Origin of the sequence: Xanthomonas sp. LMG 12460 (assembly GCF_009192895.1) — a bacterium.
In the GTDB taxonomy this organism is placed as follows: domain Bacteria; phylum Pseudomonadota; class Gammaproteobacteria; order Xanthomonadales; family Xanthomonadaceae; genus Xanthomonas_A; species Xanthomonas_A sontii.
In genome coordinates this window covers 1-57,671 of record NZ_NKUH01000044.1, presented here as the reverse complement: position 1 = coordinate 57,671, position 57,671 = coordinate 1, and the positions used below count along the sequence as shown (strand labels likewise).

At 68.2% G+C, this 57,671-nt stretch carries 41 protein-coding genes and 2 tRNA genes (1 of these 43 running past the window's edge); 29 read left to right on the top strand and 14 right to left on the bottom strand.

Going from position 1 to position 57,671, the window contains the following annotated elements; genetic code table 11:
• The 8 genes from CEK66_RS10365 to folE2 form a co-directional block, all read left to right on the top strand.
• Positions 1 to 77, top strand: the 3' portion of a protein-coding gene (locus tag CEK66_RS10365; protein WP_152236870.1) for a TonB-dependent receptor. 2,860 nt of this gene lie to the left of the window's left edge; the window shows 77 of its 2,937 coding nt (coding positions 2,861-2,937); its start codon lies off the left edge, out of view; it ends in the stop codon at positions 75 to 77.
• A gap of 85 nt (positions 78 to 162) precedes the next feature.
• On the top strand, positions 163 to 2,097 hold the full coding sequence (locus CEK66_RS10360; RefSeq protein WP_152236869.1) for a sialate O-acetylesterase: 1,935 nt from the start codon (positions 163 to 165) through the stop codon (positions 2,095 to 2,097).
• A 74-nt stretch (positions 2,098 to 2,171) separates the two neighbouring features.
• Positions 2,172 to 3,800: a DUF5597 domain-containing protein gene (locus CEK66_RS10355; RefSeq protein ID WP_152236875.1), complete on the top strand. Its 1,629-nt coding sequence runs from the start codon at positions 2,172 to 2,174 to the stop codon at positions 3,798 to 3,800.
• Positions 3,801 to 3,853: 53 nt separating this feature from the next.
• Positions 3,854 to 6,736: a TIM-barrel domain-containing protein gene (locus CEK66_RS10350; protein WP_152236868.1), complete on the top strand. Its 2,883-nt coding sequence runs from the start codon at positions 3,854 to 3,856 to the stop codon at positions 6,734 to 6,736.
• A gap of 743 nt (positions 6,737 to 7,479) precedes the next feature.
• Positions 7,480 to 8,973, top strand: a complete 1,494-nt coding sequence (gene xylB, locus CEK66_RS10345) for a xylulokinase (protein WP_152236867.1) — start codon at positions 7,480 to 7,482, stop codon at positions 8,971 to 8,973.
• Positions 8,974 to 9,007: 34 nt separating this feature from the next.
• Complete coding sequence (xylA, locus tag CEK66_RS10340) at positions 9,008 to 10,348, top strand: xylose isomerase (protein ID WP_152236866.1); 1,341 nt, start codon at positions 9,008 to 9,010, stop codon at positions 10,346 to 10,348.
• 91 nt (positions 10,349 to 10,439) lie between these two features.
• Entirely contained in the window at positions 10,440 to 11,867 is a 1,428-nt protein-coding gene (locus tag CEK66_RS10335; protein ID WP_152236865.1) for a sugar porter family MFS transporter, read from the top strand.
• A 431-nt stretch (positions 11,868 to 12,298) separates the two neighbouring features.
• On the top strand, positions 12,299 to 13,249 hold the full coding sequence (gene folE2 / locus CEK66_RS10330) for a GTP cyclohydrolase FolE2 (RefSeq protein WP_193312623.1): 951 nt from the start codon (positions 12,299 to 12,301) through the stop codon (positions 13,247 to 13,249).
• Positions 13,250 to 13,493: 244 nt separating this feature from the next.
• Here folE2 and CEK66_RS10325 read toward each other — a convergent pair.
• A tRNA-Glu gene (locus tag CEK66_RS10325) sits at positions 13,494 to 13,568 on the bottom strand.
• Between the two features lie 30 nt (positions 13,569 to 13,598).
• Here CEK66_RS10325 and pcnB point away from each other — a divergent pair.
• The 7 genes from pcnB to CEK66_RS10290 all read left to right on the top strand — a co-directional run bounded on the left by pcnB (position 13,599) and on the right by CEK66_RS10290 (position 19,836).
• The gene (gene pcnB, locus CEK66_RS10320; protein WP_026143854.1) at positions 13,599 to 15,017 is read left to right on the top strand and encodes a polynucleotide adenylyltransferase PcnB; all 1,419 of its coding nucleotides are present in this window, start codon (positions 13,599 to 13,601) and stop codon (positions 15,015 to 15,017) included.
• Complete coding sequence (gene folK, locus CEK66_RS10315; protein WP_152236863.1) at positions 15,014 to 15,523, top strand: 2-amino-4-hydroxy-6-hydroxymethyldihydropteridine diphosphokinase; 510 nt, start codon at positions 15,014 to 15,016, stop codon at positions 15,521 to 15,523. The genes pcnB and folK overlap by 4 nt, the downstream gene beginning before the upstream one ends.
• Before the next feature lie 31 nt (positions 15,524 to 15,554).
• Entirely contained in the window at positions 15,555 to 16,373 is an 819-nt protein-coding gene (gene panB / locus CEK66_RS10310) for a 3-methyl-2-oxobutanoate hydroxymethyltransferase (protein ID WP_152236862.1), read from the top strand.
• Positions 16,370 to 17,209, top strand: coding sequence for a pantoate--beta-alanine ligase (gene panC, locus CEK66_RS10305; protein WP_152236861.1), 840 nt, complete (start codon positions 16,370 to 16,372; stop codon positions 17,207 to 17,209). Before panB ends, panC begins: the two co-directional genes overlap by 4 nt.
• 176 nt (positions 17,210 to 17,385) lie before the next feature.
• On the top strand, positions 17,386 to 17,766 hold the full coding sequence (panD, locus tag CEK66_RS10300) for an aspartate 1-decarboxylase (RefSeq protein ID WP_017916972.1): 381 nt from the start codon (positions 17,386 to 17,388) through the stop codon (positions 17,764 to 17,766).
• On the top strand, positions 17,763 to 19,277 hold the full coding sequence (gene pgi, locus CEK66_RS10295; protein WP_152236860.1) for a glucose-6-phosphate isomerase: 1,515 nt from the start codon (positions 17,763 to 17,765) through the stop codon (positions 19,275 to 19,277). The genes panD and pgi overlap by 4 nt, the downstream gene beginning before the upstream one ends.
• Positions 19,278 to 19,416: 139 nt before the next feature.
• Positions 19,417 to 19,836 (top strand): hypothetical protein, encoded by a 420-nt coding sequence (locus CEK66_RS10290; RefSeq protein ID WP_152236859.1) that lies wholly within the window; start codon positions 19,417 to 19,419, stop codon positions 19,834 to 19,836.
• Here the strand turns inward: CEK66_RS10290 and CEK66_RS10285 are convergent.
• Positions 19,833 to 20,975 carry a cytochrome c peroxidase gene (locus CEK66_RS10285; protein ID WP_152236858.1) on the bottom strand — a complete coding sequence of 381 codons (1,143 nt, stop codon included), beginning with the start codon at positions 20,973 to 20,975 and terminating at the stop codon, positions 19,833 to 19,835. The two genes, CEK66_RS10290 and CEK66_RS10285, sit on opposite strands and share 4 nt — an antisense overlap.
• Positions 20,976 to 21,001: 26 nt before the next feature.
• Here CEK66_RS10285 and CEK66_RS10280 point away from each other — a divergent pair, with 26 nt between their 5' ends.
• From CEK66_RS10280 to CEK66_RS10250, 8 genes are all read left to right on the top strand, one after another.
• Positions 21,002 to 25,936: an IPT/TIG domain-containing protein gene (locus CEK66_RS10280; protein WP_152236857.1), complete on the top strand. Its 4,935-nt coding sequence runs from the start codon at positions 21,002 to 21,004 to the stop codon at positions 25,934 to 25,936.
• 63 nt (positions 25,937 to 25,999) lie between these two features.
• Positions 26,000 to 31,375 carry an RHS repeat-associated core domain-containing protein gene (locus CEK66_RS10275; RefSeq protein ID WP_193312620.1) on the top strand — a complete coding sequence of 1,792 codons (5,376 nt, stop codon included), beginning with the start codon at positions 26,000 to 26,002 and terminating at the stop codon, positions 31,373 to 31,375.
• A complete protein-coding gene (locus tag CEK66_RS10270) occupies positions 31,359 to 31,808 on the top strand; it encodes a hypothetical protein (RefSeq protein WP_152236855.1) in 450 nt (149 codons plus the stop codon). The genes CEK66_RS10275 and CEK66_RS10270 overlap by 17 nt, the downstream gene beginning before the upstream one ends.
• Before the next feature lie 296 nt (positions 31,809 to 32,104).
• Positions 32,105 to 32,248, top strand: a complete 144-nt coding sequence (locus CEK66_RS20365) for a hypothetical protein (protein WP_017912154.1) — start codon at positions 32,105 to 32,107, stop codon at positions 32,246 to 32,248.
• A 297-nt stretch (positions 32,249 to 32,545) separates the two neighbouring features.
• Positions 32,546 to 32,755 carry a hypothetical protein gene (locus CEK66_RS10265; RefSeq protein WP_152236854.1) on the top strand — a complete coding sequence of 70 codons (210 nt, stop codon included), beginning with the start codon at positions 32,546 to 32,548 and terminating at the stop codon, positions 32,753 to 32,755.
• 187 nt (positions 32,756 to 32,942) lie between these two features.
• Positions 32,943 to 33,401 carry a hypothetical protein gene (locus CEK66_RS10260; protein WP_152236853.1) on the top strand — a complete coding sequence of 153 codons (459 nt, stop codon included), beginning with the start codon at positions 32,943 to 32,945 and terminating at the stop codon, positions 33,399 to 33,401.
• A gap of 522 nt (positions 33,402 to 33,923) precedes the next feature.
• On the top strand, positions 33,924 to 36,443 hold the full coding sequence (locus tag CEK66_RS10255) for an exo 1,3/1,4-beta-D-glucan glucohydrolase (RefSeq protein ID WP_343193319.1): 2,520 nt from the start codon (positions 33,924 to 33,926) through the stop codon (positions 36,441 to 36,443).
• 96 nt (positions 36,444 to 36,539) lie between these two features.
• Positions 36,540 to 38,102 (top strand): sodium/sugar symporter, encoded by a 1,563-nt coding sequence (locus tag CEK66_RS10250; protein WP_152236851.1) that lies wholly within the window; start codon positions 36,540 to 36,542, stop codon positions 38,100 to 38,102.
• A gap of 28 nt (positions 38,103 to 38,130) precedes the next feature.
• Here the strand turns inward: CEK66_RS10250 and CEK66_RS10245 are convergent, their stop codons facing one another.
• The 3 genes from CEK66_RS10245 to CEK66_RS10235 all read right to left on the bottom strand — a co-directional run bounded on the left by CEK66_RS10245 (position 38,131) and on the right by CEK66_RS10235 (position 41,789).
• A complete protein-coding gene (locus CEK66_RS10245) occupies positions 38,131 to 39,924 on the bottom strand; it encodes a sensor domain-containing phosphodiesterase (protein WP_193312619.1) in 1,794 nt (597 codons plus the stop codon).
• A gap of 78 nt (positions 39,925 to 40,002) precedes the next feature.
• Positions 40,003 to 40,569, bottom strand: a complete 567-nt coding sequence (locus tag CEK66_RS10240) for a response regulator transcription factor (protein ID WP_152236850.1) — start codon at positions 40,567 to 40,569, stop codon at positions 40,003 to 40,005.
• Positions 40,566 to 41,789: an ATP-binding protein gene (locus CEK66_RS10235; protein ID WP_043091040.1), complete on the bottom strand. Its 1,224-nt coding sequence runs from the start codon at positions 41,787 to 41,789 to the stop codon at positions 40,566 to 40,568. The genes CEK66_RS10240 and CEK66_RS10235 overlap by 4 nt, the downstream gene beginning before the upstream one ends.
• A gap of 124 nt (positions 41,790 to 41,913) precedes the next feature.
• On the opposite strand from CEK66_RS10235, the gene ispG reads away from it, so the two are divergent.
• On the top strand, positions 41,914 to 43,179 hold the full coding sequence (gene ispG / locus CEK66_RS10230; RefSeq protein ID WP_017909991.1) for a flavodoxin-dependent (E)-4-hydroxy-3-methylbut-2-enyl-diphosphate synthase: 1,266 nt from the start codon (positions 41,914 to 41,916) through the stop codon (positions 43,177 to 43,179).
• Complete coding sequence (locus CEK66_RS10225) at positions 43,160 to 43,870, top strand: phosphatase PAP2 family protein (RefSeq protein ID WP_152236849.1); 711 nt, start codon at positions 43,160 to 43,162, stop codon at positions 43,868 to 43,870. The genes ispG and CEK66_RS10225 overlap by 20 nt, the downstream gene beginning before the upstream one ends.
• A 557-nt stretch (positions 43,871 to 44,427) precedes the next feature.
• On the opposite strand, the gene CEK66_RS10220 is transcribed toward CEK66_RS10225, so the two are convergent.
• The 8 genes from CEK66_RS10220 to CEK66_RS10185 all read right to left on the bottom strand — a co-directional run bounded on the left by CEK66_RS10220 (position 44,428) and on the right by CEK66_RS10185 (position 52,331).
• Positions 44,428 to 45,585: a TPM domain-containing protein gene (locus CEK66_RS10220; RefSeq protein WP_043091897.1), complete on the bottom strand. Its 1,158-nt coding sequence runs from the start codon at positions 45,583 to 45,585 to the stop codon at positions 44,428 to 44,430.
• A gap of 2 nt (positions 45,586 to 45,587) precedes the next feature.
• A complete protein-coding gene (locus CEK66_RS10215; RefSeq protein ID WP_152236848.1) occupies positions 45,588 to 46,277 on the bottom strand; it encodes an aspartate/glutamate racemase family protein in 690 nt (229 codons plus the stop codon).
• Between the two features lie 130 nt (positions 46,278 to 46,407).
• Complete coding sequence (locus CEK66_RS10210) at positions 46,408 to 47,262, bottom strand: DMT family transporter (protein ID WP_152236847.1); 855 nt, start codon at positions 47,260 to 47,262, stop codon at positions 46,408 to 46,410.
• A 314-nt stretch (positions 47,263 to 47,576) separates the two neighbouring features.
• Positions 47,577 to 48,620 (bottom strand): UDP-N-acetylmuramate dehydrogenase, encoded by a 1,044-nt coding sequence (murB, locus tag CEK66_RS10205; RefSeq protein WP_152236846.1) that lies wholly within the window; start codon positions 48,618 to 48,620, stop codon positions 47,577 to 47,579.
• Positions 48,617 to 49,672, bottom strand: a complete 1,056-nt coding sequence (locus CEK66_RS10200; protein WP_152236845.1) for a quinone-dependent dihydroorotate dehydrogenase — start codon at positions 49,670 to 49,672, stop codon at positions 48,617 to 48,619. The genes murB and CEK66_RS10200 overlap by 4 nt, the downstream gene beginning before the upstream one ends.
• An 8-nt stretch (positions 49,673 to 49,680) precedes the next feature.
• The gene (locus CEK66_RS10195) at positions 49,681 to 50,454 is read right to left on the bottom strand and encodes a class I SAM-dependent methyltransferase (protein ID WP_152236844.1); all 774 of its coding nucleotides are present in this window, start codon (positions 50,452 to 50,454) and stop codon (positions 49,681 to 49,683) included.
• Positions 50,451 to 50,732: a DUF4190 domain-containing protein gene (locus CEK66_RS10190; protein WP_017913403.1), complete on the bottom strand. Its 282-nt coding sequence runs from the start codon at positions 50,730 to 50,732 to the stop codon at positions 50,451 to 50,453. The genes CEK66_RS10195 and CEK66_RS10190 overlap by 4 nt, the downstream gene beginning before the upstream one ends.
• Positions 50,733 to 50,798: 66 nt before the next feature.
• Positions 50,799 to 52,331 (bottom strand): aldehyde dehydrogenase family protein, encoded by a 1,533-nt coding sequence (locus tag CEK66_RS10185; protein ID WP_017909982.1) that lies wholly within the window; start codon positions 52,329 to 52,331, stop codon positions 50,799 to 50,801.
• Positions 52,332 to 52,500: 169 nt separating this feature from the next.
• Between CEK66_RS10185 and CEK66_RS10180 the strand changes: the two genes are divergently transcribed.
• The 4 genes from CEK66_RS10180 (at position 52,501) to CEK66_RS10165 (ending at position 57,279) form a co-directional block, all read left to right on the top strand.
• Positions 52,501 to 52,577 (top strand) — tRNA-Arg (locus tag CEK66_RS10180).
• A gap of 415 nt (positions 52,578 to 52,992) precedes the next feature.
• The gene (locus CEK66_RS10175) at positions 52,993 to 53,325 is read left to right on the top strand and encodes a hypothetical protein (protein ID WP_226978569.1); all 333 of its coding nucleotides are present in this window, start codon (positions 52,993 to 52,995) and stop codon (positions 53,323 to 53,325) included.
• A 544-nt stretch (positions 53,326 to 53,869) separates the two neighbouring features.
• Entirely contained in the window at positions 53,870 to 56,314 is a 2,445-nt protein-coding gene (gene thrA, locus CEK66_RS10170) for a bifunctional aspartate kinase/homoserine dehydrogenase I (protein ID WP_150410774.1), read from the top strand.
• An 11-nt stretch (positions 56,315 to 56,325) separates the two neighbouring features.
• On the top strand, positions 56,326 to 57,279 hold the full coding sequence (locus CEK66_RS10165; RefSeq protein ID WP_193312622.1) for a homoserine kinase: 954 nt from the start codon (positions 56,326 to 56,328) through the stop codon (positions 57,277 to 57,279).
• A 4-nt stretch (positions 57,280 to 57,283) separates the two neighbouring features.
• Here CEK66_RS10165 and CEK66_RS20610 read toward each other — a convergent pair.
• On the bottom strand, positions 57,284 to 57,671 hold a 388-nt coding region (locus CEK66_RS20610; protein WP_226978568.1), incomplete at its 5' end, for a hypothetical protein.

Below are 57,671 nucleotides of genomic sequence, written 5' to 3'. Positions count from 1 at the left end.
TCGACCGGCATCTGTACACGCGCAGCTGGTTCGTCAACGATCGTCGTTACTCGCTGGTGCTGCGCGCCAATTGGTAGGCGCGCAGCCGTCTCCGGCGCGCGGTCCGCCTGCGGCGAGGCGGGTGGCTGCCGCCGGTTTTTCCTCCCGACGCAGGAACCGCTCATGGCAAGACCGCTGCATCCCACCGTTCGCCTGGCGCTGCTGGCGCTGGCGTTCGCGTCATGGCCGGCCGCGGCGGAACTGCAACTGCCGTTGCTGTTCGCCGACGGCGCCGTCCTGCAGCGCGATGCACCGATTCCGGTCTGGGGTTGGGCCACGCCTGGCGCACGCATCCAGGTGCGCCTGGACGGTGCCAGCGCCAGTGCGGTCGCAGGCCGCGATGGCCGCTGGCGACTGCAGTTGCCGGCGCATGCGGCCGGTGGCCCGTACGTGCTGGAGGTGCAGGGCGACGGCAGCCAGCGGCGCGTCGGCGACGTGCTGATCGGCGACGTGTGGCTGGCCAGCGGCCAGTCCAACATGGAGTGGCCGCTGGCGCAGGCGCGCAACGGCGCACGCGAAGTGGCGGCGGCCATGGATCCGCAACTGCGCAACTTCAAGGTGCCCAAGGCCTGGGCGGCGCAGCCACAGCCGCGGCTGCCCGGCGGCAGCTGGGTCGCGGCCACGCCGGCCACTGCCGGCGCGTTCTCGGCTGTGGCGTATTTCTTCGCGCGCGAGCTGCGCCAGCGCACCGGCGTGCCGATCGGCATCATCGACAGCACCTGGGGCGGCAGCGCGATCGAGGCCTGGATGGACGCGGCCTCGCCGGGCGTGGACGCGGCGCAGGTGCGCACGCGCATCGCGCAGATGCAGGCCAAGGACGCACAGGACCTCGGCGAGACCCGAAAGCGCCTGGCGCGCTGGCCACACCCGACCACCGTGGATGCGGATGCCGGCTGGGCCGCTGCCGACCTGGACGACCGCGACTGGGACCGCCAGCCGCTGCCGGGGCTGTGGGAGCAGCATGGCTACGTCGGCATGGACGGCGTCGCCTGGTACCGCACCACCTTTACCCTCAGTGCAGCCGAAGCCAAGGCCGGCGCGGTCGTGGGCATCGGCCCGGCCGACGATGCCGATACCACCTACGTCAACGGCGTGGAGGTCGGCCACACCGAAGGGCGCTACACCGAGCCGCGCCGCTACCACTTGCCGCCGGCAGCGCTGCGCGCCGGCGTCAACCACATCGCGATCCGCATCCTGGATACCGGCGGCTTCGGCGGCATCCCCGGCGATGCGGTGGCGTTCTTCGTGCAGCCCGACGGCGGCCAGCCGCGCTCGCTGGCCGGCGACTGGCAGTTCCGCCCGGGCAAGGTGACGTTGGCCGCCAACGACGACAAGAACCAGGTGCCGACGCTGCTGTACAACGCGATGATCCATCCCTTGCAGCCGTTCCCGGTCAAGGGCGTGATCTGGTACCAGGGCGAGAGCAACGCCTACCCGTATGGCGCGCTGCGCTACCGCGAGCAGTTCGCGTCGCTGATCGGGCGCTGGCGGCAGGAGCGCGGACAGCCGCAGCTGCCGTTCCTGTGGGTGCAACTGGCCAACTGGAAGGCCGGCAACGACCAGGGCGACTTGAGTCCGTGGGCGCAACTGCGCGAATCGCAGACCAGGACGCTGGCGCTGCCGGCCACCGGGCAGGCGGTGACCATCGACATCGGCACGCCGGACAACATCCATCCCCCCAACAAGCAGGACGTGGGGCATCGCCTGGCGCTGGTCGCACGCCACGTGGCCTACGGCGAAACCCTGGTCTACAGCGCGCCGGTGTTCGCGCGCGCCACGTTCGCCGATGGCCAGGCGCGGGTGATGTTCGACCTGATGGGCAGCACCCTGGCGGTGCGCGGCGGCGGCAGCGTGGTGCACGGCTTCGCCCTGGCCGGTGCCGATCGGCGCTTCCATCCGGCGCAGGCACGCATGGAGGGCGACCAGGTGGTGGTCCGCAGCGATGCGGTGCCGCAGCCGCAGGCGCTGCGCTACGCCTGGAGCGAAAACCCCGAGGACGCCAACCTGGTCAACCGCGAGCAGTTGCCGGTGGGCCCGTTCCGCAGCGACGACTGGTGAGGCTGGGCGCCGGCCACGTGCGGAGAATCGGATCGCCGTCGCGCGCGTTGCGCACCGCATGGCGGCTGCGTGTCCTGCTGTCGCTGCTGCTGAGCGGCTGCCAGGCCGCGCCGGATGCGCCGTCGGTTGGTGCGCACACGCCCGCTGCCGCGACATCGGCGCCGACCCAGGCACCGATCCCGCGCCTGGTCAGCACCGACGGCCGTCACGCGCTGTTGGTCGATGGCGCACCGTTCCTGATCCTCGGCGCGCAGGTCAACAACTCCAGCAACTATCCGGCGGCGCTGGCGTGGGTGTGGCCGGCGATCCGCGCGCTGGGGCCGCACACGGTGCAGGTGCCGGTCGCCTGGGAGCAGGTGGAACCGGAAGAGGGCCGCTTCGATTTCTCCTTCGTCGACACGCTGCTGGCGCAGGCGCGCACGCAGCGGGTACGGCTGGTGCTGCTGTGGTTCGGCACCTGGAAGAACAACGGCCCCAACTACGCGCCGCACTGGGTCAAGACCGACGATGCGCGCTTTCCGCGCGTGGTCACGCGCGACGGGCGACGCCTGGGTTCGCTGTCGCCGCTGGCGCCGGCCACGCTGGAGGCCGATCGCAAAGCGTTCGTCGCCGTCATGCGGCATCTGCGCCAGGCCGATCCGCAGCGCACCGTGATCATGGTGCAGGCCGAGAACGAGCCCGGCACCTACGGCAGTGCGCGCGACTTCTCGCCGATGGCGCAGCGCGTGTTCGACGGCCCGGTGCCACAGGCGTTGCTGCAGCGGCTCGGCAAGTCGCCGGGCAGCTGGGCGCAGGTGTTCGGCGCCGATGCCGACGAGATCTTCCATGCCTGGCACATCGCGCACTTCATCGACCGTATCGCCGAGGCCGGCAAGGCCGCGTATCCCTTGCCGATCTACGTCAATGCGGCATTGCGCGGCCCGTTCAATCCCGGCCAGCCCGGGCAGTACGCCAGCGGCGGCCCCACCGATAACGTGCTCGACGTGTGGAAGGCGGCAGCGCCGCACATCGATCTGCTGGCGCCGGACATCTACATGCCCGAGTATCCGCTGTACACCACGGTGCTGCAGCGCTACGCGCGTCCCGACAACGCGCTGTTCGTCGCCGAGACCGGCAACCGCCCCGAGTACGCGCGCTACCTGTATCCGGCGCTGGGCCACGACGGCATCGGCTGGTCGACCTTCGGCATCGACTACAGCGGCTACTCCAACGATCCGCTCGGCGCCAAGCGCGTGGACGCACAGGCACTGGCGCCGTTCGCGCTGGGCTATCGCGCGGTGGGCATGGGCATGCGCGCGTTCGCCCGCGCCGCGGCCGCCGGCAAGCTGCACGGCACCGCCGAGGCGCCGGGCCAGGCGGTGCAGGAGCTGCCGCTCAACGCGCGCTGGAGCGCCACCGTCACCTATGGCGTGCCGCAGTTCTGGTTCCAGGGCGAGCCGCCCGGCAATCCTGCGCCGATCGGCGCGGCGCTGATCGCCGAACTTGGCCCGGACACCTTCCTGATCACCGCCCAGCATGCGCGGGTGACCCTGCATCCGGCCAGCGCCGCGACCGCCAACATGCTCTACGACCGGGTCGAAGAGGGCGTGTACGACGGCGAGCAGTGGCGGTTCCGGCGCAACTGGAACGGCGACCAGACCGATTACGGACTCAACTTCTCCGACGTGCCGCAATTGCTGCGCGTCACCCTGGCGACCTATTGACCACGCGGTGGCGCCAGGCGCGCCGTGCCGTATGACTTTCCAATGGAGTGACCATGCACCACGCCAACCGTTGCCTGCCGCCTTCGTTGCCACGCCTGTTGGCGCTGGCGTTGCTCGCGGTCGCCGCGTCCGCCGCCGCGCAGCAGGTGACCCGCGATGCCGAGGGCGTCACCGTGCATCCCAGCGCCAAGGGCGCGGCGCCGGTGCGCCTGCAGGTGATCGACCGCGGCATCGTCCGGGTCAGCGCCGATCCCACCGGCGCGTTCCAGCGCACACCCAGCCTGATGCGGGTGCCGGTGCAGGGCGACACCGGCTTTACGCTGGAGCAACACGGCGACACGGTGCAGCTCAAGACCGCGCGGATGACCGCGCAGGTGTCCACCGTCGACGGCCATGTCGGCTTCACCGATGCGCAGGGCACGCCGCTGCTGGCGGAAGTGGCGGGCGGGCGCAGCTTCGCGCCGTTGCAGGTCGAGGGCCGCCACTACCTGAGCCTGCGCCAGCGCTTCGTCTCGCCGCCCGACGAGGCCTTCTACGGTTTCGGCCAGCACCAGCAGGGCTGGATGAACCAGAAGGGCCACGACATCGAACTGCTGCAGAGCAATCTCGACATGGCGGTGCCGTACCTCGTGTCCAGCCGCAACTACGGGATCCTCTGGGACAACAACGCGATCACCCGCTTCGGCGATCCGCGCGGGCTGCAGCCGCTGCCGGCGACGCTGCGCCTGTACGACGCGCACGGCAAGCCCGGCGCGCTGACCGCGCACTACGCGATCGACGGCAAGCCGGTGCTGGAGCGTCGCGAAGCCGACATCGGCTATCAGTACATCAAGGACCTGGCGAAATTCCCCGCCGCGGCCAAGCCCGGCGACAAGCGCCGCATGCAGGTGCGCTGGGAAGGCCAGATCGAGGCCGAACGCGGCGGCACGCATACTTTTTCGCTGTATGCCAGTGAGTACTCTAGGCTATGGGTCGACGGCAAGCTGCTCGTCGACCGCTGGCGACAGAACTGGAACCCCTGGCACCACGAGTTCGCGTTGCAGCTGCAGCCTGGCCAGCGGCATACGCTGAAGGTTGAGTGGGATCTGATCGACCCGAGCTACATCGCACTGCTGCATCGCGACCCGCTGCCGGCGGCCGAAGCCGGCGACCTGTCGCTGTGGTCGGAAGCCGGGCAGATGATCGACTACTACGTCGTCGCCGGCGACAACGCCGACCAGGTCATCGCCGGCTACCGCACGCTGACCGGCAAGGCCGTGTTGCTGCCGAAGTGGGCCTACGGCTTCTGGCAGAGCCGCGAGCGCTACAAGACCCAGGACGAACTGCTCGGCGTGCTGGCCGAGTACCGCCGGCGGCAGTTGCCGATCGACAACATCGTGCTCGACTGGTCGTACTGGCCCGAGAACGCCTGGGGCTCGCACGCCTTCGACCGCGCGCGCTTTCCCGACCCGGACGGCATGGTCAACACGGTGCACGCCAGCCACGCGCAGCTGATGATCTCGGTCTGGCCGAAGTTCTACCCGAGCACGGACCACTACAAGGAACTGGACGCGGCCGGGCACATCTACCGGCGCAACGTCGAGGTGGGCGAGCTGGACTGGATCGGCAAGGGCTACACCAACGCCTTCTACGATCCGTACGCAGCCGACGCGCAGGCGATCTACTGGCGGCAGATCGACGAAAAACTCAACCGCAAGGGCATCGATGCCTGGTGGCTGGATGCCGACGAACCCGACGTGCACTCCAACCTGGACATCGCCGAGCGCAAGGCGCGCACCACCCCGACCGCGCTGGGGCCGTCCACCGAGTTCTTCAATTCCTATCCGCTGCCGCACACCCACGGCGTCTATGCCGGCGACCGCGCCGCCGACGGCAAGCGCGTGTTCATCCTCTCGCGCAAAGGCTACGCCGGCATCCAGCGCAACGCCGTGGCGGTGTGGAGCGGCGACATCGCCTCGCGCTGGGAGGACATGCGTGAGCAGATCTCCGCCGGCGTCAACCTGTCGATGTCGGGCCTGCCGAACTGGACCTTCGACATCGGCGGCTTCGCCGTGGAGAAGCGCTACGAAACCCAGGACCCGGCGCACCTGCCCGAGTGGCGCGAACTCAACACGCGCTGGTTCCAGTTCGGCGCCTTCGTGCCGCTGTTCCGCTCGCACGGCCAGTTCCCGTACCGCGAGATCTGGAACATCGCGCCGGAAGGCACGCCGTACTACGTCAGCATGGCCTACTACAGCCGCCTGCGCTACGCGCTGCTGCCCTACATCTACACGCTCGCCGGCGACACCTATCACCACGACGGGGTGATGATGCGCGGCCTGCCGATGGACTTCCCGCACGACCCCAAGGTCGCCGACATCGACGACGAGTACCTGTTCGGCCCAGCGTTCCTGGTCGCGCCGGTGACCCGCTTCGGTGCGACCTCGCGCAAGGTCTACCTGCCGGCGGGCACCGACTGGATCGACTTCAACAGCGGCGCGCGCCACGCCGGCGGCCAGACCATCGACGCCGCCGCGCCGCTGCAGCGCATGCCGCTGTTCGTGCGCGCCGGCGCCATCGTGCCGATGACCCAAGTGCAGCAGTACGTCGACCAGATTCCGGATGCGCCGCTGACCGTGGTGGTCTATACCGGCGCCGACGGCCGTTTCTCGCTGTACGAGGATGACGGCACCGGCTACGGCTACGAGCAGGGCGAGTTCAGCCGCATCCCGCTGCAGTGGGACCAGGCCAGCGGCGTGCTGCGCATCGGCGCGCGCGAGGGGCGCTGGCCGGGCATGCAGGACCGGCGCACCATCCATGTGCGCTTCGTCGATGGCCCACGCGACGATGCCGGCGCACTCGAACCCGCGGCCGACGCCAGCGTGGAGTATCGCGGCCAGCCACTGGAGGTGCCGCGCAAGTCGACCGGCCATGCCGTCGCGGCGCGGGCTGGATGAGTCTGGGATGGCGCGTGAGATGGTGCCAGCGTTGGTTGCCCCATGCTGGCGGTCGTGGCGTGCCGACTGGGTCGCGATGCAGCGAAATAGGCGCGCTACGCCCGTACCCTCATCCGCCCCTGCGGGGCACCTTCCCCCAATCGGAGAAGGGATGCGTGTTCACACGCGTGGGCGTGATTGTGACGGTGACAACGAAGCAGCCGCGGTGCGCTTAAGCCCCTCTCCCCCCGGGAGAGGGGTTGGGGTGAGGGTACGGAGCGCAGCGCTTCATCCGCTCCCTGGGGTACTTCCCCCGAAGAGGGCCATGGTCGACGGGGAGAAGGGATGCATCGAATGCGCTCCGGTACAACATGCTCCCGCCTTGCGCGCAGGTTTGATGCAGCGCATCAAGATGGCGCCGTGTGTAGACACATCCTGCGCAGAGCCGAGACTGCGCCAGTCGTCATCGTGTCGCGGATGCGACGGGCCATCACTGCGCGCAGTGACATCCGTTGGCTCGATCCTTGTCCTGCTTCTGCATGCGTTGACCGTGAATTGGCTGCAGGGTGGCTGGGTCCGGTGCGTGCGTACGCCATCGCCCGGGCCGCGCTGGCAGCGCGCGGCACTCAGCGTCATCATGCTTCGCTGCGTGATGCGTGCGGTGCGCACTACACTCGGCGACACGGCGGGTGGTCCCCGCACGCCGGCCTTTCTCCTGGAGCGATGATGGAACTGGGTGTGTGCACGATGTGGCGGGTAGGGCAATGAGTCTGTACATCGGCCTGGACGTGGGCACGCAGAGCGTCAAGCTGCTCGCCTACGATGCCGACAGCCGGCAGGTGGTGGCCACTCAAGGCCATGCGCTGGACCTGATCAGCCGTGACGACGGTACCCGCGAGCAGCAGGCGCAGTGGTGGATCGACGGCATCGTCGCCTGCTTCGCCGCGCTCAGCGCCGAACAGCGGGCGCAGGTGCGGGCCATCGCAGTGTCCGGACAGCAGCACGGCTTCGTGCCGCTGGACGCGCAGGGCCAGGTCACCGCGCCGGTGAAGCTGTGGTGCGACACCAGCACCCAGCGCGAGTGCGAGGAGATCATGGAGGCGGTCGGCGGCGCGCAGCGCTGCGTGGAGCTGGCCGGCAATCCGATCCTGGCCGGCTACACGGCCTCCAAGCTGCCGTGGACGCGCAAGCATCGTCCCGATGCCTACGCGGCGATGACGACGGTGCTGCTGCCGCACGACTACGTCAACTTCTGGCTCACCGGCGAGCGCTACGCCGAAGTCGGCGACGCCTCCGGCAGCGGCTGGCTGGACGTGCGCACCCGGCAATGGTCGGCGCCGCTGCTGCAGGCGATCGATCCGCAGCGCGACCTGGCTGCGGCACTGCCGCCGCTGGTGCCGACCGAAAGCAGCTTCCTTCTCTCCGCCGTCGTGGCGCAGACCTTGGGCCTGCCGCGCGAGGTGCGCGTGGCCACCGGCGGCGGCGACAACATGATGGCGGCGATCGGCACCGGCAACGTGGTGCCAGGACGCCTGAGCATGAGCCTGGGTACCTCCGGCACGCTGTTCGCCTACGCCGAGCGTCCGGTGGTGGATCCGGATGCACGCTGGGCCGCCTTCTGCTCTTCCAGCGGCGGCTGGCTGCCGCTGATCTGCACCATGAACTGCACGGTCGCCACCGAGATCATCGCGCGTCTGTTCGGCATCAAGACCGGGCAGGGCGAGGCCTTGCTCGCGGCCACGGCGCCCGGCGCCGACGGACTGGTGCTGCTGCCGTTCTTCAACGGCGAACGCACCCCGAACCTGCCGGCGGCGCGCGGTTGCCTGACCGGCATGGACCTGCACAACACCACGCCGGCGCATTTCTATCGCGCGGCGATGGAGGGCGCCAGCTACAGCCTGCGCAACGGTTTCGACGCCTTCGTCGACGCCGGGCTGCAGTTCGATGCGATCTCCCTCACCGGCGGCGGCAGCAACAGCGCCGGCTGGCGCCAGCTCATCGCCGACTTGTTCGGGCTTCCGGTGCACGTGCCGGCGCAGGCCGAGGGCGCGGCATTCGGCGCCGCGCTGCAGGCGCTGTGGGCCGACGGCTGGGCGCAGGGCGAGCGCGCCAGCCTGGCCGAGGTGGTGCTGCAGCACCAGCAGGACGATGCGACGCGCTCCGCGCAGCCGGATGCGCAGCGCGGCGCGCAGTACCAGGCGCACTACCAGACCTTCCAGCGGCATCTGCAGGCCATCGGCCCGCTGTACGCCGCGTGATTCCCTTTCCCCCGCAACGCACCAGGACTTCGTGATGAGCACTTCCGTCTACACCGGCGCCAAGGAATACTTCCCGGGCATCGGTCGCATTCCGTTCGAGGGCAAGGCCTCGGACAATCCGTTGGCGTTCAAGGTCTACGACGCCGGCAAGCGCATCGGCGACAAGACCATGGCCGAGCACCTGCGCTTCGCCGTGGCCTACTGGCACAGCTTCTGCGGCAACGGCGCCGATCCGTTCGGCCCCGGCACCCGCGCCTATCCCTGGGACGCCGGCAGCGATGCGCTGGGCCGCGCCGAGGCCAAGGCCGATGCCGCGTTCGAGTTCTTCACCAAGCTCGGCGTGCCGTACTACTGCTTCCACGACGTGGACCTGGCGCCGGACGCCGAGGACATCGGCCAGTACGAAAAGAACCTCAAGCACATGGTCGGCATCGCCAGGCAGCGCCAGGCCGACACCGGGGTCAAGCTGCTGTGGGGCACCGCCAACCTGTTCTCGCACCCGCGCTACATGAACGGCGCGGCGACCAACCCGGACTTCGACGTGGTCGCGCGTGCGGCGGTGCAGGTCAAGGCGGCGCTGGAGGCGACCGTGGAACTGGGCGGCGAGAACTACGTGTTCTGGGGCGGCCGCGAAGGCTACGCCTGCCTGCACAACACGCAGATGCGGCGCGAGCAGGAGCATCTGGCGCGATTCCTGACCCTGGCCCGCGACTACGGGCGCAGCATCGGCTTCAAGGGCAATTTCCTGATCGAGCCCAAGCCGATGGAGCCGATGAAGCACCAGTACGACTTCGACAGCGCCACCGTGGTCGGCTTCCTGCGCCAGCACGGCCTGGACCAGGATTTCAAGCTCAACATCGAGGCCAACCACGCCACCCTGTCCGGGCACAGCTTCGAACACGACCTGCAGGTGGCCAGCGACGCCGGCCTGCTCGGCAGCATCGACGCCAACCGCGGCAATCCGCAGAACGGCTGGGACACCGACCAGTTCCCGGTCGACCTGTACGACACCGTGGGCGCGATGCTGGTGGTGCTGCGGCAGGGCGGGCTGGCCCCGGGCGGGCTCAACTTCGACGCCAAGGTGCGCCGCGAGTCGTCCGATCCGCAGGACCTGTTCATCGCCCACATCGGCGGCATGGACGCGTTCGCGCGCGGTCTCGAAGTCGCCCACGCGCTGCTTACCGCCTCGCCGCTGGAGCAGTGGCGCCGCGAGCGCTACGCCAGCTTCGACAGCGGCGCCGGCGCGGCCTTCGCCGCCGGCACGAGCACGCTGGCCGACCTGGCCGCGCACGCCGCGCAGGCCGGCGAGCCGACCCAGCGTAGTGGCCGCCAGGAAGCCTACGAGAACCTGATCAACCAGTACCTGCTGCGCTGAACCGGTGTGCGGCGGCGGCCCGGTGCCGCCGCCGCGCACGCTCCTTCCCGCGCGCCGGCCGTCTCCCTCTTGCACGCCACCAGGTGAACCCATGTCCAGTGTTCCGATCGATCGCCACGCCGATGCCGGCGAGAACACCCGCCTCATCATCCTGATCAGCTGCGTCGCCACCATCGGCGGCTTCCTGTTCGGCTTCGACAGCGGCGTCATCAACGGTACCGTCGATGGCCTCAAGCAGACCTTCCAGTCCAGTTCCGCCGGCACTGGCTTCGAGGTCGCCTCGATGCTGCTGGGCTGCGCGATCGGCGCGTTCCTGGCCGGTTCGCTGGCCGATCGCTGGGGCCGGCGCACGGTGCTGATCGTCTCGGCGGCGCTGTTCCTGCTGTCGGCGCTGGGCGCCGGCGCGGCGCACAACTCGGCGGTGTTCGTGCTGGCGCGGATGATGGGCGGTTTCGCGGTGGGCGCGGCCAGCGTGATGTCGCCGGCCTACATCGCCGAGGTCGCCTCGGCGCGCTACCGCGGGCGCCTGGCCACGGTGCAGCAGATTGCGATCATCGGCGGGCTGTTCTGCGCCTTCCTCAGCAATTATCTGCTGGCCAAGGCCGCCGGCGCGTCCACCGAGGCGCTGTGGCTGGGGCAGCCGGCCTGGCGCTGGATGTTCTGGATGCAGGCGCTGCCGTCCACGGCGTTCCTGCTGCTGTTGCTGGCGATTCCGGAGAGTCCGCGCTTCCTGGTGGCGCGGGGCCGCCGCGAGCAGGCGCTGGCGGTGCTGACCCGGCTGTACGGCGCCAACACGGCGCAGACCAAGCTGACCGAAATCTCCGCCTCGCTGTCGGCCGACCAGCACACGCCGCGGCTGTCGGACCTGGTCAGCAAGGTCACCGGCAAGGTCCGCCCGATCGTATGGATCGGCATCGGCCTGGCCACCTTCCAGCAACTGGTCGGCATCAACGTGGTGTTCTACTACGGCGCGGTGCTGTGGCAGGCGGTGGGTTTCTCCGAGAGCGATGCGTTGTTGATCAACGTGCTGTCCGGTGCGTTGAGCATCGGTGCCTGCCTGATCACTGTGGTGTTGATCGACCGGGTCGGGCGCAAGCCGTTGTTGTGGATCGGCTCGGCCGGCATGGCGGTGTCGCTGGCGCTGGTCACCATCGCCTTCGCCAGCGCCTCGCTGGATGCGGCCGGCAAGCTGGCGCTGTCGCCGGGCATGGGCCGGCTGGCGTTGATCGCCGCCAACGTCTACGTAGTCTTCTTCAACATGTCCTGGGGCCCGGTGATGTGGGTGATGCTGGGCGAGATGTTCCCCAACCAGATCCGCGGTTCCGGCCTGGCGGTGGCCGGTGCGGCGCAGTGGATGTCCAACTTCGCCATCACCGTGACCTTCCCGGTCCTGCTCGGCAGCATCGGCCTGGCCGGCGCCTACGGCATCTACACCGTGGCCGCGTTCCTGTCGGTGTTCTTCGTGCTGCGCTACGTGTACGAGACCAAGGGCAAGGAACTGGAACAGATGCAGGGCTGAGGTCGATACGCACGCGCACGCGGCGCGCGTGCCATCTCTGGATCGGTGTGTCTGTAGCCGAGCGGCTGAAGGTATTGCCGGATCGGTGGTGGCGCTGCGCGTGTCGTACCCTCACCCCAACCCCTCTCCCGGTGGGAGAGGGGCTTTGGACTTTCCCTTCTCCCGCCGGGACCATGGCCCCCTTTTCGGGGTGAAGGTGCCCCGCAGGGGCGGATGAGGGTCTGGGCGAATCCTTGCGAGCAGGTCCGCACAGCCCATAGACGTTCATTGATGTCCTCCCGGCGATGGTGCTGGGCACCCCAACGGCTGAGGTGTGCGATGGGTGATCCCGTGGATACGCACTTCATGTGTTACTTTATAACAATTGTCACTCTGGCTTCCTCGCCGTCCCTCGCTCCCTTGCCGTTCCAGTCGACCCGATGAACCTGCAGATACCCCCGCCGTTGCCCGATGTCGCTGCCGACGAACCTTCGCAGATCGCCGCTCCCCTGAACTGGGTGGGCATGGACGGCATCGCGCTGCCGATCTGTCTGGACATGGGCGAGGGCACGCCTGCGGCACCCGTGCCGGCGCAGGCCGCGCTCGCCGTCGACCTGCCGTCGGCGCAGGTCAAGGGCATTCATATGTCGCGGCTGTACCGCCTCCTCGACGAAAGCGCGCAGCAGCCGCTGTCGCCGTCGCGCCTGTCGCAATTGCTGCGGGCGATGGTGCACAGCCATGCCGACTGCGCCTCGACCGCGGCGCGGGTGTCGCTGCGCCTGGAACTGCTGCGTCGCAGCCCGGCACTGCGCAGCCCGGGGCTGGCCGGATGGCGGGCGTATCCGCTGCGGATCGACGCCGAACTGCGTGGCGGCGTGGTCCGGCTCGGACTCGGCGTGGATCTGCTGTATTCCTCGACCTGCCCGTGTTCGGCGGCGCTGGCGCGGCAACTGCTCAGCGAGGCCTTCGTGCAGCAGCACCCGGAACAGGCCTCGCTATCGCGGGAGGCGGTGGCGGACTGGCTGCTCCGGCACGGCAGTCACGCCACCCCGCATAGCCAGCGCAGCGTGGCCTCGGTGCGGGTCGGCGTGTCGGCGCGCGCGGTGCGCTTCGACGCGGAGGGCGTGATCGCGCTCGCCGAGCAGGCCCTGGCCACGCCGGTGCAGGCGGCGGTGCGGCGCGCCGACGAACAGGCGTTCGCGCGCCGCAACGGCGAGAACCTGATGTACGTGGAGGACGCCGCGCGCCGCCTGCAGCAGGCGCTGGGTGCGCGCTACGCCGAGGTGCAGGTACAGGTGCGGCATCTGGAGAGCCTGCATGCGCACGATGCGGTGGCGGAGACCGCATCGGCGCCGGTGGCGGTCATGGCCGGGGAGGCCGCCCCTGACTTGGCGCAGGCCTGACCGCGGCCTGCGGGTGGTCGGTACGTGCGCACTGATGCCGACCGGATCGCGCACGTCGCCCGGGCCGCCTCGGCGTTCCGGGTAGGCTTGGGTCGGCGTGCCGGCGTCTGCAGCCGTCTGGCCGAGGACGATCGACACCCGCGCAACCAGGAATGAGACGCGTCGGGCGGTGGCCGGCGCCGAAACGCAAAAAACCCCGCCAAGGCGGGGTTTTTGCTGTGTCGCGCTGCAGGCGAGGCGAGGATGGCGCTCCCTAGGGGACTCGAACCCCTGTTTTAGCCTTGAGAGGGCCACGTCCTAACCACTAGACGAAGGGAGCGTTTGGTCGCGTCGATTGCAGCGCGCTAGTATATGGGTCTCGCCGCCCTTCGGCAATCCCGCAACCCGATACGGAAGCGCCATCATCAATCCGCCAGTTCCATCGCCATTCACCCTGCGCGCGATCCCGCGCGATCAGCACCCCATCTCGCGCAAGGACATCAGCCCCAACGCCCTGCGCGTGCTGTACCGGCTGCGCGAGGCCGGCTTCGGCGCCTACCTGGTCGGCGGCGCGGTCCGTGACCTGCTGGTCCAGGTCCAGCCCAAGGACTTCGACGTCGCCACCGACGCCACCCCCGAGCAGGTCAAGCAGTTGTTCCGCAACTGCCGCCTGATCGGCCGCCGCTTCCGCCTGGCGCACGTGGTCTACGGCCGCGAGATCATCGAGGTCGCCACCTTCCGCGCCAATGTCGACGACGGCAGCGGCGACCGCGAGGTGGACAACGGCCGCCTGGTCCGCGACAACGTCTACGGCAGCATCGAGGACGATGCGGTGCGCCGCGACTTCACCTGCAACGCCTTGTACTACGCCATCGAGGACTTCTCGGTGCGGGACTACGTCGGCGGCTTCGAGGATGTGCAGGCGCGGTTGATGAAGCTGATCGGCGACCCCGAGCAGCGCTACCGCGAAGACCCGGTGCGCATGCTGCGTGCGGTGCGCCTGGCGGCCAAGCTCGATTTCGAGATCGAGGCCGGCACCGCCGAACCGATTCCGCGCCTGGCCGGGCTGCTGGCCGAGGCCGCGCCGGCGCGGCTGTTCGAGGAAGTGCTCAAGCTGTTCCTGTCCGGCCATGGCGTGGCCAGCTTCGAGGGCCTGGAGCGGCACGGCCTGCTCGCCGCGCTGTTCCCGGAGAGCGCGGCGGCGCTGCGCTCCAACCGCAGCGGCGCGCTGCGGCGCATGCTGATCGAAGGCCTGCGCAACACCGACAACCGCGTCGCCAACGACGAGCCGGTGTCGCCGGCGTTCCTGTTCGCGCTGCTGCTGTGGCCGGCGTACTGCCGCGCGTTGATGACCCTGCAGAAACAGGGCATGCAGATGGAGGAGGCGCAACGCCGCGCCGCCGACCGGGTGACCCTGCACCAACTCAGCACCGTGGCGCTGCCGCGGCGTTTCTCGCTGCCGATGCAGGAGATCTGGCTGCTGCAGTCGCGTTTCACCTCGCGCCAGCGCAAGCGGGTAGTGCGCACGCTGTCGCATCCGCGCTTCCGCGCCGCGTTCGATTTCCTGATCGTGCGCCAGTCCGCGTCGGACGAGCACGCGGCCGACATCGCCTACTGGCGCGAACTGCAGCAGCAGCCCGGCTACGCGCCGCCGCCGCGCGGCTTCGATCCGGAGGTGGACTACGCCGGCGACGAGCTGGCGTTCGCGCCGCCGGCCGACAGCGAAGAGACCCCCAAGCGCCGCCGGCGCCGGCGCCGCCGCCCGGACGCCGCCACGCCCGTCGAGTGAGCGCCGCGACACCGGCGCCGGTCCGGGCCTGCATCGGCCTGGGCGGCAACCTCGGCGACGCCGCGGCGACCCTGCGCGCGGCCCTGGCCGCGCTCGACACGCTGCCGCAGACCCGCCTGCTGCGCGCCTCGCAGCTGTACCGCAGCCCGGCCTGGGGCCGCGAGGACCAGCCGGACTTCATCAACGCCGCGGCGCTGGTGAGCACCACGCTGCCGGCGCTGGACCTGCTGCAGGCGCTGCTCGACCTGGAACACCGCCACGGCCGCCAGCGCCTGCCCGGCGAGCGTTGGGGCCCGCGCACGCTGGACCTGGACCTGCTGCTGTATGCCGAGGCGGTGATCGACCTGCCGGGGTTGCAGGTGCCGCACCCGTTCCTGCACCAGCGTGCGTTCGTGCTGCTGCCGCTGGCCGAGATCGCCGCCGACGCGGTCATTCCGGGCCATGGAACGGTGCGTGACGCACGCGACCGCATCGAAACCGACGGGATCGCGCCAATCGGTAGATAATGCTCGGCTCATTACCGCAGCACATGAGCTTATGAGCAGTCACGCCGACAGCAAGCCCTGGACCGTTCCCGCCCTGGCCGAGGCCAAGCGCCGCCAGCAGAAGCTGGTGATGCTGACCGCCTACGACGCCGGCTTCGCGCGGACCTTCGACGCCAACGGCGTGGACCTGATCCTGATCGGCGATTCGCTGGGGATGGTGGTGCAGGGCCACGATTCGACCCTGCCGGTGAGCGTGGACGACATCGCCTACCACACCGCCGCGGTGGCGCGGGTGCTGCAACGCGCACTGCTGGTGGCCGACCTGCCGTTCCAGTCCGATGCCACCCCCGAGCGCGCCTTGGACGCGTCGACCCGGCTGCTGCAGGCCGGTGCGGAGATGGTCAAGCTGGAGGGCGCCGGGCACAAGCTGGAGGTGATCCGCTTCCTCAGCGAACGCGACATCCCGGTGTGCTCGCACCTGGGCCTGACCCCGCAGTCGGTGCTGACCTTCGGCGGCTACAAGATCCAGGGCCGCGAAGAGGCTGCCGCGGCCAAACTGCTCGCCGACGCCAAGGCGGTCGCCGCGGCCGGCGCCGCGCTGCTGGTACTGGAATGCGTGCCGTCGCCGCTGGCCGCGCGCATCACCGCCGAGATCGACATCCCCACCATCGGCATCGGCGCCGGTCCGGACTGCGACGGCCAGGTGCTGGTGATGCACGACTTCCTCGGCCTGGACAGCGGCCACCGCCGCCCGCGCTTCGTCAAGGATTTCCTGGCCGAAGGCGGTTCCATCGCCGGTGCCGCACGCGCCTACGCCGAGGCGGTCCGCGCCGGCACCTTCCCCGACGCCGAACACGCCTACGCCAAATGATCGAGACCATCACCGACCTGGCGCGACTGCGCGCCACCGTCTCCGGCTGGAAGCGGCAGGGCCTGCGCGTGGCCTTCGTGCCGACCATGGGCAACCTGCACGCCGGGCATTTCTCGCTGGTGATGCTGGCGCGGCAATACGCCGACCGCGTGGTCTCCAGCGTCTTCGTCAACCCGACCCAGTTCGGCCCGAACGAGGACTTCACCCGCTACCCGCGCACGCCCGAGGCCGACACCAGCGGCCTGGAAGGCGCCGGCTGCGACGTGCTGTGGCTGCCGACGGTGGAGAGCATGTACCCGCTGGGCGTGGAGCTGGCGCTGCGCATGCACACGCCCGGCGTCAGCGAGGTGCTGGAAGGCGCCTGCCGGCCCGGCCATTTCGATGGCGTGTGCACCGTGGTCGCGCGCCTGTTCAACCAGGTGCAGCCGGACTTGGCCGCGTTCGGCAAGAAGGACTACCAGCAGCTGGCGGTGATCCGGCAGATGGTCGCCGACCTGGCGTTCCCGATCGAGATCCTGGGCGGCGGCATCGTGCGCGAGGCCGACGGCCTGGCGATGAGTTCGCGCAACCAGTACCTGTCGGCGGAGGAGCGGCCGCGTGCCACGCAGATCCACCGCACCCTGCTGGCGATGCGCGAGGCCCACCTGGCCGGGCGCCCGCGCGCCGAGGTGGAGGCGGCGGCGACCGCACAGCTGCAGGCGGCTGGCTTCGAGGTCGACTACAGCGTGCTGCGCACGCCCGACCTGAGCGAGCCGCAGGACGGCGCCGGCCCACGCGTGGCGCTGATCGCCGCGCGCCTGGGCCGTACCCGCCTGATCGACAACCTGGAATTCTGAGCGCGGCAGGCCGCGGTACCGTCGTCGTAGCAGCGGCTTCAGCCGCGACCGGGCTTTCCCGCGATCGCCGGTCGCGGCTGAAGCCGCTCCTGCGACGGTTTGAGGCCGCCCCTCACCACCGCCACCTAACCCTCGGCTGCTAAACTGCGCGTCTTTCCTGACCGCAGTCCCGTGCCATGCAACTGAGCCTGTTGAAGACCAAGATCCACCGCGCCACCGTCACCCATTCCGAGCTGAACTACGAAGGCTCGATCGCCATCGACGGGCTGCTGCTGGACGCGACCGGCATCCGCGAATTCGAGCAGGTGCACATCTGGGACGTCACCAACGGCGCGCGCTTCAGCACCTACGCGATCCGCGCCGACGAGGGCAGCGGCATCATCTCGCTCAACGGCGGCGCCGCGCGCCACGTGCAGGTCGGCGACCTGATCATCATCGCCGCCTTCGCCGGCATGAGCGAAGAGGAAGCCGCGCGCTTCCAGCCGACCCTGGTCTATGTGGACGGCGCCAACAAGATCACCCACACCAACCACAGCATCCCAAAGCAGGCCGCATGACACAGTCCACCGGTTTCGACGCACTGCATTCCCACGCCCAGCGCCTGCGCGGGGCGCGCCTTCCCGACCTGCTGGCGGCCGAACCCGGCCGTGCCGAGACGTTGGCGTTGCAGGTCGGACCGCTGTACTTCAATTTCGCCCGGCAGAAATACGACCGCGCCGCGCTCGACGCGCTGCTGGCGCTGGCTGCCGAACACGACCTGGCCGGCGCCTTCCAGCGCCTGTTCCGGGGCGAGACGGTCAACGTCACCGAAGGCCGCGCCGCGCTGCACACCGCGCTGCGCGGCGACCTCACCGACGCACCGGTGGCCAGCCAGGCCCACGCCAGCGCGCGCGAGGTGCAGCAGCGCATGCGTGCGCTGATCGACGCCCTGGCGCAGACCGAGGTCACCGACATCGTCAGTGTCGGCATCGGCGGCTCCGATCTGGGCCCGCGCCTGATCGCCGACGCGCTGCGTCCGGTCACCGGCGCGCGCTTCCGCGTGCACTTCGTCTCCAACGTGGACGGCGCGGCGATGCAGCGCACCCTCGCCACGCTGGATCCGGCGCGTACCGCCGGCGTACTGATCTCCAAGACCTTCGGTACCCAGGAAACCCTGCTCAACGGCCAGATCCTGCGCGATTGGCTGGGCGGCAGCGAGCGCCTGTACGCGGTCAGCGCCAACCCCGAGCGCGCCGCCAAGGCCTTCGACATCGCCGCCGGCCGCGTGCTGCCGATGTGGGACTGGGTGGGTGGCCGCTATTCGCTGTGGTCGGCGGTGGGCTTCCCGATCGCGCTGGCGATCGGCGCCGACGCCTTCGAACAGCTGCTGGAAGGCGCCGCGCAGTTCGACGACCACGCCCTGAACGCGCCGCTGGAGCGCAACGTGGCCGTGCTGCATGGCCTGACCACGCTGTGGAACCGCAACCTGCTCGGCTATGCGACGCAGGCGGTGATGACCTACGACCAGCGCCTGGCGCTGCTGCCGGCCTACCTGCAGCAGCTGGTGATGGAGAGCCTGGGCAAGCGCGTGCGCCTGGACGGCAGCCCGGTCGAGGCCGACACCGTGCCGGTGTGGTGGGGCGGCGCCGGCACCGACGTGCAGCACAGCTTCTTCCAGGCGCTGCACCAGGGCACCAGCATCGTGCCGGCCGACTTCATCGGCTGCATCCGCAACGACGACCCGTACACCGTCAACCACCAGGCGCTGCTGGCCAACCTGCTTGCGCAGACCGAAGCGCTGGCGAACGGGCAGGGCAGCGACGATCCGGCCCGCGACTACCCGGGCGGCCGCCCGAGCACGCTGATCCTGCTCGACGCGCTGACCCCGCATGCGCTGGGCGCGCTGATCGCGATGTACGAGCACAGCGTGTACGTGCAGTCGGTGGTCTGGGGCATCAACGCCTTCGACCAGTTCGGCGTGGAACTGGGCAAGCAGCTGGCGAGCCAGTTGCTGCCGGCGCTGCAGGGCCAGTCCACCGAGATCGCCGACCCGGTGACGCGCGCGGTGCTGGCGCGGTTGCAGGGCTGACGCGAAGCGAAGCGCACGGGGCCGTTCGCCACCGTGCGTTCGCGAGGAACGATGCGGCCTGGCGGGCGTGCATCGCAATGGCAATCTCCGGTCCAGGAAGGAAGCAGGGATGATGAATGCGAAAAGGATGGTGTGTTGGATGTTGCTGCCGGCGGTGCTGAGCCTGGGAGCGTGCCAGCGGCAGGCACCGGAGCAGAATCCGGCCACGGCGGCGCAACCGCTGCACGTCGTCGAGGTCCGGATCGGCGCGATGCGCGACGGAAGGCCTGTGCCGCAGACCAGCGATGCGCCGATCCTGGTCAACGTGGCCCTGCGCGGCGCTGCCCACGGACAGGTCCTGAAAGCGCGCTTGCTGGACCTGCGCGATGGTCGCCAAGTCGGGCTGGTGGAGCGCGCCATGACCCGCTCCGATCAGCTCCAGTCGCTGCGTTTCGACAACGCGGCCGGCTGGCCGCCGGGGCGTTACATGCTGGAGGTGACGCTCGATGGCAAGCTCGCCTCGCAGCAGGACGTCGACGTGATGGAGTCGGCGAACAGCGCGCCGCGTACGGGCTCCTAGCGCGGCGCGGCTCCCGTACTGGACAGCGCCTGCAGGAACAGCACCAGCTTGTGCTTCTCCTCCGCGGTCAGACTGATCGGTCGATTGCGGGCGAGGTTGCGATAGTAGACCTCGTGTTCCACCGCCGCCGGCAGATCGGCGATGCTGCCGTCGTGCATATAGGGCGCAGTATCGGCGACCGTCCGTAGCGACGGGGTGCGGAAGGCGCCCAGATCCTGCGGCGCCCGCGTCACCGCAAAGCGGCCCAGTTCCGCCACGCGAACGTCGGAGAGGATGGAATCGCCCAGGCTCCTGCCTTCGCGCTTCTGTCGCTCCAGTACGTCGAGCAGGGCGGCGACGTTGCCGGCGACCTGGTTGAAACCGATGCCGGCGTGATGGAAGCGCTGATCGCTCGTGGTCGCAGGCGTGCCGTCCAGCCGGTGGCAATCGACGCAGCCGGCCTTGCCGGAAAACAGCGCCAATCCCTCGCGTTCGTCCTCGCTCAGCGATGCGCGCGCGCCATGCGTCGTCCGGTACGTCTCGTAGCGCGTGGGCGGCGCCGGCAAGGCACGGATGTAGGTGGCGAGCGCGGCGGCCACGACCTGGATGTCGCCGTCGTCCTCGCCGGCGGCTGCATGCAACAGTGACGCGTAGCGCGGGTCGCGGGCGAGGTGGGCCAGCACGGCCTGCCGATCGGCCAGGCCCATCTCGCGTGGGTTGGTCAATGGTTGCAGGACCGCCTCTTCCAGTGTCGCTGCGCGTCCGTCCCAGAAAAAGTGGGTCATGAAGCGGCTGTCGAGCAGGCTGGGCGCGTTGCGTGTGCCGTGTTGGCCGCCCGTCCCGGTGGACACCGCGGCACCGTCGGTATAGGCCAACTCGGCGCGATGGCAGCTTGCGCAACTGGTCTTGCCATCCGCGCTGAGCCGGATGTCGTGGAACAGCGCCTGACCAAGCGCGATCCGCGCTGCCGCCGTGTCGTGCTGATCGCCACCACACCCGGTCAGCACCAGGACCAGGGCGGCCGACCACAGGCGCATGCAGATGACGATGTGATGACGCCAGTTCCTTGGCATGACGCTGTTGACTCCTGTCCCCACTGTCGGATATCTATATCCAGGCTGAATGCACGAAGCAAGGTCAGCATACGGATAGCCGGCCATCGTGGCCAGTCTTCAGGGATGAAAGCATGGAACGTCGCGGCGCAGGGATGGGCTCGGTGGTGGGTTTGCTGAAGCGGACGGCGCATGTGCCCGCGCGCGGTTGGCGGCGCATCGTGGGCAGAACGGTGGCGGCCTTGTTGCTCACCCTTCTGGCCTGCACGTCTGGTGCCACCTCCTACGTCTACGACGCGCAGGGGCGTCTGGTCGCGGTCAGCAACGATGCCGGTGCCAGTGCCCGCTATCGCTACGACACGATGGGCAATATCGTCGCCGTCGAACGCGTCTCCAGCGGAACCCTGGCGGTGCTCGGCTTCAGTCCGGGACGCGGTGCGGCGGGCGATCGCGTGCTGATCCAGGGGCAGGGATTTTCCACCGCTGCGTCCTCCAACAGCGTGGCTTTCAATGGGCAGGCGGCCACGGTGGTGGCTGCCAGCGCACGCGAGTTGACCGTGCTCGTGCCTGCCAACGCCAGTACCGGCCCGATCTCCGTGACCGTGGCTGGACAGAGCGCGAGCAGTGCGCAGCAGTTCGTGGTCGATGCCAACCTCCGTCAGCCGACCATCACCGGCATATCGCCGTTGATCGCCAGCGCCGGTACGGCGATCATCGTCGACGGACAGAACCTGGTCCCGGTCGCCGGGCAGACCACGGCGAAGCTGGATCGCAAGACCGCGGTGCTGTCGAGCGCCACCGGCACGCGCCTGGTCTTTCCGGTGCCGGGCAGGAGCGGCAGCGGGCCGGTGACCGTGACCACGCCCTACGGCAGCGCCACCAGCAGTCAGGATGTGCTGGTGGTGCCAAGCAGTGTGTCGTCCGTCGGCATCGCCAGCGTCACGCGCCTGACCCTGGACGCCGCCGCGGTCGACGTCGCGGTCGCCAACGCGGGTGGGTCCGCCGCGGTCCTGTTCACCGGCATGGCCGGCGATTACCTCAGCGCGCAATTCCAGTCGCTGGGGTCCACGACGTTGAACTACCTGGTGTTCGGCACCGATAACGTGGAGATCGCCAGTGGACTGGTGAATGCGAACCAGCCCACCCTGCATCTGCCGCGGTTGAAGGTGGGCGGCACCTACCTGTTGCTGCTCACACCCAGTACTTCCTCCGCCAGCTGGAAGATGGGAGTGGAGCATGCCGGGAGGCTTGCGCTGGACGGCGCCGAAACCAGTGTCGCCACGTCGATCACCGCGCAATCGAAGCGCTACACCTTCCTGGCCCAGGCCGGGAGCAGGCTGGGCCTGGCGCTGACCGAGCAGTCGCCGGTCGGCAGCGGGTGGGGGACAGCTTTGGCGCAGGTCTTCGACGCCGACGGCGTCAATCTGGGCTATCAGTACTGCAATCAGGCCAACAACGGTTGCGCACTCAACATCGCCGCGCCCAGGACCGGCGTGTATCAGGTGCTGCTGACGCCCGGTACGAGCGGCGCACGCACAATGCGCCTGAATCTGTTGCTCTCATCGGATCTGGTGCAGGCGTTGCCGAAGGACCAGGATGTGGTCGTGGAGACACAGCGTAGAGGCCAGAATCTGCGTTTGTCGTTCGAGGCCGCGGCGGGCGAGGCGTTCGCGTTGCAAGTCGCCGGCCAGACCACCGCGCCCGCCGGCCGCGATGTTTACTACCGCGTTTACGCGCCTGATGGCACCAGTGTTGCCTCGATGGCGGTGCGCGCCGCAGGTACCACCTACGTGACGGCGAAGACCAGCGGCACCTATCAGGTGCTGGTGGATCCCGGATTCGGAGAAACCGTGCGGTTGCAGACGCGGCTCAGCACCGGAGACGCAGGTGGTGGCGGTAGTGGGATCGATGGCGCCACCGGCGCATTCGCAACGCAACTGCCGGGCGACAGCGTGTACTTCACCTTTACCGCGACCGCCGGGCAGAGCCTGGGGCTCGGCATCAGCGAGCTGCAGTCCAACGAAAGCGGCCCGCTCAACGTCACGATCTATGGCCCTTCAGGCACGCCGATGGCCGGTGCCGCCTGCGAGGTGGCCAACGACGGCTGTGATGTGAATCTGCCGGAACTGGCGGCGGGACGTTATGGCGTCCTGGTCGCCCCTGCCACGACGACGCAGACGATGCGCTTCAAGGCGACCCTGTCCACCGATCTGGCGCTTTCCTTGACGCGGGATGCGGTCAGCCAGGTCGGCATCGGCCGGCGCGGGCAGAACGCCGTGCTGTCGTTCCAGGCGGGTGCCGGCGACGCATTGGCACTGCAGGTGTCGGAGCAGACCACGACGCCGGCGAACGGCGTGGTGTACTACCGCGTGTACCGGCCCGATGGCACGGCGTTGTCGTCGATGGCGGTGTCTGGCTCGGGCACCCTGACGATGAATACGCCTATCGCCGGGACTTACCGACTGTTCGTGGATCCGCGCTATGGCGCCACCGTGGCCGCCAAGGTGCTGGTGACGACCGGGAGTGCGGGTGGGCTGCAACTGGATGGCAGCAGCGGCGAGTACAGCGCCGCCGCCGGTCAAAGCGTGTTCTTCAGCTTCAGCGCAGCGGCCTCGCAGAACCTGGGATTGGGCATCGGCGATCTGAACCTGAGCAGCGGGACCTATGTCAACGTCAAGATCGCCAATCCCAACGGTTCCACGCTCACGACCGCGACCTGCTATGCCGCCAATGGCTGCGCCTTCAATCTGCTCAACCTCGCCGCGGGCAACTATGGCGTGACCGTGAGTCCGCAATCTGGCTCCCAGAGCATGGCGTTCAAGGCGACCCTATCCACGGAGGTCGCCGGCTTCCTGCAGAGGGATGCATTGAGTTCCGTGAACATCTCGCGCTATGCCCAGAATGCGCGCCTGACGTTCGCCGGGACCGCCGGCGAGAGCCTGGCTTTGCTCGTCGCTGACGCTGCGACCAGGCCGACAGGCCGCGACGTGGTTTATGCGGTGTATCGGCCGAACGGCGCGTTGTGGAAGGACGTGACGGCCAGCGGCAACGTCATTCTGGCCCTGCCCAATCTCCCGGAGACGGGGAGCTATCGGGTGTTCGTCGATCCGGCGGGCGGCGCGTTGTGGTCGGCCCGGTTGAAACTCTCCACGGGACAGGACGGCAATGTCGAACTGGACGGCGCAGGTGGCAGCTACCAGGCGCCCGCAGGGCAGGGCGTGCATTTCTCCATCGACACCCAGGCCGGCCAGAATCTGGGGCTGGGGATCACCGACATCGCGGTGAGTTCGGGCAGTTACTTCAATATCGCCGTCTACAGTCCGAGCGGCACGACCTTGTACAGCGGCAGCTGCTACGCCGAGGACGGATGTTCGTTGCCGCTGAGGAACACCTTGGCGGGACGCTACAGCGTGGTGGCGACACCGACCTCGGCGAGCCAGGCGATCAAGTTCCGCGCCGTGCTGTCGTCCGAGTTGCTGGATCAGCTGACCCGCGATCAGCCCTTGCATCTGGCGCTGGCCCGGTATGGGCAGAATGCGCGGCTCCGCTTCCAGGCGCAGGCAGGCGAGTCGTTGATGCTGCTGGTCGCGGCGCAGACGACACTACCCGCCGGTCGCGATGTGGTGTATCGCGTGCTACGGCCGGATGGTGCTGTCTGGAAGACGGCGACCATCAAGGTGGGCGATGCCATCAATCTGATCAATATTCCAACGTCTGGCGAGTATGCAATCCAGGTCGAGAGCCGGACAGGAAGCCCGCTGGAAGCGGACATCATCCTGTCCTCGGGCGTCGCGCTGCCGATCGACGGCGCTCCTGCGCATGTCGTGACCCGGTTGCCGGCGCAGTACAAGCACTTTTCTTTCGTCGCCAGTCAGGGGCAGAACCTGGGACTGGGCATCAGCGGCATCCAGGTCGTCGGTCCCGGCGCGCAGCGCGTCGTCGCTACTCTCTACAAGGCCGATGGCAGCACATTGGCAAGCAGTTACTGCGATGTCGAACGTGGCGGCTGCGATTTCGATCTCGCCAATCTGGCGGCAGGCAAGTACGCGCTCTTGATCGGCCAGGGCGACGATCAGGCGGCGACCTATGACGTGACGCTGTCCAGCGATCTGCCCCTTGACCTGCAGCGCGACACGCCGCTGGCCGTTTCCGTTCCCCGGCGCGGACAGAATGCGCGGCTGCGTTTCCAGGGGCAGGCGGGCGACAAACTTGCCGTGCTGGTGCAGAACCAGGCGACCACGCCCGCGGATGGCACCAGCTATTACAACGTCTACCAGCCGAATGGCACCCTGCTCACGTCCGGATCGACGCGCACAGGAACCGTGATCGGCCTGGGCAGCCTGCCGACGACCGGCCAGTACAGCATTGTGGTCGATCCGCAGTATGGGCAGACGGTCGACACCACCGTCACCTTGTCCACCGGCACCCCGGTGGCCGTGGATGGTAGTCGCTCGTTCGCTGCGGGCACGCCCGGCGCAGGTATCTACTTCTGGTTCGATGCTCAAGCCGGGCAGAAGCTCGATATCGGTCTCAATCAGATCGCATTGTCCGGCAGCGGGTTCGGTTGGGTTTATGTAACGCTTTATCGTCCGGACGGCAGCAAGGTCGTCTCCAATACGAATTGCTTCCGCACCTACGGCTGCGGATTCTCCATCGACGCCGCGCAAGCTGGACGCTATGGCGTCGTGGTGGTCCCTTCGACGGAAGACCAGAGCTTCTCCCTGACCGCCTCGGTGTCCAGCACCGTCGTTGGCACCTTGGCGTGGGATGTCCCGCAGTCGATCGCGCTGGACAGGCACGGAAAGACCGCCACGCTGTCCTTCAGCGGCACGGCAGGGCAGGGCGTACTGATGCGGGTGGTCAATCAGACGACCTCGCCGGTCGGCCGGCCGGTGACCTACGCGCTGTACCGGCCGGACGGGCAGTTCTATAGATCGTTCAGCGCAAGCACCGGCAGCAGCGACCTGAGTTTCCCGGCGCTGCCGACGAGCGGCACCTATCGATTGCGGATCGTGCCCGAGGACGGTGTCACCGCGGCGATGGACATCACGTTGGACAGTACACCCTAGAACACCGGCGCGGTTCCGTCGAACGGACGCAGAACGGAAGCAGGCATGGAGCGGAGCGAGCATATGACGTGGTTCAACAGCGCATGGAAAAGCGTGATCCTGGGTGGGCTGCTGGGCGCGCTGGCGTCGACGGCCGCCTCCCAACAGCTGGTCTGGTCGACGGCGGCCATGCCGGCCGTCGGCATTGGTGCTGTTCCTGCAGTGGTCGGGCAGTGGCATGCGACCACATTGGCCGATGGCAGCGAGCTGGCGCTGGCGCCCGACGGGCGCTTTCTGCGCCATCGCGTGCCCGGTCAGCGTGCGCGCGAGATCGCGCTGCCATCGGTACGCATCGATGCTAGCGTCACCTTGCTGCCGAGCGGGCGCGTGCTGGTCTGGGGCGGCCGCGATGCTAAGGGCCGGCTGCAGGACGGCGGCGCGTGGTTCGATCCGGCAAGCGCCTCCGTGCAGCCGGCCATGGGGCTGAGCCTGCGTGCGCGCTATGGGCACACCGCCACGGTCCTTACCGATGGTCGCCTCCTGCTCGCCGGCGGCACTGGCGATGGCGCCGGTGCGCAGGTGTGGGACGAAGCCAGCGATCGGGCGATCACCCTGCCTGCGGATCTGCCGGGCGGCGGCGACGCAACCTCGCGCCTGCTGGCCGATGGCCGTGTGGCGTTGCCGGCGTCGCGGAACGCCCAGCGCATCGCCAGCGATGCCGTGTTCGATCCGCTCGCGGGTGCGTTTCTTCCGTATCCGGCCAGCATCGCCGATACGCCAGGCGCGCCACGGCTCGCCGGCAGCGTGCCTGTGCAGGGGGCAGCCGGCGTCGCGCTGACCGCGCGGCTCGCGCTGCGCTTCTCGCGTCCGCTGCACATGCCCACGTTGTCCGCGCGCACCGTCACCCTGGTCGGTCCGGAGGGGCGCGTCGCGGTACGCATCGCGCCTGTGGAGCAGGGGCGTCTGCTGTTCGTGCAGCCGCGTCAGGCCTTGTTCCCGGATTCCCGCTACACCCTGATGGTCGACGGTGCGCGCGGCGCATCGGGCGATGCCGTGCCGCTGATCGCCCTGGATTTCCGCACTGCGGCGTACGACAGCAACGGACAGCCGGTGGCGCACGCAACGGCCGCGCCGGCAGAGGCGGGCGCCGCACCCAGCGTGCAGATGACCGGTGCAGGCACGTCGGCGTCCTGTGCCAATGACGGTGTGCCGTGCCGCGCGCACGGCCTGTTGGTGGACGGCGTCTGGTACCCGGGACAGGACAATACCGACAGCCGCTGGCGCATCTATGGCGCATCGCAACAGCCGGAACATAACGCGCGCATCGCGCGCATCGCCGCGACCTTCCACGTGACGATGGTGCGCGGGCGTGTGGTGCGGGTCGACCAGCAACCCGTGGCCGGGGTCGAGGTCAGCATCGGCAAGGAGCGCGCGCTTACCGACAAGAACGGCTGGTTCACCCTGTTCGATGTGCCGGCGGGGCATCATGAACTCTACGTCGACGGCAGCACCGCCAACACGGCCGGCGCTGAATACGGTCAATTCGTCGTCGGCACCGAAGTCGCCGCCGGCCGATTGAACGAACTCGGCTATCTGCTGCATCTGCCACGCATCGCTGCGCGCGACAAGATCCGGATCCCGTCGCCGACCGTCCAGGACATGGTCGTTGGCCACCCGGACATTCCCGGCCTGCAATTGCGCATTCCCAAGGGCACCGTCGTGCTGGACCGCAAGGGCCGCCTGGTGACCGAACTGGCGATCGTGCCGACGCCGGTCAATCGCGCGCCGTTCCCGGTCACCGAAAACCATCCGATGGCGTTCACGGTCGAGCCGGGCGGCGCGCAGATCCGCGGACTCGACCCAGGCGCCAACAACGGCATTCAGGTCTACTACCCCAACTACGACGGCTACGCCGCGGGTACCCAGGCCAATTTCTGGATGTACGACCCGCGCGATGGCTGGCGCGTCTACGGCAAGGGCACCGTTTCGGCCGACGGCAAGCATTTCGTTCCCGAGCCTGGCGTCGCCTTGCACCAGACCATGGGCGGCATGTACAGCGTGCCCAGCAACGACCCGCCCAGCGAGGCCGGGTTGCCGCCGGATGGGCATTGCTGCGGAACCCCGGGTAGCGGCGGCGTCGCCAATGCGGCCGATCCCATCGACCTGAAGACCGGCGAATTCGTCCATTCGGAAACCGACCTGCAGATCGCCGATGTGACGGCGCTGAGCCTGTCGCGCAGCTACCGTCCCCATGACATGAAGCAGCGCGAGTTCGGCATCGGCACCGCGTCCAACTGGGGCTACTACCTGCACAACCCAGGGGGCACCTACGATTCGCTCGATCTGGTGCTGCCGACTGGCGCTTATATCCGCTTCGATCGGGCCTCCGGTTCCGGCCCGCGTGGCGAGTGGCGCCAAGCCGGTTCGACCACGCAGTATGCGGGCGCCGTGCTGCAGTCGGTCTACGATCCGGACCCGTTGCAGCCCTGGGGCCGCGGCTTCCGCATCACCCTGCGCGACGGCAGCCGCATGCAGTTCTCCAGCTACATGGACACCCGCCTGCGCTGGCTTGAAGACCGCTACGGCAACCGCACCACGCTGCTCTACGACGCGGGTCTGGTCGCGCGCATCGTCTCTCCCAGCGGGCGCTATATTGGCCTGGAGTACGACACCCGCAATCGCGTTGCAGCGGCGACCGACAACGCCGGCAACCGCTGGACCTATGCCTACGACAGCAATGGCTTGCTTGCCACGGTGGGGTTCCCCGATGGCGGCAGCAAGGCGTATGCCTACCAGTCCAGAAGCCAGAACAACGCACTCGCGCAGCATCGGATGCAGTCCATCACCGACGCGCGCGGCAAGCGCGTCCTGCTCAACGAGTTCGAGGTCGTCAACGGCGTGTCCACCGGCAGGGTCGTCAAGCAGACCCAGGCCGATGGCGGCATCTTCGTCATCGACTATGCGCATGTCGATGGCGGCACCACTGGTGTGCTCGTCACCAGTCCGGACGGCAGCAAACGCCGCGTCGTCTTCGACGGCAACAGCGCCTATCCGAAGACCGACATCCTGGCCTATGGCACCGACAAGCAACAGACGTACAGCTTCGAGCGCAACGCCTACGGGCAGGTCACCGCCAGTATCGACCCGCTCGGCCGTCGCACCGAGTATCGCTACGACGCGGGCGGGCGACCGCTGCAGGTCACGCTGCTGGCGGGCACCACACAGGCGCGCGTGTCCAGCCTCAGCTACACCAGTGACGGCGACCTGCAATCGGCGACGGATCCGCTCGGGCGGGTCACGCGGCTGGACTACGGCGCCAACCGCTGCCTGACCGCGGTCACCGATCCTGGCGGCCGCACGGCGCGCTTCGCCTGCGATGGCGCGGGCCTGCCGTTGAGCGCGACCAATGCGATCGGCCAGACGATCGCCTTCCAGTACGCTGGCTACGATCTGGCCGGCATGGTCGATCCGCTGGGGCGCAGCACGCGCTTCCAGTACGACAGCCTCGGTCGGGTGACCGGCAGCCGCGACGACCAGGGCAACGCCACGCGCCAGGAATACGATGCGCTGGGCCGGGTCAGCAAGGCCTACGATGCCGCCGGCAACGCGACCGAATTCGGTTACGACAAGAACGGCAACGTCGTGGCGGTCCTGCTGCCGCACGGCAACGGCATCACCTATACCTACGACGAGCGCAATCGTCCGCTGACCCGGACCGACGCGCTGGGCCAGTCCGAGACATGGACCTACGACACCATGGACCGGGTCGCCAGCTACACCGATCGCAAGAGCCAGAAAAAGACGTTCGCCTACGACGTGCTTGGGCGCCTGTCGGTGGTCACCGAGGCCGACGGGCGCACCCAGACCTTCACCTACGACGCCGGCAACCGCCGTGTCGCGCTGGTCGATTCGGCAGCGGGCACCCTGAGCTGGGACTACGACCTGTTCGACCAGGTCATCAAGGCCATCACCCCGCAAGGCAACATCGTCTACGAATACGACGCCGCGGGCCGCCGTACCAAGATGATCGCGGCCAACCAGGCGGCACTGGAATACCGCTACGACGACGTCGACCGCTTGCGCACCCTGCTGCAGGGGAGCGAGACCGTGGCGTTCGATTACGACGCCGCCGATCGCCTCACCGAGACCACGCTGCCCAACGGCGTCAAGACCGGGTATGCCTACAACACCGCCAACCAGACCACCGGCATCGCCTGGCTCAAACCGGACGGCACGGCCCTTGGCGAGATCGGCTATGGCTACGACCAACTGGGCCGGCTGGTGGCGCAGACCGGCAGCTTCGCCCCGCAGGCGCTGCCGGCGGCCCGCAGCGGCAGCTTCGACGACAACAACCGGCAAACCCAGGCCGATGGCCAGACGCTCAGCTACGACGCCAACGGCAACCTGCTCTCCGATGGCGTAAGGACCTACGTCTGGAACGCGCGCGACCAGTTGGTGGAGATCAAACAGGGAACGGCGAGCATCGCCAGTTTCGGCTACGACCCGCTGGGTCGAAGAGTGAGCAAGACCGAAGGCGGGCAGACGATCAGCTATCTGTACGATGGGCTGGACGCGGTGCAGGAAACCCAGGGTGGCACCGTCAACCCGATCCTGACCGGGCTGGGCATCGATGAGCGCTATGCGCGGAACGAAGCCAGCGGACGTGCGTATTTCCTGAGCGATGCGCTTGGCAGCACGCGTGCACTTACCAATGCCAGCGGTGCCTTGATCCAGCGTTATGACTATAGCCCCTACGGCCAGACCAGTCAGGCCAATACAGGGACCAGCAATCCCTACCAGTACACGGGGCGGGAGCGGGATACGAGTGGGCTTTATTACTACCGGGCGCGGTACTATCGGCCAGACTTGGGGCGCTTTGTTAGTGAGGACCCCATTGGGTTGGTCGGTGGAGCAAACCCTTATGCCTATGTCCATGGTTCCCCACTGATGTATGGAGATCCTTTAGGTCTTTTTGATTTGCCATCAATTCCCCAGCCGGTAGTAGATGCGGTAGCAGGTTTTGGCGATTCGTTGTCATTTGGGTTGACGAACTACATACGGGATCAATGGGATATTAATGGCGCAGTTGAAAAATGTTCAGGTTATTATTCCGGTGGGCAAGTCGCCGGAACTGTTTATAGTTTAGCTATGCCTCTGAGTCGATTGGGTTACGTGGCAAAAGCCCGTCAGATTCCAAGATTGGGATTGTCTGCAGAGGAAAGCGTAATCGCAAGAAACGCTCTGAAGAATTATTTCAGAGGACCTTTCGCTTACTCATTGAGAAATTGGCATGCCGTCACATATGAAGGCCTGGTGGCGCAAGGAAAGAGTAGTGCCGACATAATTGCTGGCGCAGGAAGAACGAGCATTGGGTGGACATCCGTTTTAGTAGGAGGCGGCTTAGTAGGTTCGGCAACGCGCGCAGGAAGAATTGGAGGTAATTGTGGTTGTGGTCAATAAAATACTGGTTCGTCGCTATAGGGTCTACGATCCGCTAGAGCAGGATGTCTTTGTCTATGGCGCTGGGGAGTTAAATTTTTTTTCGTCTGGTAATAAGAGTTTGAATGTGGCGGGTTGGCTTGTTGATTGGGAGAAAATATTGCGTGGCCCAAGGCGCATAATATTCTTTGAAGACGATGGATTTAAATTTATCGATGTTGGTGGGTTAGTTTTTAAAATTGGGCATGGAGTTGAGGTGCATTGCGTTCGAAATATATTTATTTCAAAATTGAGTGTTCTTAATAACGGCGTGCCGGCTGCGTCTGTTACATACCTAACTCCTTGGTGGCGACTAATTTTTGACGATGGTAGTCACCCAGATTTGCAATTTCCTTTAGAGTATTTCTCTAAATTGTGGAATGATAATATTTTCATATTTAACAAGGCTGGTTAGTTCTGGGTGATAAGCGGATGTGAGTGTGGATAAAGATTGTGGTGGGAGGCGGGGCTTCTTCTATGGCTGTTGCTCTTCCTGTTTTTGGTGAGTTTATTTTTTGATGAATAGAATTTGGTTATTTTCTGCATTGGGTTTTTTGATTTTTGTCTAGTAACTCTCCCGGGATAATGGTTTCCAATCATCTGAGGTCAATAACTTTGGAAGGTTGGGTGATTTTGATGCAGATGATGAATTCGGACGGCAGGGCCCTGGGCGAGATCGGCTATGGCTAGGGCTACGACTAGGTCGGCCGCTTGGTGGCGCAGATCGGCAGTAACAACCGTCAAGCCCAGGCCGATGGCCAGGCGCTCAGCTACGACGCCAACGGCAACTTGCTTTCCGACGGCGTACGCACCTATGTCTGGAACGCGCGCGACCAGTTAGTCGAAAGGAAATAGGGGGCAGCAAGCATTTCCAACTTCGGTTACGACCCGCTGGGCCGAAGAATGAGCAAGGCCGAAGGCGGACAGACGATCAGCTATTTGTATGATGGACTGGATGCGGTGCAAGAGACGTAGGGCGGCACCGTCAACCTGATCCTGACAGGGCTTGGTATGGATGAGCGCTATGCGCGGAATGACGTCAATGGCCGAGCGCATTTCCTGGCAGATCATCTGGGCAGTATGCGGAGCAAGGCGGCTGACACTGGTAGCCGCCATGGCTATTGGTGGTAGTGCCGCTGTGGAGGATAGGGGATGAGAATTGAGGTTCGCATAAGGCAATCAGAGATTCGCTTTCGTAGTGGAATTAAGCTTATTTTGTTTGTTGCTGTTGCGGCATCTATCGCATGGATTATAAATGTATTGTGGCTGGCGAAGCTTCTTCTTTTTTTTGCTTTGTTTTTTTCTGCCGTTACAGTATTTGAATTTTTTAATGCTTGGCGGCTTAGGAAAAGGCTGCAATGATTATTGGCTGCTCGTGTATATCGAGCTCGGCATGCATGAGCTCTGTACGTGCAATAAATCTAGTGGGTATGTGTCCGGCGAGATTGATTTTGGCTTTGCTGAGGCGGCCTAGGGAATGAGGCGGTCAGTATCGTCCTTTCTGGGATTGAAGGTGTATAGGTCATGAATAAATTCGATTTTTACATTTATGCGCGCCGTTGATTTCCTCTCGGTTTATGGCGCAAGCACATTCTCCGTTCTGTGCTACGGTGTTTTTGATGCAGCTTCCTTGCAGGGAGCATATGCAACGCTGAAGCGGGATATCAGTTCGCGGAGCGAAGCGTCCGTTTACAGGATGCTTGGCGACGATTGGCCGAACGGCGTATTGCTCCTCGAGACGGTCGTGGCTGCTCCGGATGCGATCTCTGCAGAAATTCATCGGGCCTTGGCAAGCATGTTCGATGCGGAGGGCTGCAGGTTCTCCCTGTGCATGTATGGCGGGGCTTTTAATCGCTATGAAAGTTTGTTTTCTCCAGATTTTTTCGATCAGGTGTATGCGTTCGCGTTCCGCAGGAACGACCATGTCGTCAATCTCGATGCGTCATTGCTTGCCTCCGGGCAATGGAAGGACATTATCGCTGCCTGTCGACTGAGAGCCTCGATCTAGGAGGAATGGTCCTTGTGCCGGCGGGCCTGTGGCGAACGACTCCGTCTCGGTTCGACATTGATTGCCTACCAGACGTCACCGTCACGGATTCGGCCATGCTCCATGACGGGGTAAGAAGGCCATCGAACTGGCAAGCGATCAGGTGCGTCATCTGCCCGTATGCGGTCCCAGATCTGCGCAGTGTGCAATGTCGGTTCTACTGCGATGCAGCAAAATCTCCGCAGCGACGCTGCGTATGCTGGTGAAGCAAAACAAGTCCATGCCAGTCACCCCAAGCAAACCCGGTATTCCATCGCTATAGCGTCAGTCGATATCCGTGCGGCGTCGAGGCATACCTCGCGTCGCGGTTGACAGGCTTGGGGCGATTCGGGAAGCGTAGGCGCCGGCCGCACCTCGGCGTGTGCGGTCCGGCCGCGACATGGCATGCGTTCGCCGTTCCTGGGAGGGAGTCTCTTGCACACACAGACCGCTGGCGCGCGCGCGCCGTTTCGCACGGCGCTGGCCGCGGCCGCTGCGCTTGGCCTGCTGGCGTTGGCCGCCGCCGTTCCCGGTCGCTCCGTGCCGGTCGCACCGGCGGCCGCGCCGCCGCCGCCGATCCATCCGGACCGGTGGCCGTCGCCGGCCTGGCCGTTGAAGGAGGATCCGGCGCTGGAGGCGCGCATCACCAAGCTGATGGCGCAGATGTCGGTGGAGCAGAAGGTCGGGCAGACCGTACAGGGCGACATCGGCAGCATGACCCCGGAGGACGCGCGCAAGTACCACATCGGTTCGGTGCTAGCTGGCGGCAATTCCGATCCCGGCGGCAAGTACGACGCCAGCCCGGCGCAGTGGCTGGCGCTGGCCGATGCCTATTACACGGCGTCGATGCAGACCGACGGTGCCGGCCCGGCGATTCCGATCATCTTCGGCATCGACGCGGTGCACGGGCAGAGCAACATCGTCGGCGCCACGCTGTTCCCGCACAACATCGGCCTGGGCGCGACCCGCGACCCGGAACTGATGCGCAAGATCGGCGAGATCACCGCCGCCGAGACGCGCACCACCGGCATGGAATGGACCTTCGCCCCGACCGTGGCGGTGCCGCAGGACGACCGCTGGGGCCGCACCTACGAAGGCTATTCCGAGTCGCCCGAGGTGGTGGCCAGCTACGCCGGCAAGGTGGTCGAGGGGCTGCAGGGCGTGCCCGGCACGTCGGGTTTCCTGGACGGGTCGCACGTGATCTCCTCGGTCAAGCACTTCCTCGGCGATGGCGGCACCACCGACGGCAAGGACCAGGGCGATACCCGGATCAGCGAGCAGCAGCTGCGCGACATCCACGGCGCCGGCTATCCGCCGGCGATCGCCGCGGGGGCGCAGACGGTGATGGCCTCGTTCAACAGCGTCAACGGGGTCAAGATGCACGGCAACACGGTCATGCTGACCGACGTGCTGAAGGGGCAGATGCATTTCGGCGGCTTCGTGGTCGGCGACTGGAACGGCCACGGCCAGGTGCCCGGCTGCCGCAACGACGATTGCCCGGCCGCGTTCAACGCCGGCGTGGACATGCTGATGGCCCCGGACAGCTGGAAGGGCGTCTACGAGAACGCGCTGAAGGCGGTGAAGTCGGGGCAGATCCCGATGGCGCGGCTGGACGATGCGGTGCGGCGCATCCTGCGAGTCAAGCTGCGCCTGGGCCTGTTCGAGGCCGGCAAGCCGTCGCAGCGTCCGCTCGGCGGCAAGTTCGAGCTGCTCGGCGCGCCCGAACACCGCGCGGTGGCGCGGCAGGCGGTGCGCGAATCGCTGGTGCTGCTGAAGAACCAGGGGCAGCTGTTGCCGCTGAAGCCGCAGCTCAAGCTGCTGGTGGCCGGCGACGGCGCCAACGACATGGGCAAGCAGGCCGGCGGCTGGACCCTTAACTGGCAGGGCACCGGCACCAAGCGCGCCGACTACCCCAACGGCACCACCATCTGGGAGGGCCTGCAGCAGCAGGTCGGCGCCGCCGGCGGCAATGCCGAACTGGCGGTGGACGGCAAGTTCACCACCAAGCCGGACGTGGCGGTGGTGGTGTTCGGCGAGCATCCCTACGCCGAATTCCAGGGCGACATCGCCACGCTGCTGTACAAGCCCGGCGACGACAGCGACCTGGACCTGATCAAGTCGCTCAAGGCCCAGGGCATCCCGGTGGTGGCGGTGTTCCTGAGCGGGCGGCCGCTGTGGGTGAACCGCGAGATCAACGCCGCCGACGCCTTCGTCGCGGCCTGGTTGCCGGGTTCGGAAGGCGCCGGCATCGCCGACGTGCTGCTGCGCAAGGCGGACGGCAGCGTGCAGTACGACTTCCACGGCAAGCTGAGCTTCTCCTGGCCGCGCACCGCGGTGCAGTTCGCCAACAACGTCGGGCAGAAGAACTACAGCCCGCAGTTCGCTTTCGGCTACGGCCTCACCTACGAGGACAAGGGCGATCTGAGCCGCTTGTCCGAGGTGTCGGGCGTGTCCGGCGCGCAGGCGGTGGGTGGGGTGTACCTGGACCGCGGCAAGCCGGCGGCGGGCATCAATCTGATCCTGTTCGGCGGCACGCAGGCCAATCTGCCGGCGGCGACCTTCCCGGCGGCACTGGCCGACGGCTCGCTGAAGGTCACCGCGATCGACCACAAGGCGCAGGAGGATGCGCGACGCTTCGTCTGGTCCGGCAGCGGCAAGTCCGGGTTGGCGCTGGTGTTGCCCAAGCCGCTAGACGTGTCGCGCGAGAGCAATGGCGACGTGCAATTGATCCTGACCGTCAAGGTGGATGCGGCGCCCGGCGCCGCCGCCCGCATCGGCGTGGCCTGCGGCCACGACTGCGGCGCGCGGCTGGACCTCGGCAAGGCCTTGGCCGCGCTGCCCAAGGGCGAGTGGCGCACCCTCGGCGTGCCGCTGAAGTGCTTCGCGGTGGCCGGCGCCGACCTGACCCGGCTTGAGCGCCTGCCCTTGATCGAGAGCGACGGCGCGCTGGATCTGTCGCTGTCGCGGATCGCGCTGGGCAGCAGCAACGACGCGCAGAGCGTGGTCGACTGCCCGCTGCATTGAGCGGCGGCGAACGGTTTTCTTGAACGAGCGGCGCCGCCCACGCGGGCGGCGTCATGGACAACGGTGCGACAGGGCTGCGGCCCGTAGGAGAAGGCAGTGGGGTTGGCGACGTTGGATGTGGCGATCGTGGTGGTCTACCTGGCGGGCATCTTCCTGCTCGCGCAATGGGTCTCGCGGGAGAAAGCCGGACACCGCAAGAGCGCGGAAGATTACTTCCTGGCCAGCAAGACTCTGCCGTGGTGGGCGATCGGCGCCTCGCTGATCGCGGCGAACATCTCCGCCGAGCAGATCATCGGCATGGCCGGTTCCGGTTACGCGATCGGCTTGGCGATCGCCTCCTATGAGTGGATGGCGGCGCTGACCCTGCTGATCGTCGGCAAGTTCTTCCTGCCGATCTTCCTGCGCAACGGCATCTACACCATGCCGCAGTTCCTGGAGCAGCGCTACGGCAAGTGGATCCGCACGCTGATGGCGGTGTTCTGGCTGCTGCTGTACGTGTTCGTCAACCTGACCTCGATCCTGTGGCTGGGCTCGATCGCGGTGAGCCAGGTCACCGGCATGGATCAGACCCTGGCGCTGGCGCTGATCGGCGTGTTCGCGCTGGTGTACCAGCTGTACGGCGGGCTGAAGGCGGTGGCGCTGACCGACATCGTCCAGGTCACCCTGCTGGTGCTGGGCGGTCTGCTGGTCGCCGGACTGACCCTCTCGCGGATCGGCGACGGCGCCGGCGTGCTCGCCGGCTTCCGCCACCTGTGGAACGCGCACCCCGAGCACTTCCACATGATCCTGTCCAAGGACAACCCGTTCTACAAGGATCTGCCGGGCCTGAGCGTGCTGCTCGGCGGCCTGTGGGTGATGAACATCAGCTACTGGGGCTTCAACCAGTACATCATCCAGCGTGCGCTGGCGGCCAAGAACATCGGCGAGGCGCAGAAGGGCATGGTGTTCGCCGCGTTCCTGAAGTTGCTGATGCCGGTGGTGGTGGTGGTGCCGGGCATCGCCGCGGTGGTGCTGGCGCCGGACCTGGCCAAGCCCGACCAGGCCTATCCGACCATGATGCAGTTGCTGCCCAGCGGCATCCTCGGCCTGGTGTTCGCCGCGCTGGTGGCGGCGATCGTGGCCTCGCTGGCCTCCAAGATCAATTCGGTGGCGACCATCTTCACCCTGGACTTCTACGCCAAGTTCCGCCCGCAGGCCGACCAGCCGCAGCTGGTGCGGGTCGGCCGCGTGGCCGCGGTGACCTCGGTGCTGATCGGCATCCTCACCGCGCGGCCGCTGCTGGGCAATTTCGACCAGGGCTTCCAGTTCATCCAGGAATTCACCGGCTTTTTCACCCCGGGCGTGGTGGTGATCTTCATGCTCGGCCTGTTCTGGAAGCGCGCCAACGAGGCCGGCGCACTGACCGCGGCGATCGGCTCGGTGCTGCTGTCGTTCGCGCTCAAGAAACTGTGGCCGGAACTGCCGTTCATGGACCGCATCGGCCTGGTGTTCGTGCTGTCGCTGGTGGCGGCGGTGGTGGTGTCGCTGCTCACCCCGCTGGCGCCTGCGCGCGACCTGATCCGCACCGACGATGTGCGCTACGGCACCACGCTGGGCTTCAAGCTCGGCGCCGCCGTGGTAATCGCGATCCTGGTGGCGCTGTACGCCGTGTTCTGGTGAGCCACGGGCCGGCCGTGGCGTGGTGCGCTCAGACGTCGCCGCCCTGCCACGGCTCGGCCAGCCAGGCGTCGAGCGCCTCGGCCGGCATCGGCCGCGCGATCCAGTAGCCCTGGCCTTCGTCGCAGCCCCAGTCGCGCAGCATCCGGTACACGGTTGCGCTCTCGATGCCCTCGGCCACCACCTGCTGGCCGAAGTCGTGGCCGAGATGGATCATCGACGGCACCAGCATGCCGTCGCTGCGGCTGCCGGGCAGGGCGCGGATGAACGACTGGTCGATCTTCAGTGCGCTGGCCGGAATGTTCTTGAGATAGCCGAGGTTGCTGTAGCCGGTGCCGAAGTCGTCGATGGCGATCTTCACCCCGAGCGCGCTGATCTGCTGCAGTTGTTCGGCCACCCGCTGCGGATCGCGGATCATCGCGCTCTCGGTGAATTCGATCTCCAGTGCGCCGGGCGCCAGCGCATGCTGCTGCAGCAGCGCCTGCAGCCGGGCGATGAAGTCGGCCTGTTCCAGGTCCACCGCCGACACGTTCAGTGAGACGCTGAAGCGATAGCCGCGCTGCTGCCACAGCGCCGCCTGGGCGATGCCGGCGCGCAGCACCCAGGCGGTGATGCGGCTCATCAGTGCGGTCTTTTCCGCCAGCGGGATGAAGTCGTTCGGCGCCACCGTCCCGAGCAAGGGATGCTGCCAGCGCAGCAGCGCTTCCACGCCCACGCATTCGCCGCTGCGCAGGCTCACCCGTGGCTGGTAGTGCAGGCTCAGCTGGCCGCGCGCCTCCAGCGCTTCGGGCAAGGCGGCCAGGATCCGGAAGGCATTGCGCTGGTTGGCGTCGTGGTTGCGCTCGTACAGGCTCCAGCGCTGCCCACGCTGGCGCGCCATGTCCACCGCAGTGGTCAGCGAGCGCACCGTGTGATTGGCGCTCAGCGCCCCGTCCAGACGCACCGCGCCCAGCGAGGGGCTGGCCGCATGCGGAATGCCCTGGTGGTCGATCGCCGCGGCGAAGGCGTCGCAGAGGTGCTCGCACCAGTACTCCAGATGCGCCGTGTCGCTGCCTTCCATGATGAACACGAAGGTGGTGGTGTCGATGCGGTACAGCGGCAGGTTGCCCAGCGCCTTGCGCAGGCGGTCGCGGGTGGCCAGCAGGTAGCCCTCGGCGTACTCCCAGCCCAGCGCCTTGACCATGTCGCGGAAATAGTCGATGCCGCACACGTCGATCGCCACCGCGGTGTCGTGGTGGTCGGCGGTCTGCAGCGACAGCCACATGGTCAGGTCGTCGTTGAAGCGGCTGCGGTTGGGCAGGCCGGTCAGCGCATCGACGAAGCCGCTGTTGCGCAGGGTGTCGATGCGCACCATCAGCAGGTCGCGCAGGTCCTGCAGGGTGCGGCGCGCCACCTCGTCGAACTCGTGGCGCGGCTCGCTGTCGATCACGCACAGCGTACCCAGGCTGGCGCCATCGGCCATCAGCAGCGGCGCGCCGGCGTAGAAGCGGATGAACGGCGGGCCGGTGACCAGCGGGTTGTCGCGGAAACGCGGATCCTGGCGGGCATCGGGCACCACCATCAGTTCCGGGCTGTGGATCGCATAGGCGCAGAACGCCTGGCTGCGCGGCGTCTGCGGAACCTCCAGGCCGACCCGGGACTTGAACCACTGGCGCTGTTCGTCGATCAGCGAGACCAGCGCGATCGGCACCCGCAGGTAGCGGGACGCCAACTGCGTGACCAGATCGAAGACCTGGTCGGCCGGCGTGTCCAGCAGACACAGCTGGCGCAGGGCGCTGAGCCGTTGCGGCTCGTCCAGCAAGGCGGGTGGGGGAGACTTCAGCATGCCGGGTTATCGGCCCGGTACCAGGGGACTTGAGCGCCGGCCGGAAGAGCGGTTCAGGCCACCGCCGCGCCGCCTGCCTCAGCGTGGCGGATCGCGCTGCGGGCTGGGCCGCTTGGCCAGCTTGCGCTGCAGCGAGCGGCGGTGCATGCCGAGCAGGCGCGCGGCGGCGGAGACGTTGCCGCCGGTCTCGTGCATGGCCTGCTGGATGTGCTCCCACTGCAGGCGGCTGAGCGGGGTCATCGCGTCCGGCACGTCGCTGCCGTCCTCGTCGTCCTCCTCCTCGGCCTCCAGGCCGATCGCGCGCAGGATCATCGGCACCGTGGCCGGCTTGGGCAGGTAGTCGTCGGCGCCGAGCTTGATCGCCTCCACCGCGGTGGCGATGCTGGCGTAGCCGGTGACCAGCAGGATGCGCATGTCGGCGCGGATCGCGCGCAGCGGCTGGATCAGCGCCAGGCCGGATTCGTCGCCGAGCTTGAGGTCGATCAGCGCGTAGTCCGGCGGCGCCTCGGCGGCCAGCGCCAGTGCGGCGGCGGCGCTGTCGGCGGTGCGCGTCTCCAGGCCGCGGCGGGCGAGGGTGCGCTGCAGGGTGCGCAGGTACAGCGGATCGTCGTCGACCAGCAGGCCCAGCGGGGTGTCGGTGTTCATGCGGAGGTCTCCAGGGCGAGCAGCGGCAGGCGGAAGCCGACCCGGGCGCCATGGTCCGGCGCCGGCTCGGTCCACAGCTCGCCGCCCAGGCGTTCGATGGTCGCATGCGATAGCGCCAGGCCCACGCCCATGCTCTCGGGCTTGCCGCTGCGGAACAGAGTGGCCGGCAGGCCGACCTGGTTGGCGTCGAAGCCGCCGCCGTAGTCGCGCACCTCGCCGACCAATTCGCTGCCGGTGACCCGCACGTTCAGGTCCACCTGGGGGTGGCCGGCGCGTTCGCCGGCGTCGGCGGCGTTGTTCAGCAATACCTGCAGCAGATGGCCGATGGCGCTTTCCATCCGCAGCTGCAGCGGCGCGTCGTCGTTGCGGCGCAGCCGCACGGTCGGCCGCACCAGTTGCCACTGGTGCAGTACCTGCGCCAGCGACACCGTCTGCCCGCCGGCGCGCTGCGCCGGTGCGGCCAGCGCCAGCACCCGTTCGCGGCACTGCACCAGCAGTTCGCGCAGGGTGTCCAGGTCCTCGCGCAGCTCCGGCTGGGTACTCTGTTCGGCGATGTCGTCGGTGAGCAGGGTCATCGTCGCCAGCGGCGTGTTCAGCTCGTGCGCCACCGACGCGGCATGGGTGGCCAGGGCGACGATGCCCTCGTTGCGGGTGAAGCGCTCGCGCAGCAGCGCCAGCTCGCGCTCGCGCTCGCGCATGGCCATCGCCAGGCGGGTGGAGAACACCAGCACCACCACCGTGGACAGCAGGAAGTTGGCGGCCATGCCCCAACGCTGCAGGTCCAGCGCCTGGTAGGGGCCGTGCGGCAGCGGCAGGCCGAACAGCGCGCTGACCGCATAGCCGGCCACGCAGGCCAGCGCCACCGCCAGCGCCCAGCGCAGCGGCAGGGCCAGCACCGCCAGCGCGATCAGCACCAGGAACAGCGAGCCGAAGGCGTTGCCGATGCCGCCGCTCCAGCCGACCATCCAGGTCAGCACGGTCACGTCGACCAGGATGTGGCCGAAGGCGGTGGCCGGCGCGGCCGAGTCGGCATGGCGCAGGCGCAGCTGCGCGTACAGGTTGAACAGCGCCAGCACCGCCACGCCGGCCCACAACGGCGCCTGCGGCAGTGGCAACTGCAGCGGCCAGGTCGCCACCAGGATCGTCGCGGCCTGGCCGGCGGTGGCCAGCCAGCGCAGGCTGCACAGGGTGCGCAGGAAGGAGGCATCGGTCGAATCCATGCTGCGCATCGTATGCGCTGGACCCAGGGGCTGCCTGCGACAAACCGTCGCAGCGGTGCCGCCTGGCTGAATCGGCGGTGCCGGCGCGTGCGGCAGGAGCGGCCGCGCAGGCTAAAATGGGCGCATGTACGATGCCGTCAGCCGCCCCACCCCCCCCGCCGATGCCGCGCCCTGGGCGCGCCGTCTCACCCAGCCGGTCCGCATCGGCGGCGTCACCATGGGCGGCGGCAAGCCGGTGGTGGTGCAGTCGATGACCAATACCGACACTGCCGACGTCGCCTCCTCGGTCAAGCAGGTGGCCGAACTGTGGCGCGCCGGCTCGGAACTGGTGCGCCTGACCGTCAACAATCCCGAGTCGGCCGCGGCGATCCCGCGCATCGTCGACAAGCTGCGGATGATGGGCATCGAGGTGCCGCTGATCGGCGACTTCCACTACAACGGCCACCAACTGCTGGCGGCGGAGCCGGCCTGTGCCGAGGCGCTGGCCAAGTACCGGATCAATCCCGGCAACGTCGGCTTCGGCAAGAAGAAGGACACCCAGTTCGCGCAGCTGATCGAGTTCGCGCTGAAATACGACAAGCCGGTGCGCATCGGCGCCAACTGGGGTTCGCTGGACCAGGCGCTGGCGGCGCAGCTGATGGACGAGAACTCGCGGCGCGAAGTGCCGTGGGATGCCGGCCGGGTGCTGCGCGAGGCGTTGATCCGCTCGGCGCTGGACTCGGCCGAGCGCGCGGTGGAGCTGGGCCTGGGCCGCGACCGTATCGTGCTCAGCTGCAAGGTCAGCGGCGTGCAGGAACTGATCGCGGTGTACCGCGACCTGGCGCAGCGCTCGGACTTCGCCCTGCACCTGGGCCTGACCGAGGCCGGCATCGGCAGCAAGGGCATCGTCGCCTCCAGCGCGGCGCTGGCGGTGCTGCTGCAGGAAGGCATCGGCGACACCATCCGCATCTCGCTGACCCCGGAGCCGGGGCAGTCGCGCACGCAGGAAGTGATCGTCGCCCAGGAATTGCTGCAGACCACCGGCCAGCGCGCCTTCACTCCGCTGGTCACCGCCTGCCCGGGTTGTGGCCGCACCACCTCCGAGTTCTTCCAGGAGCTGGCCAAGGTGGTGCAGAACCACGTCCGCGCGAAGATGCCGGAGTGGAAGGTGACCCATCCCGGCGCCGAGAGCATGACCCTGGCGGTGATGGGCTGCGTGGTCAACGGGCCGGGCGAGTCGCGCCACGCCAACATCGGCATCTCGCTGCCGGGCACCGGCGAAGCGCCGGCCGCGCCGGTGTTCATCGACGGCGAGAAGAAGGTGACCCTGCGTGGCGAGAACATCGCCCATGAGTTCGTGGCGTTGATCGACGAGTACGTCGAACGCACCTATGTCCGCCGCACCGGGTGAATCCGCCGCCGAGGCGGCCGGCCTGCGCCGCTGGCTGCGGCTCAATGCCTGGCGCGTGGTGCTGCTGTTCGCCGGAGTCCTGCTGCCATTGGGCGTGTTCGTGGCCCTGGCCGACGAAGTGCATGCGCTGGAAGACCTGTATTTCGACGAGCCGCTGCTGTGGAGCATGCGCGGCCTGACCAGCCCGGGTTGGGACCGCTTCTTCACCGTGGTCACCGAAGCCGGCTACCAGTACGGCGTGATCCCGCTGGACACGCTGATCGTGCTGGTGCTGCTGGGCATGCGCCGCTGGCGCGAGGCGCTGTTCGCCGCGTTGTCCTTCATTGGCTCGGCGCTGTTGAACATGGGCGCCAAGCAGTTCTTCCAGCGCGACCGGCCCAGCCTGTGGGAGTCGATCGCGCCGGAACACCACACCTTCAGTTTTCCCAGCGGCCACGCGATGGGCTCGATGACCCTGGCCGCGGTGCTGATCGCGCTGAGCTGGCGTACCCGCTGGCGCTGGTCGGTGCTGTGGCTGGCCGGCAGCTTCACTCTGTTGGTCGGCGTGTCGCGGGTGTACTTGGGCGTGCATTACCCCTCGGACATCCTCGGCGGCTGGAGCGCGGCGCTGGTGTGGGTGGTGGGGCTGTACCTGCTGCTGTTCCGCGGCGAGCGCCGGCCGCGCTGGCGTGCGCGGCGCGCATTGGCATGATCTCCAGTACGCGCCAATCCACACTGCTGGCGCTCGCTGTGCCGTCGCTTCCAAAACCTGCGAAGGATGAACACATGACCAGATCCGAGCGAGCGTGTCAGATTTGGGCAGTGCTGGCGTGGGCGGCACGCCATCGCCAGTCTTTAACCTACTTTCAGTTGGCCGCGCTCACGGGCGCACATCCCGCGGGTCTTGGTCAGCTACTTGAGCCTATTCAGTCGTATTGCTTGCTAAATCAGCTGCCCCCGCTCACAGCGATAGTCGTACAGCAGGAGTCGGGTTTGCCGGGTAGCGGCTTTATTGGGGCCACTGCAGAAGAGTTGGGTAGGGCGCAAATGGCGGTTTTCGGATGTGACTGGCTCGCGCATGGCAATCCTCAGCCTGAAAGGTTCGAAGCTGCTGTTTGCGAACGTCCGTCCAATGGAGAGAATTGATTTCTTCCGCCTGATGGTGCGGGCAGCGCTTTATGTAAGTGCAAAGCGGCCCACTACATATTTGTAAAACGGGAAAAGTATTTCCTCTGCTGATGTTGTTCGAGCGTTCGCTGCAGTCTCCCGCTACCAGCTCGAACTGGCGCCGCCGCCGCCGGAGCTGCCGCCGCCGGAGGAGGAGTCGCTGCTGGAACTGGAGGACGACGAGGATGAGGACGATGCCGCGGACTCGGCCGCGGCGCGTTCCCTGGCGGCTTGAGCGGCATGGTAGCTGGCGGTGTATGCGAACACGCCGGGCGCGGTCTCGGCGATATGGCCCTTGCGGATCAGCGCATTGCGCCGCCGTGTGAGCGCCTGCAGGAAGCGGCTGTAGCGCTGCGGCGAGCGGTAGCGCTGCGCGGCGATGGCCAGGGTCAACACCAGGATCAGCAGTTCCAGCGCCAGGAAGATCACCGTCATCGTCATCGACCTGGCCGACAGCAGCACCACGAAGATGCCGGGGTTGGCGCTCAGGAACAGGCGGATGAACCATGCCCAGAAACCGCCGCGCGCGGTGTCCTGGACCAGTTCCTCGGGCTTGTCCGACAGGCGCGGATGCCGCCGCAGCAGACGCCTGCGCAGATAGCCGGTCCAGGCCTGGCGCAGCGGCAGCAGCAGCCACACCAGCACCAGCAGGCCCGCCCAGGCGATGGCGCCGCGCTGCCAGTGCATGCCGTCGTCGGCCGCTTGCGCCAGTTCGGCGACGGCGGCGGGATCCTGCGCGGCGGCGCGGCCCATGAAGTCGAACGCGGCGACGATCGCGTCGGCGGTGTCGCCCTGGCGCAGGCGCGGCGCCAGGTAATCGTCCAGCGCGTGCCGGGCGACCACGTCGGGCAGCGCACCCTCCAGGCCGTAGCCGACTTCGAAGCGCGAACGCCGGTCCTGCATCGCCAGCACCAGCAGCAGGCCGTTGTCGCTGCCTTGCCGGCCGAGCCTCCAGCTGCGGAAGGCGCGCTCGGCCAGGCGCTCGATCGGTTCGTCCTGCAGCGACGGCACGATGTAGACCGCGCCCCAGATGTGCTGGCGCTCGCGCAGGCGCTGCAGTGCCGCGTTGATCCGCTGGGTGTCGTCCGCACTGAGGGTGCCGGCGGGGTCGACCACGTTCGGCGTGTAGGGCGGAATGGCGACGGCGCAGCGGCCGAGTACCGGCCACAGCAGCAACGCCAGCACCAGCAGGGCGCTCAGTCGGAACGGCGTCCAGCCGCGCGGAACGCTGGCGGCGGCATGTGCGGCCTGGCTGCGCATCGCTAGGCCAGGCTGTACAGGGCGGCGGCACGCGCGTGCAGCGCGGTCGTATCGAACAGCGGCACCGCCGCGTCGGCAGGGCCGACCAGCAATCCGATCTCGGTGCAGCCCAGGATCACCGCCTCCGCGCCTTGCGCCTGCAGCCCTGCGATCACCTCGCGGTAGCGCAGCCGCGACGGCGCCTGCACCACGCCCTGGCACAGTTCCTCGTAGATGATGCGGTGCACGGCCTCGCGCGCCGGCGCATCCGGGATCAGCACGTCGAAGCCGCGCCGTTGCAGCCGTTCGCGGTAGAACGCCTGCTCCATGGTGAAGCGCGTGCCGAGCAGGCCGACGCGGACGATGCCGGCGGCCTGCAACGCATCGGCGGTGGCATCGGCGATGTGCAGCAGCGGCAACGGGACCGCGGCGGCGATCGCGTCGGCGACGCAGTGCATGGTGTTGGTGCACAGCACCAGGAAATCGGCGCCGCCGGCCTGCAGCGCGCGCGCCGAGGCCGCCAGTGCGGCCCCGGCCGCATTCCAGTCGCCGTCGCGCTGGTACTGCGCGATCTCGTGGAAGTCCACGCTGTGCAGCAGCAGCTTGGCCGAGTGCAGTCCGCCCAACTGTGCGCGCACCGTCTCGTTGATGTGCCGGTAGTAGGGCAGGGTGGATTCCCAGCTCATGCCGCCGATCATGCCGATCGTCTTCATCGTGCGTCGCTTGCCGCCGTGTCGAGTGCGCGAGGATGGTAGCGGCATCGGCCGCGTGCGGCGACCGCGCGCTGTGCCTGTGTCGGCGATCGTCGGGACGCCGCGGCGCGACGCGGCGTCACGCGCACCGCTAGGCGTCCAGGGGCGGCGGCGTGCCGGCACCGGCGCGCGCCGCACGCCGTGCCAGCACCGCCTCGCGGTGGGCGATGTAGGCGTTGGCGCCGAGGATCACCAGCGCGCCCAGCACGGTGCCGCCGTCCGGCGTCTCGTCGAACAGCCACCAGCCGAACAGCGCCACCAGCGGCAGCTGGGTGAAGCTGATCGGGGTCAGTGCGGAGACCTCGCCGAGGCGCAGCGCATGCGTCCACAGCAACTGGCCGAGGGTGCCGAACAGGCCGGTGGCCAGCAGCCACAGCCAGTCGATGCCGTGCGGCCAGCGCCACACGAACAGCGCCGGCAGCAGCGACATCGGCACCCAGAACGCATAGGTGTAGAACACCACCGTGTTGGCGGCGTCGACCCGCGCCAGTTGCTTGATCTGGATCGCGACCAGGGCGCTCATCACCGCGGCCAGTACCGCCACCAGGGTGCCGGGGCTTAACGCGGCGGCGCCGGGGCGCACGATCAGCAGCACCCCGACGAAGCCGCACAGTACCGCCAGCCAGCGCCGCAGGCGCACCGTCTCGCCCAGCCACAGGGCGGCGGCCAGGGTCGCGAACAGCGGGGTGGAGTAGGACAGGGCGATCGCCTGCGACAGCGGCAGATGCCCGATCGCCCAGAACCCGGCCAGCATCGACACCAGGCCGATCGCGGTGCGCAGCAGGTAACGCGGCAGTTGCGCGGTGCGCGGCCACGGCCGGCCCGGCCGCAGCAGCATCGGCAACAGGAACAGCAGGCCGAACAGGTTGCGGAAGAAGGCGATCTGCAGCGTGGACAGCTGCGCGGACGCCAGCCGGATCGCGACCACCATCAGTCCGAAGGCCATGGTGCTGGTAGAGCGTGTTATGCCCTTCGAGCCGAGTGCGAAGCGGACTGTGGCGCGTTGAGACAAGGCGTGCGCCGTGGCCCAGGCTAGCCGCCTGGGCAAGGCGCGCAACGCAGTCTCGGCGTGCCACAGGCCGCTTCCCTACGGGTTGGCCGTCCGCGGCGCGGAGCCGGCGCCGCGCGGTTTGCCTTGGCGCCAGCCAAGGCCGCACCACGCGACACCATCTCCGCACCGCGGACGACCAACGCATCTCGGCTCGAAGGGCATAACACGCTCTGACATCAGCAGCGCCGCGCGCAGCGGCGTGGGCGCGGCTACCACTGTGCGCCGACGATGCGCGGCTCCGGCTCCAGGATGACGCCGAAGCGCTCGCTCACCGAAGCGGTGATGCGCCGCGCCAGTCCCAGCAGCTCGGCACCGCTGGCCTGGCCGTGGTTGACCAGCACCAGCGCGTGCGCGGCGGACACGCCGGCATCGCCGTCGCGGTAGCCTTTCCAGCCGCAGGCCTCGATCAGCCACGCCGCCGACAGCTTGCGCTGGCTGTCGTCGTCGCCAGGAAACACCGGCAACGCCGGGTGTTCGTGTTGCAGCGCCAGCGCCTGTTCCAGCGGCAGCAGCGGGTTCTTGAAGAAGCTGCCGGCGTTGCCGAGCACGTCCGGGTCGGGCAGCTTGCGCCGGCGGATGTTGATCACCGCCTGGGCCACGTCCGGCGCACTGGGCGTGGCGATGCCCATCGCCTGCAGTTCCTCGCCGATGCCGGCGTAGTCCAGGCGCAGCGCGTGCAGCCGCGGCAGGTTGAACTCCACCGCGGCGATCAGGTAGCGGTCGGGCTGGCGCTTGAACAGGCTGTCGCGGTAGCCGAACTCGCAGGCGGCCGCGTCCAGCCGCACGAAGCGCGCGTCGGCGCGGTCGTAGGCCTCGACCACGTGCACGAACTCGCCCATCTGCGCGCCGTAGGCGCCGATGTTCTGGATCGGCGCGGCGCCGACCGTGCCGGGGATCAGCGCCAGGTTCTCCAGGCCGGACAGGCCTTGCGCCAGCGACCACATCACCAGCTCGTGCCAGCCCACGCCGGCGCCGGCGCGGACGATGGCGTAGTCGGCGCGGTGCTCCAGGGTGTCGATGCTGCGGTTGGCGAAGCACAGCACCACGCCCGGCGCATCGCCGGCGAACAGCATGTTGCTGCCGCTGCCCAGCGGCAGCAGCGCGGCGCCGGCCAGCTCCGGCGCCAGCAGCGCCTCGGGCAGCGCCTCGGGCGCGAAGATCTGCAGCAGCCACGGCGCCTGCGCGGCGACGTGGAAGGTGTTGAGCGCCTGCAGCGGCGCCTGCGCGGTGAGCGACCAGGCCGTCGTGCTCATGAAACGACCACGTCCCCGCGGCTGGGCGCTTCGCGGCGCCGGCGCATCGCCTCCACGCACTCGCCGATCAGTTCCGGCCCGCGGAACACCAGGCCGCTGTAGCACTGCACCAGGGCCGCGCCGGCGGCCATCTTCGCCACCGCGTCGGCACCGGACAGGATGCCGCCGACGCCGATCAGCGGGATGCTCTCGGGCAGGCGCGCGCGCAGCCGGCGCAGCACCAGGGTGGACTGGCCCAGCAGCGGCGCGCCAGACAGGCCGCCGCTTTCGCCACCCAGCGGTTCGTGTTCCAGGCCGGGGCGGGCGACGGTGGTGTTGGTGGCGATCACCCCGTCCACCTGCAGGTCCGACAGCACCCGCGCCGCCGCGTCGATGTCGCTGTCGCTCAGGTCCGGCGCCACCTTGACCAGCATCGGCACGCGCTTGCCGTGGCGCGCCGCCAGCGCTTCCTGCGCCTCGCGCAGGCGCGCGATCAGCTGCCGCAGCGCCTGTTCCTCCTGCAGCTCGCGCAGGCCGGCGGTGTTGGGCGAGGAGATGTTGACGGTGACGTAGTCGGACAGCGCATAGACCTTTTCCAGGCAATGCAGGTAGTCGGACGCGGCGTCCTCGTTCGGGGTGTCCTTGTTCTTGCCGATGTTGATGCCGAGCAGGCCGCGCCGGCGCCGCGCGCGCTCGACGTTGCGCACCAGCGCATCCACGCCCAGGTTGTTGAAGCCCATGCGATTGATCACCGCCTGCTGCCGCGGCAGGCGGAACATGCGCGGCTGCGGATTGCCGGCCTGCGCGCGCGGGGTGACCGTGCCGATCTCGACGAAGCCGAAGCCCAGCGCCAGCAGCGCGTCGATGTGCTCGCCGTTCTTGTCCAGGCCAGCAGCCAGCCCGACCGGGTTGGGGAAGTCCAGACCGAAGGCGCGCGTGGGCATCGGCGCGATCGTGCGCGCCAGCAGCGGATTGGTGCCGGTGCGGTAGGCCAGCTCGATCGCGCGCAGGCCCAGGGCATGCGCGCGCTCGGCGTCGAAGGCGAACAGGAACGGTCGGGCGAGGGAGTACATGGCGTGGCTCAGTTCAGCGTCCCGGCGAAGGCGCGGGTGCGGTAGTGGAACGCGACGACGCCGTCGCGCTGGTGCCGGTCGAACAGCGCGCGCAACGCGTCCAGCATCGGCGCATGCTGCGGGTGGCCGGGCAGCGGCGCGTAGGAGGAGGACAGCAGGCGTCCGCGCAGCGCCTCGAAATCCATGCGCTGCGCGTTGGGGAACTGCGCGGTGCCGCGCAGGCCGGCGCCGAACCAGCGCTGCATGGTGGCATCGTCGTGGTAGCGCTCGGCCACCGCGCTGTAGTCGGTGCCGTACTCCAGCAGCAACTGCTCGTAGCCTTCCAGGAACGGCGTGGCGTCGAGCAGGCGCGAGTTCCAGTACACCAGCGCCAACCCGCCCGGACGCAGCACGCGTGCCCATTCGCGGCGCACCGCCTCCAGGTCGAACCAGTGGAAGGCCTGCGCGGCGCTGACCAGGTCGACGCTGGCATCGGCCAGGGTGGTGGCCTCGGCGCTGCCGTCGATGGCGCGGAAGCCCGGCAGGTCCTGCAGCAGCGCCACTGCGGCCTCGCGCATCGCCGCGTTCGGCTCCACGGCCAGGGTCGGATGCCCGGCCTGCAGGAACAGGCGCGTGGAAATGCCGGTGCCGGCGCCGATGTCGGCGACCAGCGCATCGCGCGCCACGCCCAGCTCGCCGTGCACCCAGTCCAGCAGCGCCGCCGGATAGCTGGGGCGGTAGCGCACGTAATCGGCGACGCGGTCGCTGAAGCGTTCCCGCGGCGCGGCGGCGTCCCGGCTCACGACTGGGTGCTGGCGAACCAGGCCAGCCCGCCGAAGAACAGCACGAAGGCCAGTACCGCCAGCACGGCCAGCACCACTGCGGCCCAGCCCAGGATCAGCCCGCCCACCGCCAGGCCATCGCCCTGGAAGCGCTGCGGCTGGCGGCGGATCTCCGCCCGGGCCAGATGCCCGGTGATGATCGCGCCGAGGCTGCCCAGTACCGGCATCAGGGTCCAGCCGAGGATCCCGGCGACCAGGCTGACCACCGCCAGGGAATTGGTCTCGCGCACCTGACTCATCGCTGTCGCTCCTTGCAGAAGGAAAGGGGCGGCGGCCGCAGGGTGCGGGCCGCCGCGCTCGCCGCGTTACAGATCGAACTTGATGCCCTGCGCCAGCGGCAGCGAATCGGAGTAGTTGATGGTGTTGGTCTGCCGGCGCATGTACACCTTCCACGCGTCCGAGCCGGATTCGCGGCCGCCGCCGGTGTCCTTCTCGCCGCCGAAGGCGCCGCCGATCTCGGCGCCGGAGGTGCCGATGTTGACGTTGGCGATGCCGCAGTCGCTGCCGGCCGCGGACAGGAACTTCTCCGCCGCCTTCAGGTTCTGGGTGAAGATCGACGAGGACAGGCCCTGCGGCACGCCGTTCTGCATGTCGATGGCCTCGTCCAGGGTGCTGTACTTCATCACGTACAGGATCGGCGCGAAGGTTTCGTGCTGGACCACTTCATCGCTGTTCTTCAGGCCGGTGACGATGGCCGGCAGCACGAAGTTGCCCGGGCGGTCCAGCGCGGTGCCGCCGGTCTCGATGGTGCCGCCGGCGGCCTTGGCCTTGGCGATCGAGTCCAGGAACTGCTCGACGGCGCCGCGGCTGTTCAGCGGGCCCATCAGGTTGGCTGGGTCGGTGGGGTCGCCGATCTTGCCTTCGACCTGCTTGTAGGCCTTGACCAGGGTGGCCAGCACGGTGTCGTAGATCGATTCGTGCACGATCAGCCGGCGCGTGGTGGTGCAGCGCTGGCCGGCGGTGCCGACGGCGCCGAACACGATGCCGGGCACCGCCAGCTTCAGGTCGGCGCTCTCGTCGAGGATGATCGCGTTGTTGCCGCCCAGCTCCAGCAGGCAGCGGCCCAGCCGGCGCGCGCACTTCTCGGCGACGACGCGGCCGACCTGGGTGGAACCGGTGAAGCTGATCAGCGGGACGCGGGTGTCCTCGACCAGGCGCTCGGACAGGGCCACGCCGGCGTCGTTGATCAGGAAGAAGATGTCCGGGAAACCGGCGTCGCGCAGCGCCTCGTTGCAGATCTTCATCGACGCGATCGCGGTCAGCGGGGTCTTGTTGGACGGCTTCCAGATGCAGATGTCGCCGCAGATCGCCGCCAGGAACGCGTTCCAGCTCCACACCGCGACCGGGAAGTTGAACGCGCTGATGATGCCGACCAGGCCCAGCGGCTGGTACTGCTCGTACATGCGGTGGCCGGGGCGCTCCGAATGCAGGGTGTAGCCGTACAGCATGCGGCTCTGGCCGACCGCGAAATCGGCGATGTCGATCATCTCCTGCACTTCGCCGTCGCCTTCCGGCTTGCTCTTGCCCATTTCCAGCGCGACCAGCGAGCCCAGTGCGTCCTTGTGCTTGCGCAGCGCTTCGCCGCACAGCCGCACCGCTTCGCCGCGGCGCGGCGCCGGGGTGGTGCGCCAGACCTTGAACGCGGCCTGGGCGCGGGCGATCACCGTTTCGTAGTCCTGCTCGGTGGTGGCCTGGACGTCGGCGATGATGTCGTTGCTCGACGGGTTGAGCGGCTGCAGCACGCCGGCGCCGGTGGCGCTGGACCACTCGCCATTGCCGAGATAGGTGCCGGAGTTGGTAGCGGCGAGGCCGAGCGCCTTGAGCAGGTCAGCGGACATGGAATCTCCTGGGTTCGTTGCGACAGGGAAGGCGACCGCAGGCGGGGGACGCGGGACGCGCAGCCGGCAATTTTAGCAGACCGGACGCATCCGGCCGCCGCCGCTGGCGGGGGCGGCTGGCGAGCGCAAAAAACGCGTGGGCATGCCGTAGAATCCCCGCCAGGCCAATGGCCCCGTAGCTCAGCTGGATAGAGCGGTCCCCTCCTAAGGGACAGGTCGTGCGTTCGAATCGCGCCGGGGTCACCATTTCGTGCATGCCGTCCGCCGCGGCCGCGGCGCCGCCAGCGGCCATCGCGTTGCCTGCCCATGCATCCTGAGCAGCGGCCGCGATGGTGAATCGCGCGGTGTCCGATCTGTCTGCAATAACGTCCTCTACACCTTGTACCGACGCGGCCTGAGCATCGTCCTGCGTAGGCTGCGTCCGTCGGCCACTGCGCTTGGCGGCGATTCGCGCCGCTTACTCTACTTTTGCAGTGCCGATGGACGACGAGGACGGAGTCGCCTCCGCCACGTCCGCCACAAGCGTCCCGCCCGCAACTCCGTGCGGCGGGACGATCGCCGCCGCGCATCGGCGGTCCTGATCGCCTCGGGCCTGGCGTGATCGCCGGCTTGCCGGCACGCCCGCAGCGATTCCCACCCCTATGCGAAGCAGGAGTCAGAGATGAAAACAGCAATGAAGATGGTCCTGGTCGGTTCGATGCTGGCTGCGCTTGCGGCCTGCAAGCGCGACGGCGACCAACCGGCCACCGATCCGAATGCGGCCAACCCGCCCGCAGCGGCCGACGGTAGCCCGGCAGGCGGCAGCACCGCCCCGGCCGGCACCACCAGCGGCGATGCCAGCGGCACCGCGACCGGGCAAGGCACGATGCAGGGCCAGGACGCGTCGCAGGGCGTGCCGCCGACCACGACGTCTCCAACCAGCCCGACTACCCCCGAGGATCCTGCCAACCCGGATCCACAGCAGCAGCCGCCGACCGATCAGAAGCAGCAGTAAGGCTTGCGCAAAACGCGCGGCGCCGGCGGCGTCGCGCGTTCCCTGCGCGCCGATCGCGCAGGCCTGCTTGGACGGCGTTGCGTGTCGCCCGGCGCACCCTGCTTGGTGGCCTTAACGTGGTGTTTCCTGGCTTGGCGCGATAGTCACTTTTGCAACCGTTTGCCAGGGCCGCAGCGCCGATGCTGCGGTCGCACACGCGGCGCTTGACAGCGCCCCGGCGCATGATGTCCTCTTGCGTCCATGCCTCTGGTCTTCGCCCCTATCGCCATCTCGCTTCCGCGCTCGCTTCGGCACGCGGCGGGCGCTGCTGCGGGCATTACCACCGGTATTACCACCCTCACCATTCGCCCGGTGCGGCCCGTCGTCTTCGTCTGATCGTCGAACACCACGGCCCCGCACCCGGATCAGGATGCGGGGAATCCCTCAGCCTGATGCGAGCGGGGCCTCCACTCCGAGGTCTTCCATGTCGCCCCCCGCCGTCGCTCCTGCTGTCGCCGCTTCGCCCGATTCCGCCGTCGATCCCGCGCTCGCCGCCGCCACTGTCGTGCACAAGTTCGGCGGCACCTCGGTGGCCGATGCCGAACGCTACCGTCATGTCGCGCAACTGCTGTTGGCGCGCCCGGAACGTCTCCAGGTCACCGTCGTCTCGGCGATGAAGGGCGTCACCGATGCGTTGATCGGCCTGGCCGAACTGGCTGCGCGCGGCCACGGCGACTGGCGCGAGCGCTGGCACGAAACCCGTGCCCGCCATCGCGCCGCCGCAGTGGCCTTGCTTGGCGAACATGCCGGTGCCACGGTCGAATGGCTGGACGCGCGCTTCGAGCACCTGGCCGAGATCCTCGCCGCGCTGGCGGTGATCGGCGAACTGCCGCGGGAAGTGCTGGACCGCGTGCAGGGGTTGGGCGAGGTGTACTCGGCGCAGTTGCTGGGCGACCACCTGCGTGCGCTGGGCGAGGAGTGCGCGGTGCTGGATGCGCGCGAGGTCTTGGTGGTCGACCGCGGCGAGCTGGGCGTGGACGTGGACTGGTCCGCCAGCGCGCAGCGCCTGGCGCAATGGCGCGCGGAGCACCCGCAGCCGCGCATCGTGGTCACCGGCTTCGTCGCCCGCGACCGCGCCGGCCGCATCACCACCCTCGGCCGCAACGGCAGCGACTACTCCGGCGCGATCTTCGCCGCGCTGTTCGACGCCGCCGAGCTGCACATCTGGACCGACGTCGACGGCGTGCTTTCGGCGGACCCGCGGGTCGTGCCCGAAGCGGTGCAACTGGAAACGCTCAGCTACGACGAAGCCTGCGAGCTGGCCTATTTCGGCGCCAAGGTGGTGCATCCGCAGACCATGTCGCCGGCGATCGAGCGCGGCCTGCCGATCATCATCCGCAACACCTTCCAGCCCGAGCACCCGGGCACCCGCATCACCGCCAGCAGCGCCACCAGCGGCCCGATCAAGGGGCTGACCCTGAGCCCGGACCTGGCCGTGCTCAACCTCGAAGGCACCGGCCTGATCGGCGTGCCCGGCACCGCCGAGCGCGTGTTCGCCGCACTGCGCAACGCGCGGGTGTCGGTGGTGATGATCTCGCAAGGGTCGTCCGAGCATTCCATCTGCTGCGTGGTGCGCCAGAACGAGGCCGAACGCGCACGCGACGCGGTGCTCTCCGCGTTCGCCCACGAACTGGTGGTGGGCCAGGTGCAGCGCGTGCAGCTGACCACCGGCATCAGCGTGCTGGCCGCGGTCGGCGACGGCATGACCGGGCAGCCCGGCGTGGCCGCGCGCCTGTTCGAGTCCTTGGGCCGCGCCCAGGTCAACATCCTGGCGATCGCGCAGGGCTCGTCCGAGCGCAACATCTCGGTGGCCATCGACAGCGCGCACGCGACCAAGGCGCTGCGCGCCGCGCATGCCGGTTTCTGGCTGTCGCCGCAGACCTTCTCGGTCGGCGTGATCGGGCCGGGCAACGTCGGTGCGGCGCTGCTGGACCAGTTGCGCGCCGCGCAGCCGCAACTGCTGGCCAAGGCCAACCTCGACCTGCGCCTGCGCGCGGTGGCCTCGCGCAGCACGATGCGCCTGGAGCCGCGCGCCTTCGCCGGCGACTGGCGGCAGGCGCTGGCCGCCGGCCAGCAGCCGACCGACCTGGACGCGTTCACCGCGCACCTGCTATCGGCGCATCTGCCGCATGCAGTGATCATCGACTGCAGCGGCAGCGCCGACGTCGCCGACCGCTACGCCGGCTGGCTGGCCGCCGGCATTCACGTGGTCACGCCGAACAAACAGGCCGGCGCCGGGCCGCTGCCGCGCTTCCACGCCATCCGCGCCGCGGCCGCCGCCAGCGGCGCGCGCTTCCGCTACGAAGCCACGGTCGGTGCCGGTCTGCCGGTGATCACCACCTTGCGCGACCTGGTCGATACCGGCGACGCGGTTACCGCGATCGAAGGCATCTTCTCCGGCACCCTGGCCTGGCTGTTCAACAAGTACGACGGCAGCGTGCCGTTCGCGCAGCTGGTGGCCGAGGCGCGCGGCATGGGCTACACGGAACCGGACCCGCGCGACGACCTGTCCGGCACCGACGTGGCGCGCAAGCTGGTGATCCTGGCGCGCGAGGCCGGGCACGAGTTGAGCCTGGAGGACGTGGCGGTGGAAAGCCTGGTGCCGGAAGCGCTGCGCCAGGCCAGCGTGGACGATTTCATGGCGCGCCTGCACGAGGTCGATGCGGTGTTCGCGCAGCGCCTGCAGGCGGCCAGGGCGCGCGGCTGCGTGCTGCGTTACGTGGCGCGGCTGGCGCCGGGCCATGCACCCAGCGTGGGCCTGGTGGAACTGCCGGCCGACCATGCCTTCGCCAATCTGCGTCTGACCGACAACGTGGTGCAGTTCACCACCCGCCGCTACTGCAACAATCCGCTGGTTGTGCAGGGGCCGGGCGCCGGCCCGGAAGTGACCGCCGCCGGCGTGTTCGCCGACCTGCTGCGGGTCGCGGCGGGCGAGGGCGCGCGCCTGTGAGCCGGATGCAGATGCTGGCAGAGAGCGCCGCAGGCCCGGCCGCGCTGCCGACGCAGGCAAGCGCGTTCGCGCCGGCCTCGGTGGCCAACGTGGCGGTGGGATTCGACCTGCTGGGCTATGCGGTGGAAGGTGTCGGTGACACGGTGACGGTGCGCCGTATCGACGCGCCGGAGGTGCGTATTGCCGCGATCCGTGGCACCACCGTGGCCTTGCCATTGGAGGCCGCACGCAACACCGCCGGTGCCGCGTTGATGTCGCTGCGCGAGGCGTTGGCGCTGTCGTTCGGCTTCGAACTGGAGATCGACAAGGGCATCCCGCTCAGCTCCGGCATGGGCGGCTCGGCCGCCTCGTGCGTGGCCGCGCTGGTGGCGGCCAATGCCTTGCTTGGCGCGCCGCTGTCGCGCGATGAACTGTATCGCTACGCGCTCGACGGCGAGGCGGTGGCCAGCGGCAGCCGCCACGGCGACAACCTCGGGCCGATGCTGCTGGGTGGGCTGGTGTTGTCGACCCTGGAGCGGCTGGTGCCGGTGCCGGTGCCGAGCGGCTGGCACAGCCTGCTGGTTCATCCGGACGCGACGCTGGAGACGCGCCACGCGCGTGCGGCGCTGGCAGGGGAATACCGGCTCGGCGAGTTCGTGGCGCAGAGCGCGAACCTGGCGTTGGTGCTGGCGGGCTGCCATGCCGGCGCCGAGGCGCTGGTGCGCGCCGGCCTGCGCGACGTGCTGATCGAGCCGCGGCGCGCGCCGCTGATCGTCGGCTTCGACGCGGCCAAGGCGGCGGCGCTGGCGGCGGGGGCGATGGGTGCGGGCATTTCCGGCGCTGGTCCGAGTGTGTTCGCCTGGTTCGCCAGCCGTGCCGAGGCGGAGGCCGCGGCGCCGGCGGTGCAGGCGGCCTTCGCGGACGCTGGTTTTGGTAGCCAGCACTGGGTGTCGCCGTTGCAGTGTCCGGGCGCGGCGTTGCTGTAGCCACTTATTGGAGCGGCGCGTTGTCCGCGCCGCTGTTGCTAGTGTCGTTGCTGTTACCGATTTCGAATTTGCTTTTGCTTTTGCTTTTGCTTTTGCAGTCGCTGTTGCTGTTGCTGTCGCTCTGGTCTTTGCTTTTGCTTTGTTGTTGCTGTTGCCGTACCGGGTTCCCTTCCGAAGCGGCGGCCATCGTGGGGAAACACCCGAAGGGCGGCGTACATGGATGTACGCCGTCCGCGGCAGGGGCAGGATGCCCCTTCCGCGGATCCCCGCGATGGACGCGGACCCGGAGCGCGCAGCGCGGAGGGCGCGAGGCAGGGCGCGCTTTCTTTTGGTTACCTTTTCTTTGCGCGAGCAAAGAAAAGTAACTCGCCCGCAAGGGCGAAAGCTTTGCT

Excerpts from the sequence above, each read along its gene's own strand:
- CEK66_RS10240 (WP_152236850.1), bottom strand. The coding sequence starts at position 40,569 with ATGAACACCGACACCCCGCTGGGCCTGCTGGTCGACGACGATCCGCTG.
- pgi (WP_152236860.1), top strand. The coding sequence starts at position 17,763 with ATGACACAGTCCACCGGTTTCGACGCACTGCATTCCCACGCCCAGCGC.
- CEK66_RS10215 (WP_152236848.1), bottom strand. The coding sequence starts at position 46,277 with ATGAAGACGATCGGCATGATCGGCGGCATGAGCTGGGAATCCACCCTG.
- CEK66_RS10290 (WP_152236859.1), top strand. The coding sequence starts at position 19,417 with ATGTTGCTGCCGGCGGTGCTGAGCCTGGGAGCGTGCCAGCGGCAGGCA.
- xylB (WP_152236867.1), top strand. The coding sequence starts at position 7,480 with ATGAGTCTGTACATCGGCCTGGACGTGGGCACGCAGAGCGTCAAGCTG.
- CEK66_RS10360 (WP_152236869.1), top strand. The coding sequence starts at position 163 with ATGGCAAGACCGCTGCATCCCACCGTTCGCCTGGCGCTGCTGGCGCTG.
- panC (WP_152236861.1), top strand. The coding sequence starts at position 16,370 with ATGATCGAGACCATCACCGACCTGGCGCGACTGCGCGCCACCGTCTCC.
- CEK66_RS10265 (WP_152236854.1), top strand. The coding sequence starts at position 32,546 with ATGAGAATTGAGGTTCGCATAAGGCAATCAGAGATTCGCTTTCGTAGT.
- CEK66_RS10225 (WP_152236849.1), top strand. The coding sequence starts at position 43,160 with ATGTCCGCCGCACCGGGTGAATCCGCCGCCGAGGCGGCCGGCCTGCGC.
- panD (WP_017916972.1), top strand. The coding sequence starts at position 17,386 with ATGCAACTGAGCCTGTTGAAGACCAAGATCCACCGCGCCACCGTCACC.
- CEK66_RS10220 (WP_043091897.1), bottom strand. The coding sequence starts at position 45,585 with ATGCGCAGCCAGGCCGCACATGCCGCCGCCAGCGTTCCGCGCGGCTGG.
- CEK66_RS10335 (WP_152236865.1), top strand. The coding sequence starts at position 10,440 with ATGTCCAGTGTTCCGATCGATCGCCACGCCGATGCCGGCGAGAACACC.
- murB (WP_152236846.1), bottom strand. The coding sequence starts at position 48,620 with ATGAGCACGACGGCCTGGTCGCTCACCGCGCAGGCGCCGCTGCAGGCG.
- CEK66_RS10245 (WP_193312619.1), bottom strand. The coding sequence starts at position 39,924 with ATGCTGAAGTCTCCCCCACCCGCCTTGCTGGACGAGCCGCAACGGCTC.
- CEK66_RS10200 (WP_152236845.1), bottom strand. The coding sequence starts at position 49,672 with ATGTACTCCCTCGCCCGACCGTTCCTGTTCGCCTTCGACGCCGAGCGC.
- CEK66_RS10285 (WP_152236858.1), bottom strand. The coding sequence starts at position 20,975 with ATGGCCGGCTATCCGTATGCTGACCTTGCTTCGTGCATTCAGCCTGGA.
- ispG (WP_017909991.1), top strand. The coding sequence starts at position 41,914 with ATGTACGATGCCGTCAGCCGCCCCACCCCCCCCGCCGATGCCGCGCCC.
- CEK66_RS10350 (WP_152236868.1), top strand. The coding sequence starts at position 3,854 with ATGCACCACGCCAACCGTTGCCTGCCGCCTTCGTTGCCACGCCTGTTG.
- CEK66_RS10260 (WP_152236853.1), top strand. The coding sequence starts at position 32,943 with ATGCGCGCCGTTGATTTCCTCTCGGTTTATGGCGCAAGCACATTCTCC.
- CEK66_RS10175 (WP_226978569.1), top strand. The coding sequence starts at position 52,993 with ATGAAAACAGCAATGAAGATGGTCCTGGTCGGTTCGATGCTGGCTGCG.
- CEK66_RS10235 (WP_043091040.1), bottom strand. The coding sequence starts at position 41,789 with ATGGATTCGACCGATGCCTCCTTCCTGCGCACCCTGTGCAGCCTGCGC.
- CEK66_RS10190 (WP_017913403.1), bottom strand. The coding sequence starts at position 50,732 with ATGAGTCAGGTGCGCGAGACCAATTCCCTGGCGGTGGTCAGCCTGGTC.
- CEK66_RS10165 (WP_193312622.1), top strand. The coding sequence starts at position 56,326 with ATGCTGGCAGAGAGCGCCGCAGGCCCGGCCGCGCTGCCGACGCAGGCA.
- panB (WP_152236862.1), top strand. The coding sequence starts at position 15,555 with ATGAGCAGTCACGCCGACAGCAAGCCCTGGACCGTTCCCGCCCTGGCC.
- CEK66_RS10210 (WP_152236847.1), bottom strand. The coding sequence starts at position 47,262 with ATGGCCTTCGGACTGATGGTGGTCGCGATCCGGCTGGCGTCCGCGCAG.
- CEK66_RS10185 (WP_017909982.1), bottom strand. The coding sequence starts at position 52,331 with ATGTCCGCTGACCTGCTCAAGGCGCTCGGCCTCGCCGCTACCAACTCC.
- CEK66_RS10275 (WP_193312620.1), top strand. The coding sequence starts at position 26,000 with ATGACGTGGTTCAACAGCGCATGGAAAAGCGTGATCCTGGGTGGGCTG.
- xylA (WP_152236866.1), top strand. The coding sequence starts at position 9,008 with ATGAGCACTTCCGTCTACACCGGCGCCAAGGAATACTTCCCGGGCATC.
- CEK66_RS10280 (WP_152236857.1), top strand. The coding sequence starts at position 21,002 with ATGGAACGTCGCGGCGCAGGGATGGGCTCGGTGGTGGGTTTGCTGAAG.